This is a genomic window from Sporosarcina sp. HYO08, from assembly GCF_001563475.1.
Taxonomy (GTDB): Bacteria; Bacillota; Bacilli; order Bacillales_A; family Planococcaceae; genus Sporosarcina.
Genome location: NZ_LPUT01000023.1, coordinates 57,672 through 115,342 on the forward strand (window position 1 = coordinate 57,672; position 57,671 = coordinate 115,342).

The 57,671-nt window shown below is 41.4% G+C and carries 60 protein-coding genes and 1 pseudogene (2 of these 61 cut by a window edge); 21 read left to right on the forward strand and 40 right to left on the reverse strand.

Going from position 1 to position 57,671, the window contains the following annotated elements:
* A protein-coding gene (fabG, locus tag AU377_RS07315; protein ID WP_067406307.1) for a 3-oxoacyl-ACP reductase FabG crosses the window boundary here: on the forward strand, window positions 1–379 show its 3' portion. Its footprint begins 362 nt before the window's first position; 379 of the gene's 741 nt are visible here — the last part of the coding sequence; the start codon falls outside the window, past its left edge; the stop codon is at window positions 377–379.
* A 57-nt stretch (window positions 380–436) separates the two neighbouring features.
* Here the strand turns inward: fabG and AU377_RS07320 are convergent, their stop codons facing one another.
* Together AU377_RS07320 and plsY are read right to left on the reverse strand one after the other, a co-directional pair.
* Window positions 437–730 (reverse strand): HesB/YadR/YfhF family protein, encoded by a 294-nt coding sequence (locus AU377_RS07320; protein WP_067407214.1) that lies wholly within the window; start codon window positions 728–730, stop codon window positions 437–439.
* A gap of 35 nt (window positions 731–765) precedes the next feature.
* On the reverse strand, window positions 766–1,365 hold the full coding sequence (gene plsY, locus AU377_RS07325) for a glycerol-3-phosphate 1-O-acyltransferase PlsY (RefSeq protein ID WP_067406310.1): 600 nt from the start codon (window positions 1,363–1,365) through the stop codon (window positions 766–768).
* Window positions 1,366–1,610: 245 nt separating this feature from the next.
* Between plsY and parE the strand changes: the two genes are divergently transcribed.
* From parE to AU377_RS07340, 3 genes are all read left to right on the forward strand, one after another.
* Window positions 1,611–3,584, forward strand: coding sequence for a DNA topoisomerase IV subunit B (gene parE / locus AU377_RS07330; RefSeq protein ID WP_067406313.1), 1,974 nt, complete (start codon window positions 1,611–1,613; stop codon window positions 3,582–3,584).
* Window positions 3,581–6,010, forward strand: coding sequence for a DNA topoisomerase IV subunit A (gene parC / locus AU377_RS07335; protein ID WP_067406316.1), 2,430 nt, complete (start codon window positions 3,581–3,583; stop codon window positions 6,008–6,010). The genes parE and parC overlap by 4 nt, the downstream gene beginning before the upstream one ends.
* 112 nt (window positions 6,011–6,122) lie before the next feature.
* Window positions 6,123–7,343, forward strand: a complete 1,221-nt coding sequence (locus AU377_RS07340) for an MFS transporter (RefSeq protein ID WP_067406319.1) — start codon at window positions 6,123–6,125, stop codon at window positions 7,341–7,343.
* Window positions 7,344–7,463: 120 nt separating this feature from the next.
* Here AU377_RS07340 and AU377_RS07345 read toward each other — a convergent pair whose 3' ends face one another.
* The 9 genes and pseudogenes from AU377_RS07345 to AU377_RS07385 form a co-directional block, all read right to left on the reverse strand.
* On the reverse strand, window positions 7,464–8,042 hold the full coding sequence (locus tag AU377_RS07345) for a Fic family protein (protein WP_067406322.1): 579 nt from the start codon (window positions 8,040–8,042) through the stop codon (window positions 7,464–7,466).
* Complete coding sequence (locus AU377_RS15495; RefSeq protein WP_253724415.1) at window positions 8,029–8,202, reverse strand: Zn-dependent hydrolase; 174 nt, start codon at window positions 8,200–8,202, stop codon at window positions 8,029–8,031. Before AU377_RS15495 ends, AU377_RS07345 begins: the two co-directional genes overlap by 14 nt.
* Before the next feature lie 480 nt (window positions 8,203–8,682).
* Entirely contained in the window at window positions 8,683–9,837 is a 1,155-nt protein-coding gene (locus AU377_RS15500) for an LAGLIDADG family homing endonuclease (protein ID WP_156450405.1), read from the reverse strand.
* A 226-nt stretch (window positions 9,838–10,063) separates the two neighbouring features.
* Window positions 10,064–10,309, reverse strand: coding sequence for a hypothetical protein (locus AU377_RS07360; protein ID WP_067406328.1), 246 nt, complete (start codon window positions 10,307–10,309; stop codon window positions 10,064–10,066).
* Window positions 10,310–11,334: 1,025 nt separating this feature from the next.
* Window positions 11,335–11,685 (reverse strand): DUF2200 domain-containing protein, encoded by a 351-nt coding sequence (locus tag AU377_RS07370; RefSeq protein WP_067406334.1) that lies wholly within the window; start codon window positions 11,683–11,685, stop codon window positions 11,335–11,337.
* A 24-nt stretch (window positions 11,686–11,709) separates the two neighbouring features.
* The gene (locus AU377_RS07375) at window positions 11,710–12,120 is read right to left on the reverse strand and encodes a carboxymuconolactone decarboxylase family protein (RefSeq protein ID WP_067406337.1); all 411 of its coding nucleotides are present in this window, start codon (window positions 12,118–12,120) and stop codon (window positions 11,710–11,712) included.
* 155 nt (window positions 12,121–12,275) lie between these two features.
* A pseudogene (locus AU377_RS07380) lies at window positions 12,276–13,507 on the reverse strand (hypothetical protein).
* Between the two features lie 403 nt (window positions 13,508–13,910).
* Window positions 13,911–13,994 carry a putative holin-like toxin gene (locus tag AU377_RS15905; RefSeq protein WP_368664426.1) on the reverse strand — a complete coding sequence of 28 codons (84 nt, stop codon included), beginning with the start codon at window positions 13,992–13,994 and terminating at the stop codon, window positions 13,911–13,913.
* A gap of 144 nt (window positions 13,995–14,138) precedes the next feature.
* Window positions 14,139–14,357 carry a hypothetical protein gene (locus AU377_RS07385; protein ID WP_067406343.1) on the reverse strand — a complete coding sequence of 73 codons (219 nt, stop codon included), beginning with the start codon at window positions 14,355–14,357 and terminating at the stop codon, window positions 14,139–14,141.
* Window positions 14,358–14,461: 104 nt separating this feature from the next.
* Here AU377_RS07385 and AU377_RS07390 point away from each other — a divergent pair, with 104 nt between their 5' ends.
* Window positions 14,462–15,526 carry a polysaccharide deacetylase family protein gene (locus AU377_RS07390; protein ID WP_082731960.1) on the forward strand — a complete coding sequence of 355 codons (1,065 nt, stop codon included), beginning with the start codon at window positions 14,462–14,464 and terminating at the stop codon, window positions 15,524–15,526.
* A gap of 87 nt (window positions 15,527–15,613) precedes the next feature.
* On the opposite strand, the gene AU377_RS07395 is transcribed toward AU377_RS07390, so the two are convergent.
* The 10 genes from AU377_RS07395 to mvk all read right to left on the reverse strand — a co-directional run bounded on the left by AU377_RS07395 (window position 15,614) and on the right by mvk (window position 25,746).
* On the reverse strand, window positions 15,614–16,363 hold the full coding sequence (locus tag AU377_RS07395) for a hypothetical protein (protein ID WP_067406346.1): 750 nt from the start codon (window positions 16,361–16,363) through the stop codon (window positions 15,614–15,616).
* A gap of 359 nt (window positions 16,364–16,722) precedes the next feature.
* Window positions 16,723–17,850, reverse strand: coding sequence for an N-methyl-L-tryptophan oxidase (gene solA / locus AU377_RS07400; protein ID WP_067406349.1), 1,128 nt, complete (start codon window positions 17,848–17,850; stop codon window positions 16,723–16,725).
* Window positions 17,851–18,536: 686 nt separating this feature from the next.
* Complete coding sequence (locus AU377_RS07405) at window positions 18,537–18,884, reverse strand: zinc ribbon domain-containing protein YjdM (RefSeq protein ID WP_067406352.1); 348 nt, start codon at window positions 18,882–18,884, stop codon at window positions 18,537–18,539.
* A gap of 77 nt (window positions 18,885–18,961) precedes the next feature.
* Complete coding sequence (locus AU377_RS07410; protein WP_067406355.1) at window positions 18,962–20,314, reverse strand: trypsin-like peptidase domain-containing protein; 1,353 nt, start codon at window positions 20,312–20,314, stop codon at window positions 18,962–18,964.
* A 445-nt stretch (window positions 20,315–20,759) separates the two neighbouring features.
* On the reverse strand, window positions 20,760–20,912 hold the full coding sequence (locus tag AU377_RS15640) for a hypothetical protein (RefSeq protein WP_172794039.1): 153 nt from the start codon (window positions 20,910–20,912) through the stop codon (window positions 20,760–20,762).
* A gap of 371 nt (window positions 20,913–21,283) precedes the next feature.
* Window positions 21,284–21,406, reverse strand: a complete 123-nt coding sequence (locus AU377_RS15840; protein WP_256381696.1) for a hypothetical protein — start codon at window positions 21,404–21,406, stop codon at window positions 21,284–21,286.
* A gap of 205 nt (window positions 21,407–21,611) precedes the next feature.
* Complete coding sequence (gene fni, locus AU377_RS07415) at window positions 21,612–22,640, reverse strand: type 2 isopentenyl-diphosphate Delta-isomerase (RefSeq protein ID WP_067406358.1); 1,029 nt, start codon at window positions 22,638–22,640, stop codon at window positions 21,612–21,614.
* A complete protein-coding gene (locus tag AU377_RS07420; RefSeq protein WP_067406361.1) occupies window positions 22,633–23,736 on the reverse strand; it encodes a phosphomevalonate kinase in 1,104 nt (367 codons plus the stop codon). Before AU377_RS07420 ends, fni begins: the two co-directional genes overlap by 8 nt.
* A 50-nt stretch (window positions 23,737–23,786) precedes the next feature.
* Entirely contained in the window at window positions 23,787–24,767 is a 981-nt protein-coding gene (gene mvaD, locus AU377_RS07425; protein ID WP_067406364.1) for a diphosphomevalonate decarboxylase, read from the reverse strand.
* Between the two features lie 16 nt (window positions 24,768–24,783).
* Complete coding sequence (mvk, locus tag AU377_RS07430; RefSeq protein WP_067406367.1) at window positions 24,784–25,746, reverse strand: mevalonate kinase; 963 nt, start codon at window positions 25,744–25,746, stop codon at window positions 24,784–24,786.
* Between the two features lie 195 nt (window positions 25,747–25,941).
* Between mvk and AU377_RS07435 the strand changes: the two genes are divergently transcribed.
* The 3 genes from AU377_RS07435 (at window position 25,942) to AU377_RS07445 (ending at window position 27,898) form a co-directional block, all read left to right on the forward strand.
* A complete protein-coding gene (locus AU377_RS07435; protein ID WP_067406370.1) occupies window positions 25,942–27,087 on the forward strand; it encodes a glycosyl hydrolase family 18 protein in 1,146 nt (381 codons plus the stop codon).
* A 29-nt stretch (window positions 27,088–27,116) separates the two neighbouring features.
* Window positions 27,117–27,488, forward strand: a complete 372-nt coding sequence (locus tag AU377_RS07440) for a hypothetical protein (RefSeq protein ID WP_067406373.1) — start codon at window positions 27,117–27,119, stop codon at window positions 27,486–27,488.
* Between the two features lie 74 nt (window positions 27,489–27,562).
* Window positions 27,563–27,898: a hypothetical protein gene (locus AU377_RS07445; protein WP_253724417.1), complete on the forward strand. Its 336-nt coding sequence runs from the start codon at window positions 27,563–27,565 to the stop codon at window positions 27,896–27,898.
* 17 nt (window positions 27,899–27,915) lie between these two features.
* Here the strand turns inward: AU377_RS07445 and AU377_RS07450 are convergent, their stop codons facing one another.
* From AU377_RS07450 to AU377_RS07470, 5 genes are read right to left on the reverse strand one after another with little or no spacing between them, the layout of a single operon-like run.
* Window positions 27,916–28,410, reverse strand: a complete 495-nt coding sequence (locus AU377_RS07450; protein ID WP_067406379.1) for a (2Fe-2S)-binding protein — start codon at window positions 28,408–28,410, stop codon at window positions 27,916–27,918.
* Complete coding sequence (locus tag AU377_RS07455; RefSeq protein WP_067406382.1) at window positions 28,407–29,243, reverse strand: xanthine dehydrogenase family protein subunit M; 837 nt, start codon at window positions 29,241–29,243, stop codon at window positions 28,407–28,409. The genes AU377_RS07450 and AU377_RS07455 overlap by 4 nt, the downstream gene beginning before the upstream one ends.
* Window positions 29,240–31,582 carry a xanthine dehydrogenase family protein molybdopterin-binding subunit gene (locus AU377_RS07460; RefSeq protein WP_067406384.1) on the reverse strand — a complete coding sequence of 781 codons (2,343 nt, stop codon included), beginning with the start codon at window positions 31,580–31,582 and terminating at the stop codon, window positions 29,240–29,242. The genes AU377_RS07455 and AU377_RS07460 overlap by 4 nt, the downstream gene beginning before the upstream one ends.
* Before the next feature lie 12 nt (window positions 31,583–31,594).
* Window positions 31,595–31,789: a hypothetical protein gene (locus tag AU377_RS07465; protein ID WP_067406387.1), complete on the reverse strand. Its 195-nt coding sequence runs from the start codon at window positions 31,787–31,789 to the stop codon at window positions 31,595–31,597.
* A 27-nt stretch (window positions 31,790–31,816) separates the two neighbouring features.
* Window positions 31,817–32,719 carry a YIEGIA family protein gene (locus AU377_RS07470; protein ID WP_067406390.1) on the reverse strand — a complete coding sequence of 301 codons (903 nt, stop codon included), beginning with the start codon at window positions 32,717–32,719 and terminating at the stop codon, window positions 31,817–31,819.
* 170 nt (window positions 32,720–32,889) lie between these two features.
* Between AU377_RS07470 and AU377_RS07475 the strand changes: the two genes are divergently transcribed.
* Both AU377_RS07475 and AU377_RS07480 read left to right on the forward strand, forming a co-directional pair.
* Window positions 32,890–33,948: an XdhC family protein gene (locus AU377_RS07475; protein ID WP_067406393.1), complete on the forward strand. Its 1,059-nt coding sequence runs from the start codon at window positions 32,890–32,892 to the stop codon at window positions 33,946–33,948.
* Window positions 33,885–34,511, forward strand: a complete 627-nt coding sequence (locus AU377_RS07480; RefSeq protein ID WP_067406396.1) for an NTP transferase domain-containing protein — start codon at window positions 33,885–33,887, stop codon at window positions 34,509–34,511. The genes AU377_RS07475 and AU377_RS07480 overlap by 64 nt, the downstream gene beginning before the upstream one ends.
* Window positions 34,512–34,754: 243 nt before the next feature.
* On the opposite strand, the gene AU377_RS07485 is transcribed toward AU377_RS07480, so the two are convergent.
* The 9 genes from AU377_RS07485 to AU377_RS07525 form a co-directional block, all read right to left on the reverse strand.
* Window positions 34,755–35,621: a MurR/RpiR family transcriptional regulator gene (locus AU377_RS07485; RefSeq protein WP_067406399.1), complete on the reverse strand. Its 867-nt coding sequence runs from the start codon at window positions 35,619–35,621 to the stop codon at window positions 34,755–34,757.
* Between the two features lie 103 nt (window positions 35,622–35,724).
* Window positions 35,725–36,648 carry a DMT family transporter gene (locus AU377_RS07490; protein ID WP_067406402.1) on the reverse strand — a complete coding sequence of 308 codons (924 nt, stop codon included), beginning with the start codon at window positions 36,646–36,648 and terminating at the stop codon, window positions 35,725–35,727.
* An 86-nt stretch (window positions 36,649–36,734) separates the two neighbouring features.
* Window positions 36,735–37,343 (reverse strand): MFS transporter, encoded by a 609-nt coding sequence (locus tag AU377_RS15280; protein ID WP_156450406.1) that lies wholly within the window; start codon window positions 37,341–37,343, stop codon window positions 36,735–36,737.
* Between the two features lie 104 nt (window positions 37,344–37,447).
* Complete coding sequence (locus AU377_RS07500) at window positions 37,448–38,239, reverse strand: DUF4097 family beta strand repeat-containing protein (RefSeq protein WP_067406408.1); 792 nt, start codon at window positions 38,237–38,239, stop codon at window positions 37,448–37,450.
* Window positions 38,240–38,586: 347 nt separating this feature from the next.
* Window positions 38,587–39,225, reverse strand: a complete 639-nt coding sequence (locus AU377_RS07505; protein WP_067406411.1) for a bifunctional 2-polyprenyl-6-hydroxyphenol methylase/3-demethylubiquinol 3-O-methyltransferase UbiG — start codon at window positions 39,223–39,225, stop codon at window positions 38,587–38,589.
* Window positions 39,226–39,525: 300 nt separating this feature from the next.
* A complete protein-coding gene (locus AU377_RS07510; RefSeq protein WP_067406414.1) occupies window positions 39,526–39,933 on the reverse strand; it encodes a MarR family winged helix-turn-helix transcriptional regulator in 408 nt (135 codons plus the stop codon).
* A gap of 61 nt (window positions 39,934–39,994) precedes the next feature.
* Window positions 39,995–40,378, reverse strand: coding sequence for a sporulation protein (locus AU377_RS07515; protein ID WP_067406417.1), 384 nt, complete (start codon window positions 40,376–40,378; stop codon window positions 39,995–39,997).
* 101 nt (window positions 40,379–40,479) lie between these two features.
* The gene (locus tag AU377_RS07520; RefSeq protein WP_067406420.1) at window positions 40,480–41,673 is read right to left on the reverse strand and encodes an AI-2E family transporter; all 1,194 of its coding nucleotides are present in this window, start codon (window positions 41,671–41,673) and stop codon (window positions 40,480–40,482) included.
* Between the two features lie 70 nt (window positions 41,674–41,743).
* Window positions 41,744–42,697, reverse strand: a complete 954-nt coding sequence (locus tag AU377_RS07525; protein ID WP_067406423.1) for an LCP family protein — start codon at window positions 42,695–42,697, stop codon at window positions 41,744–41,746.
* 213 nt (window positions 42,698–42,910) lie between these two features.
* On the opposite strand from AU377_RS07525, the gene AU377_RS15285 reads away from it, so the two are divergent.
* Both AU377_RS15285 and msrA read left to right on the forward strand, forming a co-directional pair.
* Complete coding sequence (locus tag AU377_RS15285; protein ID WP_156450407.1) at window positions 42,911–43,015, forward strand: YjcZ family sporulation protein; 105 nt, start codon at window positions 42,911–42,913, stop codon at window positions 43,013–43,015.
* 149 nt (window positions 43,016–43,164) lie between these two features.
* Window positions 43,165–43,692 carry a peptide-methionine (S)-S-oxide reductase MsrA gene (gene msrA, locus AU377_RS07530; RefSeq protein WP_067406426.1) on the forward strand — a complete coding sequence of 176 codons (528 nt, stop codon included), beginning with the start codon at window positions 43,165–43,167 and terminating at the stop codon, window positions 43,690–43,692.
* 39 nt (window positions 43,693–43,731) lie between these two features.
* Here msrA and AU377_RS07535 read toward each other — a convergent pair whose 3' ends face one another.
* Window positions 43,732–44,919, reverse strand: a complete 1,188-nt coding sequence (locus tag AU377_RS07535) for a CynX/NimT family MFS transporter (RefSeq protein ID WP_082731963.1) — start codon at window positions 44,917–44,919, stop codon at window positions 43,732–43,734.
* 273 nt (window positions 44,920–45,192) lie between these two features.
* Here AU377_RS07535 and bioD point away from each other — a divergent pair, with 273 nt between their 5' ends.
* From bioD to AU377_RS07570, 7 genes are all read left to right on the forward strand, one after another.
* Window positions 45,193–45,885 (forward strand): dethiobiotin synthase, encoded by a 693-nt coding sequence (gene bioD, locus AU377_RS07540; protein WP_067406431.1) that lies wholly within the window; start codon window positions 45,193–45,195, stop codon window positions 45,883–45,885.
* Window positions 45,882–47,261, forward strand: coding sequence for an adenosylmethionine--8-amino-7-oxononanoate transaminase (gene bioA, locus AU377_RS07545; protein ID WP_067406433.1), 1,380 nt, complete (start codon window positions 45,882–45,884; stop codon window positions 47,259–47,261). The genes bioD and bioA overlap by 4 nt, the downstream gene beginning before the upstream one ends.
* Window positions 47,254–47,841 carry a biotin transporter BioY gene (locus AU377_RS07550; protein ID WP_067406436.1) on the forward strand — a complete coding sequence of 196 codons (588 nt, stop codon included), beginning with the start codon at window positions 47,254–47,256 and terminating at the stop codon, window positions 47,839–47,841. Before bioA ends, AU377_RS07550 begins: the two co-directional genes overlap by 8 nt.
* Window positions 47,838–48,836, forward strand: coding sequence for a biotin synthase BioB (gene bioB / locus AU377_RS07555; RefSeq protein WP_067406439.1), 999 nt, complete (start codon window positions 47,838–47,840; stop codon window positions 48,834–48,836). The genes AU377_RS07550 and bioB overlap by 4 nt, the downstream gene beginning before the upstream one ends.
* Window positions 48,837–48,978: 142 nt before the next feature.
* Window positions 48,979–49,353, forward strand: coding sequence for a PH domain-containing protein (locus AU377_RS07560; RefSeq protein ID WP_067406442.1), 375 nt, complete (start codon window positions 48,979–48,981; stop codon window positions 49,351–49,353).
* A gap of 753 nt (window positions 49,354–50,106) precedes the next feature.
* Window positions 50,107–51,714: an ABC-F family ATP-binding cassette domain-containing protein gene (locus tag AU377_RS07565; protein WP_067406445.1), complete on the forward strand. Its 1,608-nt coding sequence runs from the start codon at window positions 50,107–50,109 to the stop codon at window positions 51,712–51,714.
* 116 nt (window positions 51,715–51,830) lie between these two features.
* Window positions 51,831–52,541: a hypothetical protein gene (locus AU377_RS07570; RefSeq protein ID WP_067406448.1), complete on the forward strand. Its 711-nt coding sequence runs from the start codon at window positions 51,831–51,833 to the stop codon at window positions 52,539–52,541.
* A 47-nt stretch (window positions 52,542–52,588) separates the two neighbouring features.
* Here AU377_RS07570 and AU377_RS07575 read toward each other — a convergent pair whose 3' ends face one another.
* Together AU377_RS07575 and AU377_RS07580 are read right to left on the reverse strand one after the other, a co-directional pair.
* Window positions 52,589–52,789 (reverse strand): cold-shock protein, encoded by a 201-nt coding sequence (locus tag AU377_RS07575; protein ID WP_067406451.1) that lies wholly within the window; start codon window positions 52,787–52,789, stop codon window positions 52,589–52,591.
* Window positions 52,790–53,065: 276 nt separating this feature from the next.
* A complete protein-coding gene (locus tag AU377_RS07580; RefSeq protein WP_067406454.1) occupies window positions 53,066–53,368 on the reverse strand; it encodes a DUF1033 family protein in 303 nt (100 codons plus the stop codon).
* 196 nt (window positions 53,369–53,564) lie between these two features.
* Between AU377_RS07580 and AU377_RS07585 the strand changes: the two genes are divergently transcribed.
* Both AU377_RS07585 and AU377_RS07590 read left to right on the forward strand, forming a co-directional pair.
* The gene (locus tag AU377_RS07585; RefSeq protein ID WP_067406457.1) at window positions 53,565–54,227 is read left to right on the forward strand and encodes a 5-bromo-4-chloroindolyl phosphate hydrolysis family protein; all 663 of its coding nucleotides are present in this window, start codon (window positions 53,565–53,567) and stop codon (window positions 54,225–54,227) included.
* Window positions 54,217–55,410 (forward strand): toxic anion resistance protein, encoded by a 1,194-nt coding sequence (locus AU377_RS07590; protein WP_067406460.1) that lies wholly within the window; start codon window positions 54,217–54,219, stop codon window positions 55,408–55,410. Before AU377_RS07585 ends, AU377_RS07590 begins: the two co-directional genes overlap by 11 nt.
* A 15-nt stretch (window positions 55,411–55,425) precedes the next feature.
* Here AU377_RS07590 and AU377_RS07595 read toward each other — a convergent pair whose 3' ends face one another.
* Both AU377_RS07595 and AU377_RS07600 read right to left on the reverse strand, forming a co-directional pair.
* Entirely contained in the window at window positions 55,426–57,327 is a 1,902-nt protein-coding gene (locus AU377_RS07595) for a nitric oxide reductase activation protein NorD (RefSeq protein WP_067406463.1), read from the reverse strand.
* A 10-nt stretch (window positions 57,328–57,337) separates the two neighbouring features.
* A protein-coding gene (locus AU377_RS07600; RefSeq protein WP_067406466.1) for an AAA family ATPase crosses the window boundary here: on the reverse strand, window positions 57,338–57,671 show its 3' end. Its footprint extends 530 nt past the window's final position; the window shows 334 of its 864 coding nt (coding positions 531–864); its start codon lies off the right edge, out of view — the gene reads right to left on this strand; it ends in the stop codon at window positions 57,338–57,340.

A 57,671-nucleotide genomic window follows, 5' to 3' on the forward strand; every position in this document is an offset into this window, starting at 1 on the left:
ACAAGAAGTTGTCCCCCATATGATTCAAAATGGTTTTGGCAAAATTATTAATACATCTTCTGTAAGCGGTGTCTATGGCAATTACGGACAAACAAATTATGCTGCAACGAAGGCAGCTGTCATTGGCATGACAAAAACATGGGCAAAGGAACTTGGGAAAAACGGCATTAATGTCAATGCCGTTGCACCAGGCTTTACGTCTACCGCGATGGTGCAACAGATGCCAGAAAAAGTACTCGATCAAATGAAATCTAAAGTAGCCTTACGAAGACTTGGGATGCCAGAAGATATCGCAAACGCTTATTTATTTTTAGCAAGCAGTGAATCCGATTATGTGCACGGTCATGTCCTGCATGTCGATGGCGGCATCATGATGTAAGTCAGCTTTAGAAAATCCTCGCTGCAAAATGTAAAAAAAGCGGGGTGCATAAGGCACTCACGCTTTTTCGTATGTGTAGATTAATTCATTTAAACCGAGATCTACATCGACATGGAGATCATGCTCCGAAAAAAACCACTTGTCCCGTTCTTCAATATAGAAGCGAACCTCAGCTTGCTCCGTCTCCACCGCTATATCATCAGGCTCCGCTTTCCGCATTCCGATCGAAAACCCTTCATGCAAAGGACTACAGCCCCCGTAACGAGCAAAAAATTGGATACTGTCACCGCTTTCTACATCCATTTCTTCTTGAAACCAACGAATTGCTTCATTCGATAACACAATTTTCACTTCCGACACCAGCCTTTCTACTTCTTAGTATAACGTTACCACTTCACTTTTGGCTCAGTTCCCGCTTTAATGCGCGCAATGTTTGCACGGTGACGATAGAAAATGAAAAGACCAAACAGCGCAATCATAATCATTAAATAAAAATCCCCGGTTCGGACATAATGGTAGATACTATAGATAAAGGCAACGACCGCAACTGTCATCGATGAAAATGAGACCATTTTGGATCGTTTAAGGATAAAGGCGAAAGTAAGAATGGCAAGGATAAACAAAGGCCAATGATAGCCAAGTACAACGCCGCCAGAAGTCGCGACAGCTTTTCCACCTTTAAAGTTTGCAAAAACGGGAAACATATGACCGATTACTGCCATGATGCCTGGTAAAAGCGGATGAAGATCCGTCATTGCAAAGTAGGGAAGCATTAAAAGAAGTACCGCGGCCGTTCCTTTTAAAATATCCATGAGCGTAACGACAATCCCAGCTGTTTTTCCTAGCACACGAAATGTATTTGTTCCTCCAAGGTTGCCGCTTCCATGTTCGCGAATATCAGTCCGATAAAATAATTTTCCAACCCACAGGGCAGAAGGGATGGAGCCTAGCAGATAGGCAGCAAGCAATAATAAAAAAATGTTCATTATGTACCTCACTTTAATTTGTCTAAGTGATTTTAAGTGTAGCAGATCGAAGAACATGCGACAATCGGATAAATCTTGTCATTCCAATTGATAAGGGATGACCAACTTTTTCCCATCTCATTGCAATCACCTGATTTCTTCTATACAATTAATTGAGCAGAGTCTTAGAACGTTGATTTGACAGGCTTTCCAGCAATCATATATAATGATATAAAAGAGAACGTTCGTTTGATGGGGGTTGTAATTTGACGAAACAACAAGAAAAATATACGTATGACGATGATTCGATCCATGTACTGGAAGGGCTTGAAGCCGTACGGAAACGCCCAGGTATGTATATTGGATCGACCGATGCGCGCGGACTCCACCACCTCGTCTATGAAATCGTTGACAATGCGGTGGATGAAGCTTTAGCCGGATTCGGCACTGAAATAGACGTGACGATCCACGAAGATGGCAGTGTCAGCGTACGCGACTACGGTCGGGGGATGCCTACGGGTATGCACCAAATGGGTAAACCAACTGTCGAAGTCATTTTAACCGTTTTGCACGCTGGCGGTAAATTTGGACAAGGCGGATACAAAACAAGCGGCGGACTCCATGGTGTAGGAGCTTCCGTTGTGAACGCATTGTCTGAATGGCTGGAAGTAACGATTTACCGGGATGGCCATATGTACAAGCAGCGATTTGAAAATGGCGGTAAACCTGTCACAACACTTGAAAAAATGGGCAAAACGAAAGAAAAAGGAACGAAAATTCATTTCAAACCGGATGCCACGATTTTTTCAACGTTGAAATACCAATATGACACGTTAAGTGAAAGGCTTCGTGAATCAGCCTTCTTGTTAAAAGGGTTAAAAATTGAGCTAAAAGAAGCAGCATCCGACAAGCATGATGTTTTCCATTATGAAACAGGCATCGAAGCATTTATTGCCTATTTGAATGAAGAAAAGGACGTTCTGCATGATGTTGCCTACTTAGACGGAGAGGCAGATGACATCGAAGTCGAATTCGCTTTCCAATTTAGCGACGGTTATTCTGAAACGATTTTATCATTTGTGAACAACGTCCGAACAAAAGATGGCGGAACGCATGAAACTGGCGCCAAGGCGGCGATGACACGTGTATTCAACGAATATGCGAGAAAGACAGGATTATTAAAAGAAAAAGACAAAAATTTAGACGGGGCGGACATTCGTGAAGGATTAGCTGCGATCGTCTCTGTCCGCATTCCGGAAGAAATTTTGCAGTTTGAAGGGCAAACGAAAGGTAAGCTTGGTACGAGTGAGGCAAGAAGCGTCACGGATGCGATCATCTCCCAGAAGTTGCAGTATTACTTAGAGGAAAACGCAGAGCTAAGCGCTTCGCTCGTACGTAAAGCCATTCGAGCGCATCAAGCAAGAGAGGCTGCGCGAAAAGCGAGAGAAGATGCACGCTCCGGCAAAAAGAGAAGAAGATCCGATACGCTCCTTTCCGGTAAGCTAACGCCGGCACAATCGAGAAATGCGGCAAAGAACGAATTGTACCTTGTCGAAGGGGATTCCGCGGGCGGTTCCGCCAAACAGGGCCGTGACCGAACATTCCAAGCCATTTTGCCGCTCAGAGGTAAAGTCATTAATACCGAAAAAGCCAAGCTTGAAGACATTATGAAAAACGAAGAAATCAATACGATTATTCATGCGATCGGCGGCGGAGTCGGATCGGATTTTAACATTGAGGACATCGCGTACGACAAAGTCATTATTATGACCGATGCCGATACAGACGGCGCGCATATTCAAGTGCTATTGTTAACGTTTTTCTACCGTTATATGAAACCGCTCATTGAAGCGGGTAAAGTGTATATCGCCTTGCCGCCGCTTTACAAAGTATTTAAAGGCGTCGGGAAAAAGGAAAAAGTTGAATACGCCTGGACGGAAACAGACTTGGATGCAGCCATTCAAAAAATTGGGAAAGGCTACATGCTCCAGCGCTACAAAGGGCTCGGGGAGATGAACGCCGACCAACTATGGGAAACAACGATGAATCCCGAAACTCGAACGCTCATCCGCGTGACAATCGAAGACAGTGCGACGTCAGAACGACGCGTCACCACTTTAATGGGCGACAAAGTCGAGCCGAGAAGACGCTGGATTGAAGATAACGTCGACTTCGGCATGACAGACGAGCAGAATATATTAGACAATGAATTTTTGCATGTCGAGGGGGATTTTGAATGACATTTTCGGAACGTTACCAGGATCTTCCCTTGGAAGAAGTTATCGGAGATCGATTTGGACGCTATAGTAAATACATCATCCAGGACCGCGCTCTGCCAGATGCTAGAGACGGTCTTAAACCTGTACAGCGGCGAATTTTATACGCCATGTACCATGAAGGAAATACACATGAGAAGGCATTCCGTAAATCGGCGAAAACGGTCGGGAATGTCATCGGGAATTACCATCCGCACGGTGATACGTCTGTTTACGATGCAATGGTGCGGATGAGTCAAGATTGGAAACTGCGTCATATGCTCATTGAAATGCATGGGAACAATGGTTCAGTGGACGGGGATCCAGCAGCTGCTATGCGTTATACAGAAGCAAGACTTTCTGCGATCGCCGGTGAAATGCTGCGGGATATCGGCAAAGAAACCGTTGATTTCATCCCAAACTTTGACGACACCGAACCAGAACCGACTGTTCTTCCTGCGCGCTATCCAAACTTACTTGTGAACGGCTCAACAGGCATTTCAGCGGGGTATGCAACCGATATACCGCCGCATGCACTGCATGAAACGCTTGATGCGGTATTAATGCGTATCGACAATCCGCAAGCGACTGTCGACGAGCTCATGACGGTTTTAAAAGGACCCGATTTTCCGACTGGCGGGATCATTCAAGGGACCGACGGCATTAAACAGGCCTACAAAACAGGTAAAGGACGTTTCGTCATTCGTGCCAAAACGGAGATCGAATCGTTAAAAGGCGGGAAATCACAAATTGTCGTAACGGAAATTCCGTACGATGTGAACAAAGCAAATCTTGTGAAGAAAATCGATGAGCTGCGTCTGGATCGCAAATTAGACGGCATTGCAGATGTGCGGGACGAATCCGACCGGACAGGCTTGCGCATTGTCATCGAATTAAAAAAAGACATTGACGCCAATGGCCTTCTGCAATTTTTATTGAAAAATACGGATCTGCAAGTAACCTATAACTTTAATATGATTGCAATTTCTGGAAGACGTCCGACACTTATGTCGCTGCCGATGCTCTTAGATGCCTATATTGACCACCAAAAAGAAGTCGTAACGCGCAGATCCGAGTATGATATTCGAAGAGCAAAAGATCGTCTGCATATTGTAGAAGGACTCATGAAGGCGCTATCCGTTTTAGATGAAGTCATTCACACAATCCGCGCGTCTACAGATAAGCGCGATGCGAAAAACAATTTGATCGCAAAGTTTTCATTTACAGAAGTACAGGCGGAAGCGATCGTTTCTTTGCAGCTATATCGTTTAACGAATACGGACATCACTGAATTGAAAAAAGAAGAGGAAGAGCTGCGCAAGCTCATTGAACAGCTCGATGCCATCTTAAAAAGTGATAAAAAGCTCGCTTCAGTCATTAAAAAAGAATTATCCGCCATTCGAAAACAATTCGCAGAGCCAAGAAGATCCATTATCGAGGAAGAAATCGAAGAAATTAAAGTTGATCTTGATATTCTTGTCCCAAGCGAAGAAGTTATCGTTTCGGTGACGAAAGATGGGTATGTGAAGAGAACGAGCGTGCGTTCTTATAGCGCATCCAATGGTGTTGGGGAAGAGATGAAGGAATCGGATTACAGCATATTAGAAGCGACGATGAATACCCAGCATCATTTGTTATTGTTTACGTCATTTGGAAACTATCTATACCAGCCGGTTCATGAATTGCCCGATATTAGGTGGCGGGATCTTGGCCAACATATTTCAAGTATTATCCCGCTTGAGCAAAATGAAGAAATTATCGCCGCAATTGGGATTGAAAAATTCAACGAAGATTTAAGTATCGTAACCGCATCTTCAAACGGCAATATTAAGCGTTCAAAGCTAGAAAGTTTCCAAGCGCAGCGGTATTCCCGCACGTTAAAAGCGATGAACATTAAAAAAGAAGATCGGATGGTTGACGCGAAGCTTGTGAAAGGGGAAGAAGATGTCATCTTAATTTCCCATCAAGCATATGCCGTACGATTCCCATTGACTGAAATCGGAGATACAGGCGTGCGTACGGCCGGGGTCCGGGGCATTCAGTTAAAAGATGGCGATACGCTTGCATCAATGGAAATCGTTGAAGATGAAAGTCTATCGCTGCTCATTGCAACCCAACGCGGAAATGTGAAACGAATGAATTTGAAAGAGCTAGAAAGCGGTACACGTGCGAAGCGTGGTCTCACCGTATTAAAGGAATTAAAAACGAATCCTTACCGTATTATTGGGACTGAAATGGTCACGCCGAACGATATCGTCGTTTTATTAACAGATGAAGAAGTGAAAGTGCCGATCGCCGCAGGTTCACTGCGACTCGTCGATCGCACGTCAAACGGCAGTGCCATGACGAATGAGAAAAAAGACGGTAAAGTGACAAGTTTGTATAAAGATCCGAAAGCTGAAGTTGAATAATTTGTTAGGAGATCACGGGACAGAGTAACGTCCCGTGACTTTTTTTATGCAATCGATTATAATAATTCGAGATGCGAAATAATAAGACAATTGAATAGAATGGGGAATGCGTATGTGGAGAAATCACAACGTTTGGATTATTTTAATGGGTGAAATGATCGCAGGTCTAGGGTTATGGACGGGAATCATTGGAAATCTAGAGTTTATGCAAGAAAAAATACCGTCTGATTTCGTAAAGGCGTTAATTATGTCGGCTGGCTTGCTGGCTGGTTTACTTGTAGGGCCCTTGGCAGGAAAAACGATTGATCGATCGAAGAAAAAAACAGTACTGCTAGTGGCTGGACTGGGTCGAATGGTGAGTGTCGTATTTATGTTAGTTGCACTTGCGACAGGATCGGTTTGGTGGATGGTTGCCTTTATGATTAGCATCCAATTATCGGCAACTTTTTATTTCCCCGCATTGCAGGCAACGATTCCACTTGTTGTGAAAGAAGAGCATTTGCTGACGATGAACGGCTGGCATATGAACGTTGCCACCATCTCACGCGTTGTTGGAACCGCATTGGCAGGCATTATGCTCGTTTATTGGTCTTTATCATCACTTTATATCATTTCAATGGCAGCTTATGGCGCACTTTTACTGTTCACCCTTATGCTTCGAATCGATGAAGGGGAGAAGCGGGAAGCAAAAGTGAAAAATGTGGAAAACAAAGGCGGTTTTATGGAAGTTTTCCCGGTGTTAAAAGCGTATCCAGCGGTCGGCATGACGTTAATGATGACGTTAATTCCACTGCTTTTTATTGGCTCTTTTAATCTAGTGGTTATTAATATCAGTGAAATTCAAAACTCCGCATCTATTAAAGGGCTCATTTATGCATTTGAAGGGATCGCATTTATGATCGGTACGGTTGCTGTGAAATCGCTTGCGAAGAAGTGGGGCACAGCGTCGATTTTATTTTCCTTCGCCAGCCTAGTAGCAGTATCTGAGTTTATGCTTTATTTTGTGCAATCACAGGCCATTACGTTAGCTGCATTTGCGATATTAGGCTTTGCATTAGGCTGTTTTTTTCCAACCGCAATGGTCGTTTTTCAAAAACAAATGCCAAAAGCCTATCATGGTCGATTTTTCTCGTTCAGAAATATGTTGGAACGCATGATGTTCCAAGTCGTTTTATTAACGACAGGAGCGTTTCTAGACATCGTCGGACTGCAAACGATGGTCATCTTATTCGGCTTGATCAGCATGACAATGACAGCAGTGTTTTTTGTGCAAACGAAGAGAAGAAACATTCAATTGGGGCAACCGAACGAGAAGGATCTGGAGTACAGTTGATGTTTTTACAATTTAGTAACGAGAATTGAGCAAAAGGATATCTTTTTAAGGTATCCTTTTTAATTTGATTGAAAATAAGACAAAAAAACCGAACTTTTTCTATTTGAAAGTTCGGTGTACCTAGTCTATAGGAATTAAAGTAGTAAGAAATAAATTTTCAAGTAAATCTTCACTTGTCACAGACCGAATCATCGCTTGCATGTAAACGTTACGATCCATGTGATCATACGTCCATAAGAATCCTTTCGACCTGGCAAAGGCTTGTATAAAAATACGAATGGTACGGCCATTGCCTTCACGAAAAGGGTGAAGCATATTTAACTCCGATTTGAAATATGCTAACCTCTTAGCTGCATACCCTAGGGAATCCCAAGTCGATTCGATTGTTAATTGAGCAAATAAATCAGCGGCATAGGCATCCAAAAACTGCACTTGGCAAAAACGCGTACCGCCTTTCATTAATTGTACATCTCGAAATTGTCCCGCAAATGTGTAGAGATCCTGGAAAAGGTGATAGTGGAGATTGACAAAATCATCTAATGTAAAAGCACTGATTTGATAGGCACCTTGTTCAATTTGTGCCGCACGTATAGAAAAAGTAAAAGCTTCAGCACGTTCCAATTCAGTAGAATCAGTTATTCCTAAAAGGTTGTGCTTTAAAAGATACTCATCGTTTTCAAATTCATTATACTTTGTCATTTGCTAAGGCTTCCTTAATCAATGCCGGAGTGATCCTTATACCGGAATTGACGATTTCAAGAACCTTTTTCTGAAGTGAATGACTTAAATGTAAGTTTTCTAGCTGCATATTTTTCATTACACGGTTAAACTCAGGAGAATTTAATTGAATTTGCTTCATATCATAAACTCCTTTCTGCAGTTTAATTATAAACCGAATCATAAACTTTTTCCACTTTATCTAGGAGTTGGTTATGGTTGAAATGAAAAGGTATTGAAGGGGTTGAACTTTCAGACTATTACAGATCGGATTCATCAAGCATTTTCTAGACAGGGTTATAAAGGAACAACAAAATTTTTGAAACGAATAGAGGCAAAACAAAATTTTCTACTGTCGGATATGATTTATTTGGTGGTGATCGAAGAAGCAAAACGAGCAACATAATAAAGCTATACATATTCAATATGTTTGAAATTAAGATAAAAACAGGTTAAGTAAAATTTCTAATACAATGTGAATTTTACACATTTTTCTTCTTTTATCTCACTGTCTCAAGTATACTTTGAAATGAAACGCAACTTCTTATAATTTATATTATGTAAACTAAAATATTTTTAAACGAAAAAGGGGTAGTTTTTGCCATCCCCTTTAGTAATGGATCTACTTAATCATATTCGCACTGTATTCAATCACATCATTCACAAATACTTTGTTTCTTTTGGCGAAATCGCGAACTTCTTCCAACAACTCTACATCATAAGTTGTTTTATATTGTACACGATCTCCAGGCCTTGCACTTGTTTTAATCATTTTAGGATCTGGTTGCTGCTTTAAAACTTTTCCCAATCCAATTTCAATTAAATAATTGGTATGCGTATTTTGATCGTCGGCTATCGTTTTTAATCTCTCTAATATCGATTTACTCATATTCGTGCGAAATGAAATTCTAGAGCTGATTTGCGTATGGACTAGCTTTCCATCGTTATCCAATGTCCACCTAGGAATTTCGCGATCGTCGTCGGTATAATAAGGTTGCTCCGAATGCTGCGTCATATAAACTCTTTTGTAAATGATAAAATCACTGTCGGAAGCGTTTTCATAAATAATATTCGCAAGCCTGCTTACTTCGAATTTCCCCTTGACCCATACCCGGTAAATAGTATTTCCTGTTGCGGTTGTAAAGAATGTTGTTTTGGCCTTTAGATTCCATGAAAGAAACACATTAAGCAACCCTTGTGCAAATTCATTACTTCCTGTCGTCACATGCATTGCATATCCTTCTTTACCTACATAACCATCACCATCAATCACACCTCTTACAAATGAAGGCAAAAATTCATCTGGCACCTTAGGAAATGCCATCGTTAAAGACTTGACAGGATGAATCCCCATAGCAGCGAGATCTTCCTTTATTATTTTTGAATTGATAAGTAGTACCGGTGTTGTTCTTGTCGATCCCGGAGGCGCGATCACATAGTCAGCATCCATATACTTTGCAATTAATCGAAGTAGTCTTTCGTCTTTCTGTGCGAAGCTAATGCTATGCGTACGTTTGTTTACATGGCCATCTGTCACAAACATTCCTAATACCCAAGCCATTTCATGTGACCACCGTTTAAAGAAATGTTCATTCACTTTATTTTTGCGCGGCTGACCCGCATATCGTTCGCGGTTCATCGGAATGCCATGCTTATGGATCACATTGCGTATCGCTCGATCAGAAATTCCAACGATCGGAACCATTTCTTTAAAAGGCATCCCGCTTTTATAAAGTTTAATAATGATTTCATCTGTTATTCCAGGATTTCTAGGCATAACTCCCCCACCGTTCGAAAATAAGTAGACTTCACAATAATCTGGCCCGTTTGTAAGGCGCGAACGTAATCGCTTACTAATCAATTGCACGCGGCGAAGCGGGAATTGACTCAGGCCCAACTAAAAACAGCAGACCCCAGTATTTTTAAGTTCTGATTTTTGCCAATGTTAATCCCTTTCTTTTTCAGTCCATAAAACTTTATATAAAAATGCAAGCTCTGTTTCTTCAATGCCGGCAGGTAGTTCCCCATATTTGCAGATCATCATCTTCGGCTAAAGTGCCATTTAGCTGGAAAAATTCAATATGCCCCACTCCTGTTTTACTAACAAGCAAACTTTCTTTTTCACTCATAGTATATGGCTCAATGGTTATTTTCCTATTTGAGGATGCTTTACCTTTTCCTGCCTCCGCGCACCCTCCCAACAGCAGGATAAGAATTACATATAAGCAGTAGCGATTAAATCCCCGCATTTTTCCCCCTCCAATCAATTTACCGGGAATTTTTCCTATTCATTGTATGTTCAATTGAAAACTAAACATACAATCCATTCCATAGGTGGTAAATCTTTTAAAAAATAAGGCGCAGTGCTTCTTTAACAGCTGCGCCTTATCATGGAATCACTAAAATATGATCCTAATCCAAAAATCAATTCGTTCTTCTTTAACGAACGCTCCCCGATAGTTTAAGTACATTACTTCACATTGTATCATTTTGGACAGTCCAGTTAAAAAATCCTTTTACTTCTTTTCAACATATAATGTTTGGGATCTAACTTAAAGGAGTGAAAACACATGGGATTTTTCCAGCCCGAGGGAACAATGGCACCACAATTTCCTCCCCCACCTTTCGTACCACCAAAACCTTCTGTATCGTATCTCATTGACTGTGTCTATCAAAACACTTATGTATGGCTTATAAATGGGGACCAATTCTGGTTTTACCCAACCCGCGTTGAATCTGGTGAAGTATCTGGATATAGATGGAATGGTGCCTTCTGGCAATTCTATGGAATTGACTCGAGATTCATAGATGCTGTCTCCTGTCCACCTAGCCCTACATTATACTAAACCATTTAATATGAATAAGCCGAAACGAACAATTGTTCTGATAGGTGAAAAAGGGCATTTTCGATAATATACATTTATTTTCCTTACTTCTGGAACGTATAAGCGATTTTTGGATGGCTTAGACAGAAAAACAAAGGAAATCGGGAGCCCCCTGTCCTATTCATGTATTATATGAATAAACTTAACCAGAACAATTGTTCTTCACGCCGAAAAAGGGCATTTTTGACAACAAACAAGGAGATAAATTCGGTTAGGTAATCGAATATTCGTTAAATTAGGCTACTGAATCGGACTTAATGATCCAATCATCGCCAGGAAGGTGCTGCTTAGTGAATATTTTCGACAATTTAAACAAAATTAAAAGACTTCAAGATAAAAAAACACTGATTCCGCCCTCGATGGAATCAGTGTCTTTTCATTTTCAATTATCATTTCCGTAAAATCTTCTCCATCGCTTTTCCCTTTGCCAACTCATCGATCAGCTTATCCAAATAGCGAATCTCCCGCATTGTTGGTTCTTCGATATCTTCCACTCGTACACCGCAAACCACCCCTTTGATCAAAGCCCGCGAAGGATTCAGTTGAGGGGCTTCTGCAAAGAAAGTCTCAAAGTCTGTCTGCTTCTCCAGTTGCGCTTCGAACTCTTCTTGGCTATAACCAGTCAACCAACGGATGATTTCATCGACTTCTGTTTTCGTACGTTCTTTTCTCTCGGCCTTTTTCACGTAATGGGGATAGACACTCGCGAAACTCATTGTATAGATCTTATGATTAGTCATGAAAACACCTCGTTTTATATCTGTTTAATCCTCGGGTGTTGTAACGGTTACACCACGTTCCGCAAATACTTTTTTAGCAACTGTTAACGCGTTTAGCACACTTGGGAATCCTGTGTACGGAATGAGATGCATGATACATCCTACGATCTCTTCCGGTTTTAACCCAACGTTAAGCCCAGTATTGATATGCATCTCAATTTGCGGCTTCCCTTGCGCAACGAGAGCTGTAATGGTCGTCAATACTTTTTGCTTGTTATCCAATCCCGGACGTGAATAAATGTCACCAAAAGCAAATTCAACAACATATTTGCTTAAATCAGGCGCAATATCTTTAAATCCTTCACCGATATCCATGCTACCGGTTGGATTGTTATCGTCTGATAACGTAAGCTCTTTTAATTTCTCTAAACCTTGTTGATAACGATCTTTTGCCAATTCAAAATCCCCCTCGATTAATTCATTACTACTTTATTCCATAATTAACGCTTGAATTTTTTCATAAAACGTTAGTAAATGGAAATATTTATAATTATTTTAACAATTCTAGTATATAGCCTTTAGAAAAATAAGTAAAATGAATCATAGTTTCATCATGTTGTGCTCCTAAAATCTTCTGCAGCGCCGGTCTTTAGCCATTTCGCTGTTACTGTTTCCGCTTGTACCATTTCTTCCGGCGTCCCTTCAAATACAATTTGTCCGCCCCGTTTTCCCCCGCCTGGCCCTAATTCGATAACCCAGTCGCTCGCTGCGATAAAATCTAGATTGTGTTCGACGATGATCACAGAATTCCCTCTGTTAACAAGGGTTTGAAATACATCTAAGAGCTTTCCGTTATCTTTTGCGTGTAGACCTACGGATGGCTCGTCCAACACATAGATTTGCCCTTCTTTTTGTAAGTAGCTTGCAAGTTTGAGGCGCTGGACTTCCCCGCCGCTTAGCGAGCTTGTCGTCTGTACTAAAGTTAAATACCCTAATCCTACGTCTTTTAGCGTATTCACTCTTTTGATGATTTTTGGTAGTTTAAAATAGTTTACCGCCTCATCGATCGTTAACGCTAAAATTTCCACTATATTTTTATCCTCATATCGATAGGACAGTGCTTCGTCTGAATATCTTGTTCCGCCGCATGCCTCACATGTAGTTGTCACTGGATCTGCAAATGCTACGTCTGGAGTTGTGACGCCTTTTCCTTCACAGATCGGGCATGCCCCTAAGGAGTTGAAGCTAAACAAACCTGCAGGACGCCCTGTTTGCTTTGATAATAGCGAGCGAATATCATCCATGATGCCCATATAGGTAGCGAGTTTCGAACGGCTGGAGATGCCGATACTGCCTTGCCCGACCATGATCGCTTCCGGATAGCTTTCTGGGAATGCTTCCAACAGTAAAGAACTTTTCCCTGAACCAGCTGCCAAAAGAACTTTGACTCAAAAAATCGGTAGCAGAATCTATTGGCGGATTTCCGATGCGTGAAAATAACAGCCTCATTAAATGGCTGAATATCCATATACGTGCCGACTGTTGAGCGAGCATTACCGCTTGCAGGTCTTTGCTCTACGACGACAACTGGGCTTAAGTTTTGCATAAGCGCAGCATGAGGTCTTTCGTATCTTGGCATTTGATTTCTCACATAGAGTGGATAGTTCAACGTCATTTGTCTTCTGCTTTCCGCTGCGATTGTATCAAAAACAACTGAACTTTTCCCCGAGCCAGAAAGCCCGGTGAACACATTAATTTTTCCTTTCGGTATGGTTAGATCTACATTTTTCAAGTTATTTTCTTTCAACCCTCTTAAAATGATTTGATCTTTTAATTCTGCCACTGTATCACCCTTTCTGATTTCAGCCGCGAATTGGAAACATTTTCATAAGTGTGCCTGTAAGTTTACTCATTTATGGTTAATCTATTACCTCAACTCGGTACATCGTATTACCAGACACATTAGGAAACTTAACGCACGTACATTCTCCTGTATTATACTGTGTTTTCGAATCCAAAGCCCTTTTAAACACATTTGCTAAAGAGATATCGGGTAGTCAAAAAGTGAAATAGTTGTCAGTATAACGATTTAACCGTATAATAAAGTTAAAGATTGAATAGCGTAAAAAAGGCCATTCGATGTTCGCGCATCGAATGACCAATTGTAACAGCAGGTTCCCTCAAGGGGATCGGCGTTTGGAGAAAAAAATAATCCATCCTAATTGAGCCGTTAACTCAAGGATGGGTTATTTTTTATGGTTAAATGAAAGTATCGATACGATTAACACGCCAAAAGTAAGCATAAGCATTAATGATTCGAAGACTGACATTAGCACCACCCCCTTTCATACGGGAGTGTGCCAACCATCCTTGAGTTACCTATTCTATTACTCTCTCATTATACCATACGTACGTTCCACGACCACCAAAGTGAAAGTACTTTTATGAAAGCTCTAACAAACTATCATTCGAATCTACTTTTTCCTCTTCCCATCATCAGTCCATTTCTCCCATAGATAATGAAATACCGGATTCATTTTAACCATGACCGCATACCCTAAAGCCATAATGATAATGGAAATCGGACGAATCGACTGGCCTGTGAAGACTTCGAAGAAGAATATATAAGTTAAAGTGACGGGAAGGCAAATGCCTAAAATATGGATGTAGAAAATGAATTTATAAATATTCATAACGCTCTCCTTCTCTTCCTGTATTTCCAAAATTAAACTGTATCTTTCTCATTCGATTCCTAATAATATGCTTATGGAATAGATAAGGACTTAAGGAGGATATAATGAATAAACAAATAAGCAAAATAGTCATGTTAACACTATTGTTACTGACAACACTTTTTACTAATACACCTGCTCATGCTGCAAATGTATCTTCCGCTTACATTTCTGTAGATAATCAATTAATCAAAACAAATTATACAATGCAAAATGGCCATCTGATGGTACCAGATCTATTTTTCAAACATACCGGTGCAACTGTTAATCGGAATGAAAAATACAATTCCATTGCGATCGAAAGAAATAATATTGTTGCGATGCCTTTAGGTAAAAATTATACCGATTACTATGTGAAGGCGAAAAATAAATGGATCCGTGAGTATATGGGCTCAACGACGACAATGATTAACGGACGTCCTTACATCAATTTAGTCGTGACCGCGCAAAAATTAGGGATGACGGTTACATACGATCCAAAAATCAATCGAACATTTATCAAAACAAACAATGATGCAAACCAACCAATCGCCTATCATAAAGTAAATACAACAGCGAAAAAGATTGCTTTAACTTTTGACGATGGTCCTGACAGCCTAATTACACCGCAAATTTTGGATGTTTTAAAAGCAAAAGGTGTACCTGCTACATTTTTCGTTGTCGGCAACCAAGTGTCTACATTCCCGCAATTAGCAAAACGGATGGTGAATGAAGGACATACCATCGCAAACCATACTTGGGATCATCCGGAACTTTCCAAGCTGTATACATCCCAGGTAATTGAACAGATTACATCGACAAATAAAATCATCAAAAATGTCACTGGTGTAAACGCCGCCTTATTCAGACCTCCATATGGCGATTACACAGCGGCCGACGCGCTTATTTTTGAACGTCTTGGGTTCAAAAATATCCTTTGGTCCGTAGATACCATTGATTGGAATGGAACATCAGCCGATGAAATACTAAAAATTGTTCACCGAGATAAATCCCCCGGCGGTATTGTCCTGCAGCACAATTTCCAGAATCAGAAATTAGCAGGTACTATAAAAGCACTTCCACAAATGATTGATCAATTAAGAGCAGAAGGTTATACATTTGTGACGATCGACAGCTTGTTAGCCAAATAAAATATGAAAAAGCCAAGTTCCTGTTCGCGGGAACTTGGCTTTTTAGCTGAATAATCTAGAACAGTCCCCTGCTCCTCTTCTCCAATTTTACATCGCTTCCTCATCGCTTACCACTCTTAAAACATAATGCAAATATTTACGTACTTGCGTCACCCGCTCAGTCAATGATGCGGCTACGATCCCATAGAAATGTTCGCTTTCTTCCGTTTTGTAAAGAATCCGAACCGTCCTTCTTTCATCTGGCCAATAGCCAACTAATACATTCGTTTCTTCCATTTCACGTGCAACGTTGTACATATAGCCGTTGGAAGGCGCCCATCCAAACAAACTATTCAATTGATCTTGCACTTCAGCCATATAAAAAGAAGGACGTGTCAGGCTCAGTCTAAGCGCCATAAATCGCACAACGTCTTTTACAGATAGCAACTTTGAGATAAAGGAACGAAAGTCTTCATGCAGCGGTTCCACTTCACCTTGTGCAGGCAGTCCATTTCTAGTCAAAAAATAATAGAACCGATCGATCACGGTAGAAACTTCACTAAATCGATGTGCATAAACCTTTTCATATTCCTGCAGACGTTTGATCCCTTCTCCAGTAACTCGAAAGATCTTTTTTCTCCCTTCAATTTGAGAAGATAGAAAACCATCTTTTTCTAAATAATTAGCAGTGCGTGCGACATACTCATAAGAAACGGAACGCCCCGGGAATTCTAAGTTAAATTGTTCATAGAGTGCTCTTGAATAATTTTCTCGTTCAAGAATCGATCGTAATAAGAACATAGCTAATGCATCACCAACACTAAAACCGACAGCTTGTTGAAATGACGGTATATTCATACTGAACACTCCCAATCTTTTTAATAATCATATACCTCGTTCGTCCATAATTCAAATGTAATGTCCTTTGCGACGTTCCCCTTCTCTTATAAAGTTTTCATTTTCACATCAATCCCTTCGACTGTCAGTTAAGCGATTGCGCGGGGATAAATAATCGTTGTATAATAGACTAGTTGCGGTCAATATGTTTATATATGTACTAGAAAGGTTTCTTATAATTCTAAAATATGCATATCCTAGGCGATCTAGATTGGATTGTTATTTTCTCGGAACGCCTGTATAAATAAAAAGCCTAATTTCTCAACGTTAGATTGAGAAATTAGGCTTTTTCACGAACGCACTCTGTTAAATAATGAAGTTTATTTAAATCGATTGATTGAAAAAGGAGTAATGTTTTGTTCAGTCTTCCCTGAAATAATCAATTCACTTAAAATCTGTCCAATCACACTGCTAAATTTAAAGCCATGTCCTGAGAAACCCGATGCAATGGCAACGTTTGAATAGTTAGGATGCAAATCGATGATGAAATCTTCATCAGGAGTAAGTGTATACATACAGGTCTTACCGTACTTCAATTGTTGTGTAGAGGGCATATAGTGATGTAAAAATCGCCTTACATCTGTCGCGTCTCCCTCGAGTTCACCAAATCCGGGAATGTCCTCATCTGGATTGATTGTTTCTCCTCCATCATGTCGGCCTACTTTTAATCCGGAACCATTGATGCTTGGAAAACCATAATATTGTCCTTGAGATGTCTCAAACGAAAAGGCCGGAAAATCCTTGTGGTTATATAAATCTTCATTGGCATGAAACCAGGCAAATGTTTTTCTTACTGGGTTTAGAGGAAGATTTAAATCCAATATAGAGAGGAGACTTTCTGACCATGCTCCCGCTGAAATTACTAACGCATTAGCGTTAAAGATTTGATCCTCGGTTTTGACGGTAACTCTTTTATCATGAACCGATAATTCCTTTACTTTGCTATTGGTTACGATGGTAGCTCCGTGTCGCTCTGCAAGTTCTCGATAAGCTTCAATGCATTCCTCACATTTTAGCACTCCTGATGTCGGTTCAAAGCACCCAATGTAGTTGTCCGGTAAAGTGATGCCTGGCCAACGCTTATTTACTTCACTCGAATCTAAAACCTCAAGTGGCAATGAATAGGCTTTTGAACTTGAAATGATGTTCTGAATAAAATCCGTTTTTTCATAGCCTACGTTTAAAACCCCGGTTTCGAGAAACAATTGTCTTCCCGTCACTTTCTCTAAGTCGTTCCATAACTCTTGGGCCTTGAGCGTCAATGGAACGTATTCTTCACCTTCGCCATACGCATGCCGAATGATTCTCGTGTCTCCGTGATGACTCCCTTTGTTATGAGGCGGGTTAAAAGAATCTACTAATAAAGTTCTTTTCCCACTCTTTGATAGAAAATAACCTGCCGCCATCCCCATCGAACCCGCGCCAATTACAATTACGTCATAATGCACAGTGCATTACCTCCCTCGCAAATAAAAACCGCTACAACTAACATCTTAAGTATTGGCTGCTATTCTCTTATTTTAACTACTATTCTAACACTTAACAATCACCCTAACCTGCTTCGTTTAGCTGAAGCATATTCCTTTACAATCTCATTGATAGATAACTAATGTTCTTTTAACATAATTCCAGTTGCTGCCAAACGCGCTTGGGATGTTGCGCTAACAGCTTCAGCCGGCGTGTGCAAGATTTAGGAGCGCCCCTTTATACTGATCATGATGATCGGCACGCCGCTCGCCATTTACTACCCCAATAATAATCCCCGGAATGCAATTATTTTCCAACGATTTCCCCAGACTAATTTAACGGCTTCCAGTAAAGTTCTTTTCCGTCATTCTCAGTTGGCTTTTTTACAAATTCAATACACCCCTCTTGGCATTCTCCAAACTTAATAAAGTTTTTTTATGTATGTCTCCCTCGCATAATACTTGAGTGATTGTGCGGGGATGGTTGATAATTGTATAATAGTATTAATTGCGGGCAATCTGTTTATATATGTACTGACAAGGTATGCTGAATTTACACTATATACATGGTTGTTTTTTACGTTAACAAATTGACAACAAAAAAACACCAAGCAAGAAACAGTTGAACTGTTTCCCGTTTGGTATTTTTAATCAGACATCTTACTTTCTTACAACTTCTTCACAAACTCCGATTTCAACTTCATCGCACCGATTCCATCAATTTTACAATCGATATCATGTCCATCTGCGCTGCCATCCACTAATCGAATGCCTTTTACTCTCGTTCCTTGTTTGACAACCGATGAACTTCCTTTTATTTTTAAATCCTTAATAACGGTAACCGTATCTCCATCGTTTAGTACATTTCCGTGCGCGTCTTTAATCACTTCGGCTTCATTCGCTTCCTCTTGTGATTCCAATGTAAACTCATGCGCACATTCCGGACAAACGATTAAGTTTCCATCTTCATAGGTGTATTCAGAATTACACTTTGGGCAATTTGGTAAATTTGACATATTTCTTCCTCCATTTCATACATCCACCAGTATACCACATTCTGAATAACGTTATAAATAGAGGGGGAATTTGATCTTTATTCGTGAATTAATACGTTTCGGATCCAATAACGCCCATTTTCATCCATTACCACATGATATTCCTTATTGCGTGCGTAAAGTGAATGCTCTCCGGCCGTATTCGTAAATTCAAATTCTTCAAACGTATGAACCGAAGCATACCCATCCAAAATATCAATGGACGTCACCGTATTATTTGTGAAATCAAACACCATGCCTTGCCCCGTGATGTCATCGATATACTGCGAAAACTCCTTATAGGCCAAACTCTCTGGAACAAGCATATCTTCGATCCATTCAAACGCTTCATAAGCCAATGCCATTTCATAAAAATCCCGGAAAGCTAACACAAAATAAGTAAGCGATTCATCGTCAAACACATATGAACTTTGATTTTCAACCACCAGATCATCGTCCTCATCATGCCGCTCATTCGTATCACTATCATGATTCACATACACATGCGAATCATAAACCCCGAAAACAGCAGCTACTTCCTCGGAGCTCATCGGGGCATTTGCCCACTGACCGATTAAACCTTCCACACTATACATCGGAATTGCAAACCCAAAAAGATTATTCTCTTTATAAATTAAAGAATTAATGCCAATTACTTGACCTGTTTTGGCGTCTAGCAAAGGGCCGCCACTGCTTCCCTTATCAATTTGCGCATCAATTTGGTACACCTTCTCATAAAGAAAACCAAGTTCTAAATCTCGATTGAGTCCTGTCAAATAACCAATAGAGGCAGAATTCTCAAACCCTTGTGGACTGCCTAGTGCAATCACTTCTGTACCAATTGGAGATTCCTTTTGCATTGTCTGTAACGGTTGCGTGTTTTGATAGGCAGCGGCGTAGATCAGTGCAACATCAGAGCGATCGGAAATCCCAATCACTTTGCCTGGCGATTCTTTTCCATCCGCATTGCGGACTGTCACATCAGTAAAACCAGCGACAACATGTGCGTTCGTGATAATATAACCGCCTTCTTTATACAAAAAACCTGACCCGAAGCTTTCGGTAGTTAAAATTGTAAATACTTTAGGCATCGCTTCTCGTATGATGCTCGTTTTTTCTTTTTCTTCCACGGAAGTCACAATCGCTTTTGACTGTTCTTCGGAAGCATTTATTTCAATTGGGGTCTCACTTGGCCCTTCAAGGTGTAATTCCCGGGTGGATGTTTCTTGCGATTCGGAGACCGTTAAAAATCCGTAGCCGATTCCGCCAAGCAGAAGGAAAAAGCAGACAATCGCAATGATGACCATCCAGCCTTTTGAAAAAAGACGTCGTACATCCGGCATTGGCTTTCCACAGTTGCTGCAAAATTTTGCCGTTGCTTCATTTTTTTCGCCGCACTTTGAACAAAACATAGCCCCACCCCCGTTATGATCGACAATGTTCTAGATACCGTTATTATAACATTTGTGTGAAAATTAAAAACACACCACCCCTATGAAGAAGTGATGTTTTTTCCGGCATTCTACTATTTTTTTCTACATTTTTTACAGACCTGAATAATGATATTTCGTTCATTTTTATATGGATAAAGTAGTTTTATGCCTGTTCTTGCACAAATTGGGCATTCTCCTCTTCCCCTTGCCGGCAATTTGTTTAATAATTTACCCCTGTTTCGTTTCGCCACCTTGTCACCTCTTTAGAAAAATCTTCCGTATTCTTAGTAGATGACAATATCTCTTCATGTGTGAAAACGATATTTCTCAGAAATAACACACATACGTTCTTACACCATTTGAAAAACACCGCTCCGAAATCTTTCGGAGCGGTGTTTTTCTTGTTGGGCAGTAGATCCCTTCATCACGCTGCAAATTCTAAATCATCATTATAATAGATGATTTGCGAAAGGTATTTGGTACCAGTAGCTTTCTCGAAAACCTGTTTTGCCTCGATCTCTGAATCAAACTCATACATTTTTACTGTTTCTTTTGAAATTAGCGTGATGACCCACATTTTATACTGCCTCCTCATTTTTTCTTCTAGTATACAGTCCGTTCGCTGCAATGCTTATTCCTCCGATTAAAATCGCATCCATTAAAGGTCCAATAGAAATGTCGGTCTTTTAATAAGGGATCGATTCTATTGGAGACCTTACATTCGCTGCATTCGGAATATAAAAGCCATTGAACGATTGACTGTATAGTAGAATATATCAATATGGTACAACGAAATAAAATAATGTCAACACAAATATTCAGACTAGCAAAAGTTGTCTAAATTCGACAAAATGGTATATGATTAGTATATCTTAAATGACATTTTCCGCTCTTTTACATCTTACAATACATGTAATGTTCGTAAAGTAGTAAGTCATAATTTGATCATTAGTTTACAAGGGATAAAATTTTATTTCCTTTTACTTTCTGAAAAGCAATCTTCGCTTCTTGCTCCGTTTCATACTCAAACATTTTAATCGCTTTCTCGGCATAAAGTGTAATGATCCACATTTGGGATCCCCCTCCTTAGTTTGTGAAATGTTGAACATTTTCCCTGTCTTTATTATACATAATTAATATGCTCCAATTCGGTTGCATTTTGTCCAAACATTGACAACTTTTTAAACTTCTTTGTCACAAGTACACAAAAAAATCCACGCAACATCGTTTCTTTCATGTTGCGTGGACGCCATCACGCCTTGGCGTAATTGATTTACTATTTATATATCACTCGATTTGTTTGCTGTAATTGCTTCACTGATGCGGCTCCAATTCCAAACATTGCCATCCGTAATTCCAATTCACGTGTCTCCATAACTTCCAGTACTTCTTCAACAGATTGTGTCGCTTCTTTTAAAATAGAACGGCCATATCCTACGAGATCCGCTCCTAGAGCAATAGCTTTCGCACCGTCCAGCCCTGTGTACATGCCGCCGCTTGCAATAATCGGTTGCTTATCAATATGCTCCCGCACGGAAGTCACACATTTGGCAGTTGGGATGCCCCAATCACTAAAAACGTCGGCCGCTTTTCGTTTAATGGAATCCGTAGAACGATATTTCTCCACTTGGCTCCAAGAAGTACCGCCAGCACCAGCGACGTCAATAAAAGAAATCCCAACATCGCATAGTTTTTTCGCAGTCGCTCCGTCAATGCCCCATCCCACTTCTTTCACACCTACTGGAACATCTAGCTCACGGCAAAGCTGTTCGATTTTTTGCAGTAAGTTTTTGAAATTCAGGTCGCCTTCAGGTTGAATCACTTCTTGTAAACTATTTAAATGAAGCACTAAAGCATCCGCTTCTGTTATATCAATAATTTGTTTGCATTTTTCCGCATCGAAGCCGTAATTCAACTGCACGGCGCCAAGATTGGCGATGATCGGTACACTCGGCGCAAGTTTCCGCAATTGGAAAGAAGAGCGATATTCTTCACTCTCGATCAACGCTCTTGTTGAACCGAGGGCGAGTGCCCAACCTCTTTCTTCAGCAGCCAATGCCAAATTTCGGTTAATCGTTTCCGCAAACTCCGCGCCACCCGTCATCGAACTAATTAAAAAAGGAGTTTGACAAGTATAGCCTAAAAAGGAAGTTGACAATTCAATTTCGTTAAAATGGATTTCTGGCAATGCATTATGCATAAAGCCGACATTTTCAAATCCTGTCGTAATCGAATTTCCTGTTACATGCTCATTCAATGTAATTTCAATATGCTCTGACTTTCTTTTATTAATCGCTTCAGTCATCTGTCTGCATCCGCCTCTCCGCTCCTATTTGAGAAACCTTTAAATTTAAAGGATCAATACGTTCTTTTCTCCATTCCTTTTCAAGGGCTTCTGCCTGTGCTTCTCCTTTTACGAAAGCGATACCACAGTCTCCGCCCCCTGCTCCTGACGTTTTTCCGCTTCCAAACCGATCCGCAATTTGGATTAATGTTTTTAATGTCGGTGTTTCGATCGAAACAACCGCGGCATCACTCAATTGCATAAGTGCGACGCGGTTCCCCGCAAGTCCTTTAATCGCCAGGTCAGGGTCGTCTTCTTTGAAACCACGGACGACTTGTTGCACAGCAAGTTTGCTGTTTTCTAGAAATTGCTGAAACAATTCCGGTTGATCATGGCGTAGTTGTTGAATTTTAGCAACCATTGGCGCTGTTCGTGCCACGCTCTGTGTCCATCCAACACAAAGTTTTAACTGTGATGGAGGTGTTATCGATTCAATGAATAAATTCGGCCATTCGCTTCGTAAAATCTGCACAATCGAGGTCTCGTTATTTAACTCCTGAAGCAACCATTCCGCTTGAAACGGCGCATATTGAAGCCAGCCCCCGTAAGCAGACGCAGCAACATCTGCACAAGAACCATTTCCTTGCGTTTTGAAATGAGCAATGGCCGCTAATTTATAAATATCCAGTATGGGAAGTGCAACGCTATAAAATTCGGACAATGATTTGATGATCGTCACAACAACTGCTGCACTCGAGCCTAAGCCGTACTTTTTACCAGATGCATCGTCCAGCTCACTTGTAATCGTTAAGGAAAAGGGACGCGGCTGCACGTCTATTTCTTTTAAATAGTGGTGAAATAGTTGGATTGCACTTTTGAGAAAGGCGAGTTTCGGGCTAGCGCTATTGAATGTGATCTTCCCATCGGTCATTGTCCATGTTACATTTTCTAAGCCTAGCTGCGGCAATGAAAGCATGTAACTCTCGTCACTTTTAATGACTGCTTGCATATAGCGGTCAACGGCAGCGACGATGGCTTGTCCGCCTGGTTCAAGGACTGCGTATTCCCCTGCGATCATTAATTTCCCAGGAACACGCACATGAATGGATGATGTCATAATACTTCGCACCTCCCTTTCTTGATGTTCATAGATTCTAGTTGCGATTGTTATTCGGTGATATAGGTTATCCCTGGTCCCGGATGACAAATGAACACATCTTGGACGGTTGGGATTTTCAACATCGCTTCTTTCACTGCTTGTTCATCTTCCGGCCTGCAAATGACTTTTACATTCGGCCCTGCATCGATCGTAAAATACGCATGAATGCCAGCCTCGCGCAGTGCCTGCACTTCGTACATCACGTCAAATGTGGCACTTTGCCAATACATAAACGGAGGATCGGCGCCTAAAGTTGTCGCATGCATTTTCAGTGCGTTTTTTTCAAGCACTTCGCCGAGTCGTATAAAGTCACGGTCAGCAATAGCTGCCTTCGCAACTTGCAAATCTTGTTCGACAGTTTTTAACCATCCATCGTAAAAAACGGACGTATCGACAGTTCGTTTCATGCCTTCTCGGCTTAAGACTTTTTTCTGTTTGGATTCTAATAAGACAGAAAGAATGCTTAAATCCCACGCATCTTCTTCTAAAATTTGTTTCGCATAGCAATCGGATCCATCTTCTTTCTCGCCTTTTTGCCATTCTACATAGCCGCCGTAAATGGAACGGCAAGCAGATCCGGATCCTTGTCTTGCGATAATTGACAAAGTCTTTTCATCAACATCTAGTCCAATTGCTTTCGTCGCAGCCGCCGCAAGCGCCGCAAAGCCAGACGCAGATGACGCAAAGCCCGCTGCAGTCGGTACTTGGTTGTCGGAATCTACTTTTGCATAAATATCTTTTCCGCCCATTTTCCGAATAATGTCCAACAGACGTGCAATTTTTGCCGTCTCTTCTCCACTTGCAAGCTTTCCATTTAAGAAAAATTGATCGGATGTAAGCGTACGATCAAATACGACTGACGTTGTTGTAAAAAACCGATCGAGCGTAATGGATAAATTGCTATTCGTCGGTAAAAATAATTCTTCGTCCCGTTTGCCCCAATATTTAATGAGGGCAATATTTGTATGGGCACGTGCAGTTGCTTGCATCTTGAAAACACCTTCCTTATGATCTATCCTGTTCTCCAATTCGAACATGCCAAGTTTGAGAAGCGCCGGCTTGTTCTAACGCTTGTTCAAGTTGACTAGCATGTTGCGCACCCTTTGCAAGCGCGATGATGCATCCGCCTCTGCCGCCACCTGTAAGTTTTGCCCCGAGCGCACCAGCTTTTCTTGCAGCTTCTACCAATTGATCGATCATTGTATCGCTGACCCCCAATTGACTTAGCTCATGTTGTGCGAAATCCATGACTTGGCCGAGCTGATTGATATCCCCCGTCGACAAGGCGTCCTTCGCCTCAATCGTCAGCTGACCCAGTTTTTCGATCGATCGACTGACAGACTGCGGATCCAATTTCCGCCTCTCTCCGATTCCTTCAACAGCTGCACGGGTATCCCCAATACGCCCTGTATCCGCGACAATCAAAGAGATTGGCTTTGTCACATGAAAGATATGTGTAGGACGACCTTTTTGAAACCAAATGGGGTGGTCGCTTGAAGCTGCCTCCATGTCGATCCCGCTTGGATTGCCATGTGCATACGTTTCCGCAATATGAACGAGCCTCATTAATTCCTCTTGTGAACAAGGTTGTTCAAAATATGTAAAAAGACCTCTAACGATCGCAATTGCGAGGGCGGCACTTGACCCCAACCCCCGACCGAGCGGAATGGTCGATTGTATGTCTATATAAAGACCAACTGGCTGTGCTGAGAGTGTGTTGAGTGTTTCTTTTATACAATCGGCAATGCCTAACATTGCTGTTGGCATTTCTTCAATTGCACCGCTATAATATGGACTTTCGATCACAACCGTCTTTAATTGCTCATGACGCTCTACTGTTGCCGTTACGCCGACAAGCGAAAATGGCAAAGCAATAGCAGGTTGTCCATAAACAACGGCATGCTCTCCGATTAAGATCAATTTACTATGGGCAGAACCGACTGCCGTTTTAGGGATCTTTTGAGACATTCCCTAATCTCCTTTCAAATCCAGCTCCTTTTTTTCGAAGCATTTCAAGCCTCCAACCTTTCATCATTATAAAGAACTTGCCTACCCTTATCAATTTAGACAACCTCACTTAGGCAGTCTTTCCATATAAAAATGAGGATATCCTTTCACGCTTGCGAATACGATAGAGAAGATGACCTATAAGGAGAGAAGTCGATGCAAATTCATGTTGTACAATCAGGCGAAACATTAACGGCCATCGCCCGGCAGTATGGCGTGACAGTTGGGCAAATTGTGCGGGCCAATCAGCTGGAAAACCCGGATCAGCTTGTCCCGGGTCTGGCGCTCGTCATACCAACGACGATTCCAGCCCCGGATGCGGGTAAGCCGGTGATCGATGTCAATGCTTATACGATTAATACCGGAGAAACAGGTGCGCGAGAGATCCAAGAAGTTGGAAAATACTTAACCTATTGGATGCCTTTTGCCTATAGTATGAAAGATGATGGCAGCCTGACCACGCTTGACGATGCTGTAATGCTGGAAGCGGCGGCGGCGGAACGCATCGTGCCCGTACTCGTTTTGACGAATTTCAGTTCAACGGAAACTGGCACCCAGCTTGCACATAATGTATTATCCAATCCCGAAGTTCAAGAAACGTTAATTACCAATCTATTAAATGTGATGAAAGAAAAAGGTTACCAAGGTGTCAATATTGACTTTGAAAACGTCCTGCCGGCTGACCGTGAAAACTACAATAAGTTTTTGCAGCGGGCAGTCGACCGCATGCATCCGCAAGGCTATTTTGTCTCTTCTGCCCTAGCGCCAAAAACGAGCAGTGAGCAAAAAGGATTATTATATGAGGCCCATGATTACGAAGCACAAGGTAAAATTGTTGATTTTATCGTCTTGATGACTTATGAATGGGGATACCGATTCGGTCCGCCGCAAGCCATTTCACCACTCAACCAAATTAAGCGCGTACTTGACTATGCCGTTACAGTGATCCCAAGAGAGAAACTATTCTTCGGTTTTCAAATTTATGCCCGCGATTGGCGATTGCCGCATGTGCGCGGCCAGGAAGCCGAAACGTTTAGCCAACAAGAAGCGATTCGCCGCGCGCTTGCGCATCAAGCTGCCATCCAATATGATACCACCGCACAATCACCTTTTTTCCGTTATGCAGACGCAGAAGGACGAACGCATGAAGTCTGGTTCGAAGATGCACGCAGTGCGCAAGCAAAATTCGATCTCGTCAAAGCGTATAAACTGCGCGGAATTAGCTATTGGGTACTCGGTTACCCATTTCCACAAAATTGGTTATTACTCGAAGATAATTTCACCATTCAAAAAAGAAAATAATGGGGGCGAATGGGAAAGGGGTGCCTTCTTTGCATTTTTTACATCTTACAACCATTCCAGACAATGGACATCGTCAGGATCCGCCAAATCCTACTCCGCAAGACGATGTATTTCCACCCGTGAATACGAAAAAACTTCATTCATCCGCGGAAAAAATGTTGAGATTAACAAAGGAAGCCAACTTATTAGTGAACAAAATTATTGAGGCACCGAAATTCGCAAATGAATTGATGAATGCCGCCCAATTATCGAATAAAACCAAAGTCCATGACCTAATTCTTTCCGTGGGCATTACAAGTAAAATCAATACGTATTACACACCGACAGGGATTCGAATAGAATTCGATAACTCGGACCAAACGAATAGCTGCTGTCGTTTAAATATGTCGCTGCATTGGTAACGTGCATTTCTGATTAAAACGATTCTTTTTCGTAAACACTAGGAAGGTGAAATCAGTTGAAAGGAGCCTTTCATGTGAAACAACAACAAGAACAAACGCAAAGCCAAACGCAAATAGAACAGCAGTTTCAAACGACGCAAAAGCAAGCGCTGCAAATGATCCAAACAGCTTCTCAGACATTGCAACAATGTAAAACATCTGCGGACTTGCAAACCGTCCAACAAGCACAGCAACAATTACAACAGGCCTCGCAGTTAATTAACCAAATGCAAGGGACTGCCGCGACAAATGCCATACCGCAAATTCAGCAGCAACTAGAACAAGTACGTCAACAAATTGAGCAAGCTGCCCAAACACTTCAACTCGTTCAAACGTTAAATAGCGGCAATCATAGCTTTAAGAAATCGTAAAAAAGATCAACGCCCGATTATTGTGCCGGGCGTTGATCTTTTTTAATCTGCAATATTGTTTTCACTGCTTCTTTAATCTCTTGATACCCTGTACAGCGGCATAAATTTGACTGCATCCACTCTTCAATTGTCTCATCATCCGCATCTGGATAGGTTTCGGATAATGCATAACAATTCATGATAAAACCCGGCGTGCAGTAACCACATTGAATCGCCCAATTTTCAATAAATGCTTTTTGAATCGGAGAGTCTTGCAACCCCTCGATGGTCGTAATGGACTTCCCAACTGCTTCAATTGTTAATGACAAACAAGAATGCATGGGTTTGCCATCTACGACGACTGCACAAGCTCCGCAGTCGCCATTTCCGCAACCTGGCTTCGCACCGGTTAGACCAAGCTGGGACCTTAATGTATCCAATAGGAGGTCTGCGGATCGAATGACGACATCGTGAGACTGTCCATTAATGAGAAGCTTTTTCACTGTTTTATCAGTAGCGTTTGAAACAATCATTGGTTCCCCTCCATCATCTGTAATGTATCAGCTAATGTATTTTTGAACACAAACTCACGATAACCCGCCGATGCATATGAATCATGGAGTATCGGTCCGGGCAGTTTAGATAGCGCTTGTTCGATTCGATCTTGTTCGGGCATCGTTCCATCGCTTAAAATCTTTTCCATTTCAAAGGAGCGGAACGGATATTGGCAGACCCCGCTAAACGCAAATCGAATGTCCTGATCTTTCTTTAATGCCGATACAGTCACGATAGGGTAACCTACTTGAGACATTCGTGTTTTCTTAAGGGTGCTAAAAGGCAGTGTTGTATAGGCGTGATCGACGATAAACTGCACGACAAAGCTTCCTGGCTCTAATGTAATTTCCTGCTTGTAAAGATCCGCCAGTGGAACAATTTCTTCCTTTTCTTTTCTAGCAATTTTTACTTTCGCATCGGCTAGCAAGAAAGGCAGCAGCCCTTCCCGGTAAATTAATCGGCTGTTTACGTTGCCGCCGATTGTAATTTTATTACGCGAAGTATGATCGGCGATTCGCTTAACCGTTTCACCTAAGAGCGGAAAAAGGTTAAAGGTGACCAGTTCATTTAACGAAACGGCCGAACCGATCACGCATTCACTGCCATTTTGTTCAAGTACTGTACATTCTGGAATGCTTTTTAAGTCAATCACGACATCTGCTTTCAGCTGATTCGTACGTGCAAAAGTGATAAATTCCGTGCCGCCTGAATAGTACAGCACTTCTTTTCCCGCATCCGCTGCCATTTGATACGTTGCTACCGCTTCGTAGGCCGTAGAAGGTTTATAATAATCGAAATTGAAAGGAATCATCGCCCACTCTCCTTCTTCGTTTGCCAAATAAGTTCCGGAATGAGCGGCAAGTGATCCAATTCGACATCGGCAGCTCTTGACAGGCTATTGCCGAGTGCGGCTGCGGCCCCAATGACGCCATATTCTCCAATCCCCCGGGCACCGTATGGACCATCTGCAGCAGGTGTCTCCACAAAATCTACAAGATACTCGGTTGGCTGTTCACCGAATCGGATCATTTGGTAGTTCCGGAAATTCGGGTTTTGCGTAATCGCTGATTCATCAAAAACAAATGACTCTGTACTTGCCCAGCTCAAGCCCAAAAACATCCCGCCGCGCATTTGCTGCTCCGCCGCCCGTGGATTTAAAATCGTACCGCCGTCCAGTACCGTTACCGCACGGAGCATTTTATACGTACAATCCCGTTTATTCCATTCAACTTCAATCGCTTGCGCACCGACCGACCACCAAGGACCGACGTCTCCAAAACCCGTCTCTTTATCCATGGGTGTTAAATGTTTTTGAATATACGTGCCAACCCCGACGACTTGTCCGCCGACTGCGTGGCCATTTGGAAATTTATAACCGTAGCTGACATCTTTAAAAGGAATCGCATGCTGCGGATTCGATTTAATATAAACACGGCTGCCACCCACTTCTAAATCTTCTTCCGAACATTGCAAAGCAATTGCCGCCGTTTTTTTCAATTGTCGGATCGCATCTTCCGCCGCAAGCAGCGCCGCCCTGCCCGCTAAAAATGTCGTACTGCTCGCAACCGTCCGCCATTGATGCGGATCGTATTGGGTATTTACTTCCATATTGACGTGGATATCATTGATGTTCATTTGCAATTTTTCAGCGACAATTTGGGCCAGTACCGTTTTTGTTCCTTGACCAAGTTCGATTGCCGCACAGTTTAGATTAAGTGTGCCGTCCGCTTCAAACGTTAACACAACACCCGCTTGTGCATTCGTTGCGGTCGTTGACGTTTTCCAAAACAAACTGATCCCTTTTGAACGAACAATATTTTCATCAACAAGCGTTTCCTTATTTTGATCCCATTCAATTAACTCTTTCGCGCGCTCTATACATTTTGCTGCATCCCCGATATTATGAGCCGTCAAAATGGATTGTGTCGGAGAGGTATGACCTGGTTTAATGGCGTTTTTAAGCCGCAAAACAACTGGATCGATCTTCAACTGCTTCGCGAACTTATCCATCGTCCGCTCAATCCCGAATGTTAGTTCCGGATGGCCGTAGCCTCTAAACGATGTCGCAAACGGATGATTCGTATACATGCAGTATGAATCGCACCAAACGTGCGGAATATGATACGGTCCCGTACAATCAAGCGCCATTGCCCGGGTAATCCCCGCGGCTTGGTCGGTATATGCACCTGCATCGATTAAAAATGTATACTGGCCGGCAAGAATTTCTCCTTCTTTTGTGGCACCGAGCTTAATCGTCATGTCCACCCCGATGTGACACGGAGCCGTAATCATATCTTCTTCGCGTTCATATTGCAGTTTCACCATTTTGCCACCGACTGCTTTTGACGCCAAATAAGCGAGCGGCTCTAACTGAACCGTTCCTTTTCCGCCAAACGCCCCGCCGACAACTGGCACGTGAACGACAACATCACCGACTTCAATATTGAAAAACTGATTCAATACTTTTTTAATCGTGTACGGTGACTGCGTACACGAATGAACGACCACTTTTCCATCCGGATTGATCTCAACAGATGTGCTTCTTGTTTCCATCGCCGCATGATCGGATAAGTTAAATGAATACGTAGCCGAAATCGTTTCCTCACAGGCGGCCCAGGCAGTCGCAAAGTCGCCTTTTCGAATTTTAATATGACTGCCGATATTCGTTCCTGGCACTGGATAGACATTGCTAATAATTTTCGTATAGTTGCCGAGGTCCTCATGAATAATCGGGGCATCGGGTCCAAAGGCTTGCTTGACAGAATTAACGACCGGGAGCGGTTCATATTCTACCTCCACTAAGCTTGCCGCAAGTTTTCCTTGGTGCTCTGAGTCCGCAACGATGATCGCGATCGGTTCGCCGTAATACCGTACTTTTTTAAATGCAAGCGGCGGACGATCCGCTAAGATCGGACCAATATGATAGGGAAACGCATCTCCTAATACGATCGCGCGAACACCAGGCACTTCCCATGCTTTTGTCGTATCGATTGATTTAATCCATGCATGTGCTTCTGTACTCGTGACGAGTTTTGCATGCAGCAAACCCGGGACATGATAATCACCGACATACTTCACTTTTCCAGTCGCTTTTCCAACAACATCGACCCTTTGCTCAGACTTCCCGACTGTTGTTCCGTAATATTTCAATGTGCTCCCCCCTTACCGCGCAACGATAACTAACGTCTCTTTCGTAATTTCATGCGCAGATGCATCCATAATTTTTTCCAATGTCATGCTCACCATTTGTAACTCTTTGTGATTTTCGACGACAAAGATCGGTGCGCCGCCGCCCATAACTTGATCGGGACTCATCGTGATAACCGCTGCAATCGTTGCTTGCTGGTTCAGTTTCACCAACCCCTTTACACAGTGTCATTAACTTTAACCTTGATTTTGGTTTTGTTTTTGGCCTTTTCCTTTATCCGCCTCTTCCGGCAATCGAATGGCGCTATCCAAAACGGGGACTTTTTCCAATACCGCTTTAATTTGCTCGAAATCTTTTTCACGCGGCAGCATATAGACGGCGAGCCGCCCGTCTGCCATATCTCTTTTGGACAAAGGAATGAGTGCAGGTTCCCCGGAATCTAAATAGGCACCTAAAATATTTGTGACATGATGCATAATCGCTTGCCGTTGTCCGATATGAGAAATCGTCACGATGCTATTTTCATTTTTCGGTGTAATAATCGCTCCGACCGCACGCTCTTGAATCGCTTTTCTTGTATCTTCAAGACCGACGTTTTTGATCAAAATATCACCGACAAAAAGAGTAGCTCCTTCAAATCGGATATCGGCTTCCGAGACGTCACAAATGTCGCATAACAGCTTGCCGCGCTTTTTGAACTTGATGAATAGCAATAAAATGATCCCGCCAATAATGCCGAACCATGCAGACTTTACGGCGCATAATGTCGTCAACATCGCGGTAAACATGACCAAATAATTTCGGCTTTCAAATGCTTGCGCGATGCCTTCGATGAACGGTGTTCCTCTTTTTACGAGCTCACTTTGATCGACTTTTTCAAGTGAATCCCTTTCCATTTTTCGAACTTCACGAAATTGCGTCGCTGCAAGCCCTAAAAACGTCACAGCTGTCCAGTCAGAATCTAACACCGCGGGGATTGCGACCGCTCCAATAAAAGCAGCAATAAACCCGAACGATAAATGAATGATGCGGCCTGTCGGATATGTTGGGTATTGTCTAAAATCTGTTTGGAGCAGTAAGAGACGGGCGATAAACCCAAATAGGATGCCCAATATAACGGCAATCAAGGTTTCATCCAACCGTTTTCCCTCCTTTCCATTCCTCGCGAATAGTCCTATTCAATCACTTTATAGAACAGTACATATTTTAACCAAAGAGAGGAAGCTTTATAATGTCAGGTCTAAATTCAATGGGACTTTCACAAACTGGGGATAGTTTCTGAAAGATTGATGAAAATGAGGGAATGTCTATGCAAACGAACCAAAAAATGATCGCATCAATGATTGCTACTGAACAAAAAGTTGTTTTGGCGCAAATTATCCATGTGGAAGGCTCTGCGTATCGCAAAGAAGGCGCATGGATGCTGTTCTTTGCGGATGGGACACGGAAAGGGGTTATTAGCGGCGGATGTCTTGAAAATGATTTAGCAGCGCGGGCAGAGCAGTTATTCGGAACAGGACAGACCGACGTTTTCGATTATGATTTACGATCCGAAGATGATTTGGGCTGGGGTCGCGGGGCTGGCTGTAACGGTGTCATAACGGTTATGCTGCGGGATATCGATGCCGATTTTCGGGATTTTTTATCAGCTACCCAAAAGCAGTTGTACCGAAAAGAACCTGTTTTATGGATTCAAGCTACAAATGAGTCAAAAGATTATGCATGTTTAACAAAAGAAGGTAAATATTACGGAGCATTTGCACATGAGTTGCCTACCGAAATTGACTTCACTGCGCTTTACCAACAATTCGCTGGGCAAAAAATGATTGATGAAAAGCTTTACTATTTTCAAATGATTTGGCCGGATCCTGTCCTTTATATCATTGGCGCCGGAGAAGATGCACGACCTCTTGCCCAATTCGCGACACATGTCGGCTACCAAGTGCAACTGCTCGATTGGCGTCCTACTTTTTGTACAGAAGAACACTTTCCGACTGTCCATGCCCTTCATTTGGGAGACCCCGTAAAAACGATAGACACAATTGCGTTTAGTCAGTTGGATTCAGTTGTCCTAATGACGCATGATTTCGAACGGGATGTCCAACTGCTTAAAGAGTTGCGACAAACGCAACTGTTATATCTCGGTGTATTGGGCTCGCAAAAGCGAACAAAACGCCTACTTGGCGGAAAAATCCCGGATCATATTCATTCGCCAATCGGGCTATCGATCGGCGCGGATGGACCAGAAGAAATTGCGCTCAGTGTCATTGCAGAACTCATCGCAGTAAGAAGGAGGAAAGTCGGATGGAAATCGCAGGTGTCTACTTGGCTGCCGGGAAAAGCAGCCGGATGGGGCGAAATAAGTTAACATTGCCAATCGGTACAAAGTTTTTAGGGAGTATGGCGTTAGAAACAGCCATACATGCCTCATTCACAAAAATCTATTGTATAGTCACTGAATCCGATGATTTAAATTGGATGACTCCTTCCCAACTGGAACACCCAAAATGCGTTATTCTCAGATGCCCCGATGCACATAAAGGGCAATCGGAATCTTTGCGATGCGGTATTTTACAGGCAAAACGGGACGAAATGAGCGCCGCCTTAATCTTATTAGCGGATATGCCTTTCGTCACCGTACAAATGCTTGAGGAAATGATTGCTTGTATGAAAGAACAAAACGATTGTTCCTTCGTCGCGACGTCCATCAAAGAAATGATTACACCGCCCGTTCTGGTTTCCAATACGTTGTTCGATGAGCTGTTAACCATTCATGGTGATATCGGCGCAAGAAGGCTATTGGAAAAGAGGATTCAAAGCGGCAAGTTGATCCCCTGCAAGGATGAGCGGTTTGTTTTTGATATCGATACACCGGAGGATTACGATCATTTCAAAGTAAATAGTTGTCAAGGAAGTGATTCAAACGTATAATAAAATTAAGAATGAATAGAATGAAAAAGGGTCGCCCGATGTTGGAGCATCGAACGACCTATTATAATAGCAGATTCCCTTTAAGGGGGTCAGCATTTCCTAGCAAAATAATCCACCAGGGTCGCTAAACTCAAGGGTGGATTATTTCTTTTTTGACATAATAAACGCTAATGTTTTGTCTTTTCAACATTAACTAACTCTTGCGTGCATCAAGCACACTTCCACGGAGTTTTTTCCCTATTTTTAATAAGAAAATGTTACATTCTTTTCTAGAAGTGTTTTCTCAAGTCTTTTCAATTTTTTGATTGATTCTTCCGATGACCGCTTACCAATTTCAATGACTAATGCGTCTATCAATGCCATTGTCGGGATAACCGAAAATTGTTCTTCACTGACTTCAACTTTCAACACCACAGTCGCACAGGAAATAATGGGACAGGAGATATGGTCTGTTATTAATATAACGTTATTGCCTTGTTCATGAGCAAGCTTAACTGCCTCGATCACTACATTCGTGTACGGTTCAAATGCAAAAACAACTAAAACTTCACTCTTCTCAAATTGCAAAATCTTGTCATAAATGATTTCTGTGTCATTGCTTAGCTGCCTAATATTGGAGTAGAATTCACCGAGTAACTGTTCTAAATATAAGGCAGTTGCTCTGTACGGCCGCGTGCCTAAAATATTGACAAAACTTGATTTCACAATCAAATCAATTGCAGATCCAAAATTCTCTAACAGGTCAGAACCCAATGATTTGTTTAATAAATTTACAGATTCCTTCCAAACCTTTACCAAAGTCTGAACTTCTCCACTTTCCTTTTGAACGTCTGTCAAAGACTTTTTTAATGTCCATTTTGAGGCGACCGGCACTGATTCATCATAAATATCTTTTCGAAGATCATTGAAATTTTCATAACCTAATGCATTAATTGTGCGGATCACAGTTGAAATTCCGACTTTCGCGTTGCTTGCAAGTTCTTTAATGGTCAGCAATCCGATCGACTGGTAATTTTTCAGAATATAATCACATAACTGTCTTTGTTTTTTCGGTAAAGAATCTTTCATTTCAACGATCTTGTTCATTGTTGTTTGATCATCCAAACTCATTTCCCCCCTCACCTTACAGCTATTATATCTCAAATTCGCCCTATTCAAAAAGGACACCTTTTGAATGGCGTCCGTTTGTGGCAGAAATCAATTTGTTCATATTCTACGTTTGGTTCTCCCTAAAATCATTTACATTCATTTTTATTGACCTTTTCCCTGTCACAAGGATTGCTGAATACAAAACCAATACGATCCCTACCATTTGCCATCCTTGCAGCTGCTCCCCAAGAAAAAGAAGTCCTGTGATGACTGCAACGAGGGGTTCGATCGTTGCCAAAATGGAGGCTTTACTCGCTTCTAAATGCTTAAGTCCCGTTGTGTAAAAAATAAAAGCGATAACTGTTGCAACTAACGCTAGCAACACTGCCGATATCCAAACATCTACATATTGAAATTGGCCAATCTTTGTTGTGATATCACTCGTTAGGAGCATGAAAACACTTGTATAAAGAAATGTATATGTTGTAATGGTCAATGCAGAATAGCGTTTCGTTACAGGTTTACTAAAAATACTATATAACGCATAACAAAATCCAGATAGAACGCCCATTAATAAGGTAGTCAATGGAATGCTTTCTTGGCCGGACGGCAGTAGACCTACCACAAATGCACAACCAGTAATCGCAAGAACAAGCGCAATGCCTTTACGAATCGTTAGCGACTCCTTGAAAAAGAGCCAAGATAAAATCGTTACAAACAATGGACCTGTATATAAAAGGGTCACCGCAAGCGATAAGCTCGATCTCGAAAAAACTTCAAAATAAAAAAAATTAAATAAAGCGATACTAAAAATACCCGAACCAGCGAAAAACAGATGATCTTTTAATCTAGTTTGTAACTGATCACGGTAAAATAATACCATTAGTAGAATAAGGATCAGAAAAGTAAAGATCGCCCGGATGGCCACGACGTCCCAAGCTGTGAAGCCGCGGGCATACAACGGCGCGATAAGTAAGCCAATCAGTCCCCAGCATACAGCGCCTGCAATTGTAAAAATATAAAATTTCAGACCCGACAGTCTCCCCATCACACACACCCCCCTATTTAAGAACTAAGAACCGGCCAATCACTTTACGATTAGCCGGATCAAAGGTTACCTCGAAACTTAATAAGTCACTCGTTTAGCATAACATTTTCACTTGATGGAATGTTGCTTTCTTTCAGATTTCCAGCTTTGTTCATAGCACTCGTTTCTGCTAAACTCATATTTTTTGTTTCCGGCGCCATGAAAAGAGAGATTAAAAATCCAAGGAAAAGTAAAGCGCCACAAATATACAGTGAAACAGCCAAACCAAAAGTCCCCAAAATGAACGGAAAGACAAATGTTCCAATGGCGGAAGCGAAACGGGTCACTCCTGTAATGAAGCCCATTGCCGTACCACGAATATGGGTCGGAAAAAGTTCATTTGGATAGATCCATTGATGGGCACCCATCGCAGTATTAAATGTCCCATAGATGATAAAGAGCAATAGGATAAGACTAAATGGTGTATCCAATCCAGAGGTTGCCCCAAGTGCGATTAAAGCGATTCCAGATATTAAGAATGGCCATATGAGTGTAGGTCTTCTGCCATATTTTTCAATTAAATAAAGCGCAGGCAGTAAACCGACAAGATAGACAATGTTAATGATTGCTGATCCAAGATATTCTTTTGAACCATCAGCAAAACCAAATTGTGCAAGAATTTCAGGGATATAAGTTCCTATCCCAAAAGTAGGGATGACTGAAAGCGACCAGAAAACCGAACAGAAAAAACCTACCCTCGAGTTAAAAAATCATTTGGGCAGGTTTTTCCATAAACAATTAAAACTAATTCTTATGTTTTTCATTTTTCCACTATTATAGAGCCATTGTCTGTTTGCAGTTGAACAACAGACTTGCCGTTACCAAATACGATTTCTCTTGTATCTTCCCCATAAATTTTTACGCGTCCATTGTCCGTTCGTGCAGTAATCTTCACGTTCTTCGGCTCTTTTTTCGTCCGGATCTCGATGCGGCCATTATCCGTCTTCAATTGAATTGGTTGATTGAGTAGATCAGCGGTCAGTTGAATTTTTCCGTTATCTGTTTTAGCTTTGATTTCCCCACTGACATTTGTTAACGCAATCTGGCCATTATCTGTTCGTGCATCGGTACGCTGGACATCCATTTCCGTTAATTGAATACGGCCATTGTCAGTTCGCAGCATCAACTGATCACTTTTCATATTTCCTATTTCAATTTGACCATTATCAGTGAGAACTTTAATAGATGCATATTGCTTTTCAGGCACTTGAACCGTTAAACGCAACGATTTTCTAGAAAAGTCCAAGTTAAAAAATGACCAGCCTTTTTCTTTGAAAACGACAACAAGCGTATCGCCTTTTTCCTTTACTTGAAAACGATACTTTCTTCCAAGCTTTTTCTTTCCCGTGTGCGAAACAATTGCCTTGTCTTTTTTCGTTGGAACGATTTCAACCGAAGCATTCGATGTCTTAAGATCGATGTTTGAAAATGAAGGCTTAGTAATTTCTTTTTTACTCGGCCCGCCACTGCTGCCCGTCATCACGTAGACGAGTGCCCACCCCAATAGCAGTCCGATGATTAATAAAGGCAGCCACCTCTTTTGAAATGTCATTTGAACTCCCACCCTTTGAATGATTTCTTACTCTCTATTATAAATAATGGAAATTTAATTTAAATAGACCTGGGATGTGAGTACTGCTCGGACTTTAGACGGAGTAGAACATGAACCATGCTAAATGAGACGAAGATGCTATTCATACCATATTGCGAAAACCCCATTCTCCCGTAAAAATTTCGTTTTCATCATGGGCTTAGGCACCACTTGAGAGAGTGTGCGGGGGTGGATAGTTGTTGAAGAGTAGATGGGTGGCGGGCAATATGTTTATATATGCACTAGAGAGGTTCTCTGTAATTAAATAATTCCATGAATGACTTTTTTATCGCATTTTTAGTTGACGTCTATTGTTTGCTGGCATCCATCAACCAAACATAGTCATTCATTTTTTCAAACGTCACTTGAAAGCCTGCTTCGGTAAATAAATCTCGTATGACTGGTATCGTCGTGTAATATTCGCGCTCTAAATCGTCTGCTACAACATGAAACCCTCTTGCACGTTCTTTAGCAATTTGATCTTGCAGTGCTTGATCACTACTAAAGACTGTATCCGCAAAGATGATCTTGCCGCCTGTCGGTAACAGCTCCGCATACTTTTTTAGTGCGATTCCTTTTTCTTCGTTTGTCAAATGATGAAAGACATACGAACTTGTTACCGTATGGATTTGGAGACCATCCGTTTCAAAGTCTAAAAGATCCCCATCTTTAATTGGTATCGATGGAAAACGTTTTTGCGTTAACTGACGCGCAACACGATTCGGTTCGATCCCGATGACTTGATGGCCGGCATCAATTAATTTTGTTGTTAAGTTTCCTGTTCCCGTACCGAATTCGAGAACCGTTCCGATAACTTTCTGCGCAACCGCATTCAAAATCTCATCATACTTGTTAAACACATCACGGTATTCCGGATCTTCTCCAGCCACTGTTGCATCATAAACATGGATCCATTCATCAAAAATATCGATAAACTCCCTACCCATTATGCATCTCCCCCTCTTCCAAACATACTATTCCGACTAATTTAATATGTTTTGGGCACGGGGATGCTAATTGTAAAAATGAGTAGCTTGTCCTTTGCCATTTCATTTCACGGCCGACATCACTTGCAATTTACAACCTTCATCACCACTTGCAATTTGCAACTTTCACATTGGCGTTACTTGCGGTTTACAACTAATTACAATCATCGGATTAACCACATTGTCAATCATTTGTAAGTTGCAAGTTTAATTATTCTAACAATTGTAATATGCAAGTATTATAGAAAAGTGTACAGTCGTCTAATCCCTGCGTATTTTTTCTTCGAATGCCAGCAAGGATCGTGAAATGATTTCCCGCTCAAATTCATTCATTGACCCCATCATTTGTTCAAGCTGCCTTAGTATATTTTGATTGATTTGATCCGATTTTTTCTGTCCTTCTTCCGTTAATGATACGATGGAAATACGTCTGTCATTTTCATAAGGCACTTTTTTCACGAGCCCTTTCTTTTCCAATGTCCCCATCTGTCGCGAAAATGTCGTAATATCCATATCTACCGCAAACGCCACTTCTTGCATGGACGGATGATGCAGACGAGAAATTTCAAAAAGAATGGCACTTTGCACAACAGATAGTTCCCCGCTGCTTACACGGTGAATGCGCTGCATACTTTTTAATACATCATGGAAAATGTTCAGTTCCAGCATGATTCCCCCAGCCCCCTAATCTTGCTATAAAAAATGCGCCTGTATGAAAGGCGCGTTTTTATTATTCATATGAGATTTGATCATGATCTTGTAGTTGCACACTGTTTTTAAAATAGACCGTCGTACGGAGCCATAACTCATCGTCCACTTCCGTTTCCCACCGTTCGTCAGGAATGAGTTCAAATGGAATCATATACGTTTCCTTTGATTTGATTAAACTAACCATTTCAAACGATTGTTTTGAAATGACCTCTTGACGATCCATAGATTGCCCTGGCAACTTGATGAGCTCCAGCTCAATTTGTTGGATACGCAATTCGCTATCCGGTCCCTCAATATAAATTTTACCCGACAAGTAATCTCCAAATGCGATGTTTGGCGCATCGACAATCGTATCTACTTTAATCGGACCTTCTTCTATGCTAGATGAAAAACTATTCACCATATTTATTCCTCCCAAATTCCACTACGTCAATAATATAAAGTATACCGTAAATGCGAGAATAGAACAAAAAGCGCACGCACACACTGGCGTACGCTTTTTCACTATTCGCGTAAATCATAATGCATCTCTTCATCCTTTTCGAACTTATTATATCTTATGCGGAAAAGTTTGAACAAATGCGATACAACCACTTTCACTAATGCATAACCCGGAATTCCTAAAATAACCCCCGCCACGCCGAACAATGAGCCAGCTGTTAATAACACAAAAATAATGGTAATCGGATGCGTGTGCAATGATTTTCCCATAATTTGCGGCGATATGATTTTCCCGTCTATTAATTGAACAATCGTCCATACGACGGCCAATTTAATGAGCATAAATGGCGAAGTCACAATGGCGATGATAACAGCCGGTGTAATCGCAATCAATGGGCCAAGATAAGGTACGACACTCGTAAACATCGCAAGTACACCAAGCAATAATGCATAATCCATGCCAATGATTAAAAATCCGATTGATACCATGATGCCGATCGACATCGCGACAAAAATGAGTCCTTGAATATACGAACTAATTTGATGATCCGCATCTTTGAAAATGATTTCCGCATCATCCCGCAAGCGCGGCGGCAGCATACGGATGATCAGCTTCGGAAGTTTTTCGCCATCTTTCAACATATAAAAAAGTAAGAATGGAACCGTTACAATCGACAGAACGAAGCCCGTTAAAGCCGAAACGAAAGTCGTTACACCGCTCGCGATTCCGCCAATCGTATCTGTTAAAAACTTCCCAATATTTTCTAGTCCCGAATCAAAAAAGCTATGCACATTAATATCTAATTCCTTGTAATAAGATGAAAAAATGGAATTCCGTAAAAAATGATCTAAATTCAAAATCAATTGTTTAAAATACGTCGGAAACTCCTTGATCAAATTATTAAATTGTTCTTTTAAAAATGGCAGTACGAGTAGGACAAGCAGCGTGATGACCCCAATCGTACCAACGAAGATAATGAAAATCCCCCACACTCTTGGAATCTTCACCCGTTCTAATAGCCGCAAAATCGGCCGAAGCAAATAATAGGAAATCGTCGCAAGTATCACTGGCAAAACGACGGTCGAAAAAAAGATGCGAATCGGATAAAAAATAAAAGATACCTGATTGTAAATAAGAATGATGAATCCGATTAAAAGAATCGATACGAGCACAAATAATGTATTTCGACCGCCCAAAAATGAAATCATATTCGATGTTTTGCCGTCTCCCCTTTTTCTTTCTTTGTTGGAATCCATTTCAACTTCCCTTCTCCCTAAAAAACTGAACTAGGATCAAATTTTTGTCTAGCGATTGTCTACCTACCGGTTAATCCAGCTTCATATTTAAAAATTTTTCTAATTGCCCCCGATTTTTCTCACGATCAATTTCGATAACAGATCCCGCATGTGGATAATATTTAAATGCATAAGATCCCTCCACAGGAATCGTCATGGTCGAAATATTCGCCCCTTTTTTCAATAACAAGGAGAATGCGTACGAAATTTCGTCCTTCGACGTAATGTCGGTTTGGATATACCCAGAAAGCGCTCCGACGAGTTTCGGAATTTGCAGCACCGTCCCTGGTTTCATCGCCTCATCTTTAATCGCCTTTATGACTTCTTGCTGACGCGCGACACGCCCGAAATCTCCTTCTGCATCTGCTCGAAAACGTGCATACCCAAGTAACTCTTTTCCATTTAACCGCTTTTTACCTGGCAGTAGCGTAACCCCTATTTTCTCGGACATTTCTTTTTTCACATCAATCTCTACACCTTTTGGAAAAGTAATGTCGACAATCGATTCAAAATTGTCAAAGTCAACAATTGCATAATGGTGGATCGGTACCCCAAACATGCCTGTAATCGTATCCTTTATCGTTTGTACGCGTCCTAAATAATAAGCAGTATTAAGTTTATATGGCTTGTACCCGGGAATATCTGCATAAATATCACGCATAAAAGAAACGACACGCATGTCCCCTGCATGCTTATCCCATGACAACACCATCATTGTATCGGTCCGATATCGGCCGCTGCCATCATTATCAATCCCAAGCAATAGATAATTTTCAATAGACGTATAATTTGGATCTATCGCATCTCCTTTAAAAGATCCTGGATCGATCACATTTCCTTTTGCCATCGATTTCCCTTCTTGATATTGGAAATAACAAAAGAATCCAATGCCTACAAAGCAAAGTGTTGTAAATAACATGATGACTCTACCGATGCGAAGCTTTTTTCTTCTTCTTCTAGTAGGCCGTTCGTAATGATCTTCCATTTGTATTCCTCCAAAAATGAATCTCTTCACTTAAGACGTACATGAAGAGTCTTGGTTGCATGTGTTCATTATAACCATTTTATATCCCTGTTGAAACTGAGATACATCGAAGCTCCATTTTGAACTTCTAATGACCCAGGACTTTTCCCCAGTTCATTTAAAAACCGCCTGCATATGATACAAATAGATTTAGAAGGAAAGGCGGTGCTACGCATGGGCTATGAATGTGGAGAAGGTAGAGGCTATAACGCTTCTTTCGCTTTGATTGTTGTTCTGTTTATCCTACTTATTATCATCGGGGCTAGCTTCGTATACTAATCAAAGAAGTTCTATTTCATCATAACCGCTCATTGCCTCACCTTTTAAAGTAGAAAATCGTGGACCGTCTGGAAAGCAATCACCTTTCCATGACGGTCTTTTAAATATGTTATAATGAATCTATTTAATAATGAAAGGCGTTGGTGATCATGGCAAGTCAACTTGAAAAAGCAGCATTTGCGGGCGGATGTTTTTGGTGTATGGTGAAACCGTTTAAAGAATGGGATGGCATTCATGATGTCGTCTCTGGTTATATGGGCGGTCATTTAGAAAATCCTACCTATGAAGATGTAAAAAAAGGCGATTCAGGACATTTGGAAGTCGTGGAAATTACGTTTGATCCTTCCATTTTTACATATGATCAATTACTCGAAATTTATTGGCAGCAAATTGATCCGACCGATTCAGAAGGACAATTCCACGATCGCGGCCATTCGTATACGACGGCTATTTTTTACTATACAGAGGAGCAAGGTCAATTGGCAGAAGCTTCAAAAGAAAAACTTGCGGCAAGCGGCATTTTCAACAAGCCAATCGTCACACCTATTCGACCGGCAGAAACGTTTTACCGAGCAGAAGAATATCACCAAGATTATTATTTGAAAGACAAGGAATATTACGAAGCCGACCGTGCAAAATCCGGACGAGATGAATTTATTAACAAACATTGGGCGTGAAAAAAGAGAGATTGGAAGTGACATTCCAACCTCTCTTTTTCATGTCTTCTTATCGCCAATTAAAAATGTCAGGATAAACATGCCCATATAGAGCATCAACATAATGCCAAATGTATAGTGATGATTCGCCGTCCAGTCATAGACGAGTGCAATAATGAGTGGTAACAGTCCCCCAATGATGAAACCGCCTGTCTGCATCATCGCTGTCCAAGCATTCGTTTCATCCGCCGTATCAGTTTCATCTAACGGTAATAGTAACGCGATCGGAAACAGACCACCAAGCGGAATGCCCATGAAAACGGCGCCGACCCACATGAGTGCATGAATTCCGGTCCAGAAAAGCACAATCGACACGATACCCGACAGCACCATAAAGAGTAACCAGGTTTTACGCGCCGGAAAACGTTCCATCAGTAACGGCAAACCAATATTCAAGAAAATTTGAACCGTTGTCATCACACTTAACAGCGTTCCCGCCTCGAGCAACGTCATACCCGACGAAATCGCAATCGGTGCTAACCACGTAATAATCGAAAAGAAAGCGGATGACTGAAGCCCGAAAAACAAAAGAAACAGCCAAGCTTTGTTAGATTTCCACGGAGAGCTTGCTTTTTTTCGTTCTGCTTTTACAATAGCTTGTGACTGCTCTTGGACGACAACTTGGTCTTTCATGGCCAAAAACCACGAAAGTAATCCAATGACCGCAAGCACCGCCCAAATGCTTAACGCAAATCGGTACGAATTCGACCACTCAAAAAAGACCGCCGTTAGCCCCGCACTCACGGCTGACCCAACCCCCATACCAAATGAATACACCCCAATGAGCGAAGCCGCCCGATCTGGAAAGTTTTGCTTAATCATCGCCGAAATTAACGGACCCATGATGGCAATAATAATCCCGACAAGAAAAGCCGTCCCGATGAGGATCGCAAAGCCCGAAATGCTTCTGAAAGCTGTCGTTACACCTAACAGAATAATCATCAGATACATCGTTTTCTTGAGGCCAATCCGACGATGAAACACAGGCGCCAATGTCGCAAAAATCCCCATGCAAATGACAGGAACAGCTGTCAATAAACTGACTTGTGCATTCGATAATGTTAGCTGTTCACGGATCGTTTCCAACATAGGCCCAATCGATGTAATCGCTGGCCGCATATTCATCGACAATGCAAAAATAGCGAAAATAATCAACAGCCGATTTTGTGTTTGGGTTTGTTCAGACATGATTTAATTCCTACTTTCCAAATTGCAAATAACCTTACCTATTGTAAATGTACAAGCACTTACTTGTATATAGTTTCGCTCAATTTATTTGTTGCCTCTTCCCTTCTCTACTTACAATCCGCTCCAAGATTCTTAGTCCATCAAATGCGGATCGACTCAATAGCATTGATTCTCTAATTCTACTTCCTATTTTATATATTTACAAAGTTACCATTAAGTGTTAACCTTTAAAGCATATTGGTTAACACAAGTTAAGCAAGGAGGAAAAAGCTGATGACACAACATTTTTGGGTTGTGGGGACAGATACAGATGTCGGGAAAACAATTATCACTACATACTTCATGCGGTATCTTCAGGCGCAAGGTAAAAATGTTCTTCCCTATAAACCTGTACAAACAGGCATCATCAGAGACACTTCGCGTTCTTATTACGGCGATACGAATTTTTATCAATCGTTCACTGAAAAAGAATTCGTTACAGAACATTTGAATAGTTATTCTTTTCCGGAGCCAGCATCCCCTCATTATGCGGCACGCTTAGTCGGTACAACTATTCAACAGAATGTCATTTTGGAAAAAATTCAACAGTTAACCTCACTGTATGACCATGTCATTTGCGAAGGCGCGGGCGGATTATTCGTTCCGTTGGATTCAGAGCGCAATGTGCAATTGATCGATCTGATTCAGGAATCACAGCTGCCTGTCGTACTCGTTGCCCGCACGACAGTCGGCACGATCAACCATACGCTATTGTCGATTGAAGCATTGACAAGCAGAAAGATCCCGATTGCGGGTCTTGTATTGAATGCTTTTGAAGGGTCCGAAACAGAAAAAGACAATATCCAAACGATTCAAGAGCTGACAAAATTGCCGATTCTCGTCTTCCCTCGCTTAACAACTGTAGCGGAGTTAAAAGAGGTACGAGTAGAAAACAAAGAATTTTTTGAAAGGTTGTTACCGACATGAACACAATGCTTTCAGATTTACAAAGAAGAGATTTAAACCACGTGTGGCATCCTTGTTCTCAGATGAAAGATTACGAGGATTTTCCACCGATCGTCATTAAAAATGGAAAAGGCATTTATCTAACGGATGAAAATGGCAAGCAGTATATGGATGCCGTGTCTTCTTGGTGGGTGAATTTATTTGGACATGCAAATGAACGCATTAGCACCGCCCTAGCCGAGCAAGCGCTTCAATTAGAACATGTCATCTTTGCGAACTTCACACATGAGCCGGCTGTTTTATTAGCCGAAAAATTGGTGGAACATACGCCGGACGGTTTGGAGAAAGTGTTTTTTGCAGATAGCGGATCAGCCGCCATCGAAATTGCATTGAAAATGAGTTTTCAATACCATCAGCAAAAAAACAAGCCCAATAAAAAACGTTTTCTTGCTTTAACAGATGCCTATCACGGTGAAACGCTTGGTGCACTTTCGGTCGGCGGCGTCGGTCTATATAATGAAGTCTTTCAACCGCTTTTGTTAGACACTGTACGTGCACAAGGTCCTGATTGCTTCAGATGTCCATTTAACGAGAACCCGGAAAGTTGCAGTGCTCCTTGTCTTTCATTCGTTGAAGAAAAATTAAAAGTGCATCACGAAGAAATTGCCGCGATTATTATCGAACCGTTAATCCAAGCAGCTGCGGGAATGAAAATGTATCCGCCGACGTATGTGAAGCAGTTAAAAGCGCTATGCGAACAGTACGATGTTCACTTGATCGCAGACGAAGTCGCGGTAGGGTTTGGTCGGACAGGTACGATGTTTGCGTGTGAACAAGCGAAGATTACTCCGGATTTTATGTGCTTATCGAAAGGATTAACAGGCGGTTACTTGCCGCTATCGGTCGTCTTAACGACAGATGATGTGTATGAGGCGTTTTACGATGACTATGAAACGATGAAAGCATTTTTACATTCGCACAGCTACACAGGAAACCCTTTAGCATGCCGGGTCGCACTAGAAGTTCTGAAGATTTTTGAAGACGACAATTATATAGAAGCAATTGGATTGAAAAGTGCCTATATGCGGGAAATTGCTACAGAAGTATTCGAAGATCATCCGTATGTCGGCGAATACCGACAAGTGGGGATGGTTGGAGCGATCGAACTTGTGAAAGACAAAGTGACAAAAGAGCCTTTCCCGAGCAGTGACCGTGTCGGGTATCACATTTACAAAATCGCTTTAGAAAATGGCTTATTGTTACGACCATTAGGAAACGTCCTCTATTTCATGCCGCCTTATGTCATTACAAAAGAAGAAATGGAGAAAATGATTTCCATTACAAATGAAGCGATTCAACAATATTTCGAAACTGCAGAGGTGATGGTCGTTGAGTAGACACGCAACTTTTTCTTTGGTCACTGTCTCTTTATTCGCAGCGTTAACTGCAGTCGGTGCCTTCATTAAAATTCCATTGCCCTATGTTCCCTTTACATTACAAATTTTATTTACTTTTATGGCGGGCAGTTTACTGGGCAGTAAAAAAGGGATGCAAAGTCAATTGGTCTATGTCGCGATTGGGTTGGCGGGCCTCCCTGTCTTTACACAGGGTGGTGGCATTGGCTATGTGTTGCAGCCGACATTCGGGTATTTAATTGGCTTTATCGCGGCGGCGTTTGTCGTCGGTCGGATCATTGAGCGCATTCAAAGTCCGAAGACGCATCATTTTGTGATCGCCAATCTTACGGGTTTGTTCGTCGTTTACTTAATCGGCGTTCCGTATCTTTATCTGGCGCTCAATCTATGGCTAGGTGTTCCAAGCAGCTGGGCACATATCATCATGATTGGTTTTGTGTACAGCGTTGGCGGCGACATAGTCATTTCCGTACTGACGGGGATCCTCGCGACTCGCTTATATAAAGCAGTTTTTTCCATTCGAAATAACCAAATTGAACTGACAAGGGAGAGTATACGATGAATTGGATTCAATTAGCACAAGAAGTCCTTGATGGGAAAATCATAAGTAATGAGGAAGCACACAGCATTTTAAATTGCGATGACGATGACCTGTTGCTTCTATTAAATGGTGCGTTTCACATTCGCAAGCATTACTATGGAAAGAAAGTAAAATTAAATATGATTATCAACGCAAAAAGCGGCTATTGTCCGGAAAACTGCGGGTACTGTTCCCAATCCTCCATTTCAACAGCCGAAATTGAAAAGTATCCTTTCATTACAAAAGAAGAAATTTTAGAAGGTGCCAAACGCGCGTTTGACAATAAAGTCGGAACGTTTTGCATTGTCGCGAGCGGCAGAGGACCAACGCGAAAAGACGTTAGAGTCGTCAGTGAAGCGGTGGAGGAAATTAAAGAGAAATACGGTCTTAAAGTTTGTGCTTGTCTAGGAATTTTAAAGGATGAGCAAGCCGCACAATTAAAAGAAGCTGGCGTAGACCGTTATAATCATAACTTAAATACATCGGAGCGCCATCACTCTTATATCACAACATCGCATACGTATGAGGACCGGGTCAATACCGTTGAAATTGCAAAAAAACATGGCATTTCACCTTGTTCCGGTGCGATTATCGGCATGAAGGAAACAAAAGAAGACGTCATCGACATTGCCCGCGCGCTTCGCGCGTTAGATGCCGACTCGATTCCTGTTAACTTCTTGCATGCGATTCCTGGGACAAAATTAGAAGGTGTGCAAGAACTAAACCCGCGGTACTGTTTGAAAGTGTTAGCCCTATTCCGTTATATCAATCCGACGAAAGAAATCCGCATATCGGGCGGCCGCGAAGTAAACTTAGGTACGTTGCAACCGTTGGGATTATATGCAGCGAACAGCATTTTCATCGGCAACTATTTAACAACAGACGGACAACTGGCGAATACAGACTATCAAATTTTAGAAGACTTAGGGTTTGAGATTGAATTAATGCCGAAGCAGGAAGAAGTGTTTTCTTCTTAACCAATTGTCGACAAAGGGCTGCAAAAAGACCTTTTGTCGACCTTTTTACTCAGTCGTCAAATAATTTTACTTTTCAGTTAAACGTGGTGTACATTGTTCTAAAGATAGAAAACTACATTCATTTTTTAGATGGAGGTATTTCATGGGGTTTTTAAATGCATTGTTAGGAAATGCTTCGACAGCTAACAAGGAAGATGTGATAAAAGAAGTAGAACCAATCCTTTCAGACCAGGAAGAGGTAGATGTTGCGTTTAAATTGATTCGGGATTTAATCATGTTTACAGATAAGAGAATGATTCTCGTCGACAAACAAGGATTGACTGGAAAAAAGGTTGACTATCATTCAATCCCTTACAGAAGCATTGCTCATTTCAGCGTAGAGACAGCCGGCCGTTTTGACCTGGACGCTGAGTTAAAAATATGGGTGTCAGGATTAGCTAACCCTATTCAAAAACAATTTAAAAAAGACAACAGCATTTACGACATCCAAAAAGTATTAGCGAATGTCTGTGTCTAATACTGACTAATCCGCCCTCCGCCGGGCTTTTCTTTTGCCAAAAAACAAATCATCCTCTCCCCTAGATCAACACCAAATTCTCCGCAAAATAAAAAAAGCCACCATAAATGGTGACTTTTTTTCACGAATATGTTAAATGACTTGATGTTCCGAATATCTTAAGACGAATTATCGCCGCGGTAGTATTCCTGAAACCTAAACGACGTATGCCCTACCTCTCATACATCCTTACGACTCCGAAGTCGATCCAGTGTGATTAGTTCTTAATGATTCATCAAGAACGCCAAAATTAGTACTTTCATCTATGATATTTCAAGTTTATTCGATTAGCATTAAACCATCATAACACTACTAACTGATAAAGTAAAGCAAAATTATTGGAATCCGATCGACACTGCTCCCAAGTAAATTTAATGGATAATTAACCATTTAACCGATTGTGCGGGGAGGATTAGAATTATAGGTTAGACTATATGCGGACGATACTTTTTTATATGCACTAGCGAGTTTTATTATGTTCTCGTTATATACACCGTCGTTTTTTCTTGGATAAGTTAGATTCATCGGCAAAATGACTGGAATAAGAAAGCAAAAATTTAATTGGCTTTTTATCACATATTTTGTATTGAGTCCATTGTTTTTTTGGGGGCAGGTTTCCGCTATTCCCTTATCCCCCTACTCCATCAATCATCGTTGTTCCTATGGATTAATTCGTGCTATAATAGGAGCATTGTGAATTTAGGAGGATTTCGAATGATTGCAGTGAGTAATGTAAGCCTTCAATTCGGCGATCGCAAGCTGTTTGAAGATGTGAATATACAGTTCAACCCTGGACATTGTTACGGTTTAATCGGTGCGAATGGTGCAGGTAAATCGACGTTTTTAAAAGTTTTATCGGGTGAAATTGAGCCGCAAACTGGAAACGTCATTATGAACAAAGATGAGCGTATGGCCGTTTTAAAACAAAACCACTTCGAGTACGAGGAAAACGAAGTACTTGATACGGTCATTATGGGTCACAAACGTCTGTACGAAGTAATGACTGAAAAAAATGCGATTTATATGAAAGAAGATTTCTCCGATGAAGACGGCATGCGCGCAGCGGAGCTTGAAGGTGAATTCGCGGAGATGAATGGTTGGGAAGCAGAATCTGAAGCGGCGATTTTACTTCAAGGTCTTGGCATTTCTGAAAATCTTCACCATGTCAAAATGGCCGAGCTTACGGGTTCCGATAAAGTAAAAGTGCTTCTTGCACAAGCATTATTCGGTAAGCCTGACGTTCTTCTTTTGGATGAGCCGACAAACCACTTGGACTTAAAAGCAATTCAGTGGCTGGAAGAATTCTTAATTGAATTCGAAAACACAGTCATCGTCGTATCCCACGACCGTCATTTCTTGAACAAAGTATGTACGCAAATTGCGGACTTGGATTTCTCGAAAATTCAAATTTACCCTGGTAACTATGATTTCTGGTATGAGTCCAGCCAATTGGCACTGAAAATGGCGCAAGATCAAAATAAGAAAAAAGAAGAGAAAATTAAAGAGCTTCAAGCGTTCGTTGCACGTTTTAGCGCAAACGCTTCGAAATCCAAACAAGCGACATCCCGTAAAAAGGCACTTGAAAAAATTGAGTTGGATGACATTAAACCGTCTTCCCGCCGCTATCCTTTCGTTAACTTCCAAATCGGACGTGAAATTGGTAACGACGTGTTAACGCTTCAAGATGTTACAAAAACAGTCGACGGCAAAGTAATGATTAAAGATGCAAACTTTACGCTTAATAAAGAAGACAAAGTCATTTTACTCGGTAACCCGCTTCAAAAAACAGCACTTCTCGAATTGCTGGCGGAAGAATCACAACCAGATTCCGGGACGATTAAATGGGGCGTTACGACATCCCGCGCTTACTTCCCGCTCGATAATAGCGAGTACTTCAATGGAAATGAAGAAACACTCGTCGAATGGTTGCGTCAATATTCCCCGGAAGATCAGACAGAAACATTCTTACGCGGATTCCTTGGTCGTATGCTCTTCTCCGGTGAAGAAGTAAAGAAAAAGCCATCTGTCCTTTCAGGTGGAGAAAAAGTTCGCTGCATGCTTTCAAAAATGATGCTTTCAAGCGCGAACGTTCTGTTGCTTGATGAGCCGATGAACCACTTGGATCTTGAATCGATTCAAGCACTCAACAACGGTCTCATCGCATTCAAAGGCGCAATGGTCTTTACATCGCATGACCAACAATTCATCCAAACGGTCGCAAACCGTATTATCGAAATCCGTGAAGACGGGACGATTTTCGATAAAATGATGAATTATGAAGAATACCTTGAGTGGAAAGAGAAACAAGAAAAACTAGCTTAATTGTAAAGTCGTTTCCTTCGGGAGACGGCTTTTTTATTTCCCAAAAAAGCATCTGTAACACAACCGCATGAAAAACATCTAATTGGGTAAACCAATTGAAAGGAGTGTGTTTTTAAATGAAACGACTACATCTTTTCATTTACCTATTACTAGCAGTAGTCATTTTTGCTGGGTGCTCTAAAACGAGCACGAATCTTAATAATTCCGGGGAAAGTACAGGGACGGCAACGAAAGAAGATGAAACAGTTTACAATGGCGTAGACGGGAAAAACGCTGATCAGGATAACGGGGAAACAAAAGATAAAACAGATGCAGAAATCTCGATGTTAGATTTTTTCTTACCTGACGGCACAAAAGCGCATTTTAAAGGCGAGGGCAATGAATTTGCATCGCTTGATATCGATGTCGCTCATCCTTATGAAAACTATATCATCGTCCATGAAAATAACGGCGGCGCACTCGTTCAACGAGTTTATAAAATCCAAGACCACCAAATTTATTTACTCGATACGCAAGCCGTCGATATGGAACAGGATTTTCCTTCGCTTGCAGATCTTGATGCAATGACGCCCGCAGAACTTTATATCGATGCCCCACTTACAAAAGGGAAAAATTTTGGTAATTGGACAGTCGTCGATACAAATGTATCTGTAGAAACACCATACAAAACGTTTGATGATGCAACAGTCATTGAAATGAAAGAAAAAGATTCCGTCAATCGCAAATACTTCGTCCCTGGTTTCGGTGAAGTAAAACGCGAAACGATCATGGATTTAGAAGAGGGTGAAGTGGCTGTCACCTCAATGCTCGAAACAATTTATGAATGAAAAAAGAGGTGCCATTTTAGGGCACCTCTTTATACGTTCGGTACGAATTATAGTTTGGAAACGTTTGCAGCTTGTAGACCACGATTGCCTTCTACAACTTCAAACTCAACTTGTTGACCTTCGTCCAATGATTTGAAACCTTCCCCTTCGATTGCAGAGAAGTGAACGAATACGTCATCTTCACCTTCAACTTCGATGAAGCCGAAGCCTTTTTCTGAGTTAAACCATTTTACTGTACCTTGTTTCATGTGAACAAACCTCCAAATAACTTTAATAATAATATACAAATTTTCCCAAAAAGAAAAATTCACATATTACAAAAAGTACCGACAACGCCGATCACTTTTTGTAATATGTGAATACGTTTACTTCGGTAAATCCGTGTCCCGACAAGCGTCCAATCATACAACTGATCGCACGAAAAATTTTCAATTGTTACTGCCAATATATCATAACTACCATTTTTGTCAACTCAAAACAATAAATATTCAAATTATTCCACCATACTTAATAGCCTAACCATTTTACTGTTCAAATATACGGTGTGGCTTTCCATCTTTCATAAGAATCACACCATGGTAAATTTGCTGGTCATCATCGCATCCATCACAATAAACTGTCTCTGTTTTTGTCCAAAATGCATAGAAGCAATTCTTTCGCATCTCTTCATGTTCATACTGATTGCGAAAATCTCCCAGCATTTGTTCCAAATAGCTTCGTGCTTCTTCTATCGTATGAAAACTTTGTCTGGACCGAATCATTTCTTCCCAATCTTCAAACATCCACCACGGCTCATAATCTGCTTTCATATAAATAACTTCATACATATTCGTCTCCCCCACTACAATGGCTGAATGATTTTCATTTTAGCAAAGTTCATGGGTTTGTCTATTATTATGCTTGAAAAAGGAATTGATTCAAAACAAATGTGTGCATCCTGTTTTTCGGGTATAATTAAAGAAGCAATTGAAACTTTTTATATTTAAAAACGTATGTAAGATAGCGAAAGGAGGTCTGCGATCGATGAAGCAACTTAAACAATTTTTCGTCAGACACTTCATCACAGCACCAATTAGTTTTGGATCATGGATCTATTTTATTCTAGGTGCGGGCATGAATTTCTATGTGGCAACAGGCCTATTATTAGCCATATATGCCGGTAGTTCATTTTCGATTAAACAAATTCAGATTGCATCCGACTTGAAGCAGCTCAGAATGACCCGATCCGAATTCAATCATATAAAAAAACAAATTTCAGAAGCCAAGCTCAAACTGAAACGATTGAATGGCCTCTATGGACAAGTTCGGTCGATCCAAGCTTTTCGTCAGCTTCATGAAATGAATACACTTTCTCGTAAAATTTTAAATATCGTTCGAACGAATCCTTCAAAATTTTATCATGTCGAAAAATTTTTCTATGCACATTTAGATTCGGCAGTTGAGTTGACATCTAAATATGCGATGCTTGTGAATCAACCGCTAAAAGACACAGAACTTCGCATCGCATTAAACAATACGCGAGAAACGTTGAACGATGTGAACAAACAATTAGAGCAAGATTTGCGCAGTGCACTCTCAACAGATATCGAACAGCTACAACTGGAAATCGACTTTGTCGATGCGACGATGAAACGAAACAAGCCGCTGCTTGAAATGAAAGGGGACCCCCACAACGATGGAAAATAACACAGCCCAAAATGAAGTGAAAACATTTGATGACTTACTAGACAATCCATTTGATATACAGGAATCTGTTTTAACGAAAGAAATGCCTGTAGAAGTTGCCGAAAGCGGAACTCCTATTAAATTGATCGACCGACTTTCAGATGAAGAAAAAGCAAAAGCGAAACAGCTTTCGGACCAAATTCCGGTTGGCAATTACGAAGCAATTTTGACATATGGCACGAATGCGCAAAATGAATTGTCTAAGTTCTCCCATCAAATGCTGGATCATGTGCAAAGTAAAGACATTGGTCCAGTCGGAGATATTTTGAAAGATTTGATGGATAAACTATCAGATATCGACCCAGAAGAATTATCGGAAAAGAAGAAATCAGGGTTAAGAAGACTCTTCAATCGTGCGACTCGCTCGATCCAAGAAATGATGACGAAATATCAAAAACTGAGCACCCAAATTGATCGAATCGGTGTTCAATTAGAACATTCCAAGCGCGGTTTAATGGAAGATGTTCAAATGCTTGACCGGCTCTATGAACAAAACAAAACCTATTTTCAAGCTTTGAATGTTTACATTGCGGCAGCTGAACTAAAACGCGATGAAATCGCCAATGTTCTCATCCCAGAAATGCGCAGACAAGCAGAAGCTTCGAATGATCAAATGGCGTACCAGGAAGTGAATGACATGGGCCAATTTTTAGATCGGTTGGAAAAACGATTATATGATTTACAGTTATCTCGTCAAATCACCATTCAAAGTGCCCCGCAAATACGGATGATCCAACAGACAAATCAAACGCTTGCCGAAAAAATTCAGTCATCCATTATGACGTCCATTCCATTATGGAAAAATCAAATTGCCATTGCGCTCACATTAAATAGGCAGCGTAAAGCGGTGGAATCTCAAAAACTTGTAACGAAAACGACGAATGACCTGTTACTCAAAAACTCAGAAATGCTTAAATTAAATTCCATCGAAACCGCTAAAGAAAACGAACGCGGTATCATTGAAATCGACACCTTAAAGAAAACACAGGAAAACTTAATCCAAACAATCGAAGAAACACTTCTCATTCAAGCAGATGGCCGCGCGAAACGCAAAGCGGCAGAAGTAGAAATTTCACGAATGGAAGAAGAACTAAAACAGCGCCTGTTAGCTGTCCATGAAAAAACACAAAACCGCCCTTCTTAAGGCGGTTTTTGTTGTTCATGTATTCCGAATGACAATTGCAAGCAACTTTCGTAAAATTCGTAATGTTTGATCCGCAAAATCCTCTACAGAACTAGACGAGGCGGTTTTATGTCCAAACATCGTCGAAAAGACTGCTCGCTGATCCTCTGTTGGCTCATCCGTCGATAAAAATAAATGAATAACCGATATGCCTTTCTTCTCAGTTTCTATGACTGCTTCGGCCGTATCCAAAATACCGTTTCGATCATAACCGAATGCAGATGGCTCGCCATCTGAGAAAACGAGTAAAAACTTATGCTTTTCTGGGCGGCTTCGCAGACGATCTGCCATCCAGCGTATCGCAAAACCGTCGCGATTATCTTCATGCGCATCGAAGGATAAAATGGACAATCCGTTATCCCGATTGCGATCGGAAAACGAATGCATCAGTTCAAACACATTCGGCTGCTCGTCTTTTGACGCATGATACGCATCTTCATAATACGAAGAAATTTCATGACTCACTTGCAATTGACGTAACACATCATGGAAAAGTAAAACCGCTTTTTTCGTTTCATCCAATTTATCGATCATCGAAGCCGACCCATCGACCAAGAGGCCAAACACCGCGTCCAACGCAATGGAAGGCGCATTTTTCCGGTAAAACGGCTTCGGTCGTTCATCGACAACCATCGTTGTGAGCTTTGTCGATAACCTTCCTTTCATAAGCCTTTCCCGCTTCGAATCTTCTTTCAAATCGATTCGCTTTTTCATTTCTTCTACAAACGAACGAACGAAAGGCTTTTGCTCTTCTCGCCAAATCACAAGCTTTTGTTTACTATCATGATCCTGTATCGGTTCGAGTTGCTTTTCTTCATACACGACATTCAGATGCTCTTTCCCAAATATTTTTCCGGCCTTTACTTTTCGTTCACGTTGGTCTTTTTTATCGCTTTCAACGTCCGACCAACGATCGCTGTCATCTCCTTCTGATTGACCATAGCCCGTTTCTTCAATTTCGGCTTCTTCATTTCCAGGCGTAGCATCATTTGCATCACTTTTTCCTGAACGGCCATGCTCCAATTCATATTCTAAGTGAATGCCAGACTCGTCTTCACTTTCCCGATGCCAGGAGCGGAACACTTCTTCGATCGTTTCCTTTCGTTCCTCTTCCCCTCTTTCAGCATCCGCCATTCCTTTATGGTAATGAAACACCGTGTTTTCTTCGGTAATCGAATCCCCGATGGCATAAAATTGGAACGTTAAATCGTTTTCGAAGGATTGCTCCACAATGCCGACGATTCTTTCGGCTAAGTAAATATTATCTTGTGTTGTTTTCGAATCATAGGCATGCTGTAAAACAGATTGAATCAGTGTAATATCGATCGGATCCCAATCGACTGCTGTTTCCGCAAACATCCCTTCATGTAAACTGATGAACAATTGATTCATCATCGCTTCTGCCAAAAATCCTTTTTGCATATTCGCTGACAATCCATCTCGATGAAAGCGAAGATACGCATTACGCCGTACGTCAAAAGCATTTTCAGTTCCGGGGCGCTGCTTTAAGATGACATCCATTAATCGAAATTCTTCCAGCATCAGTACAACTTCAGCCATAAATTTTCGCAACGGATGCGCTCGGTACTCTTCCATCATTTCGAGCCATGGTTTCACACTGAACCATTTCCAAAAGCCTGCCGTTAACAGATAAATATCGGAAAGACGACCCGCATGTATAACATCTTCCGCCCGATGACGCCAAAAAACACTCATGGAGACTGCGCCTTCTTTAGGTCTGAATTCTAACAGTTTTCTTTCGGTCAATTCAAGATAAGGTGCATCTGCGAGCGCTCGGCCCAATCGCTCATACAATAAAAGCGTACGTGCATCTACCGTTTCATCGTTAAATTGGATGAATCGATTCATTTTCACCATAGCAATCGCCTCATTTCACCCATGTTTCGAGTAATTCCATGACCAATTCCCGTTCAATTCGATCCTCCAGTTTTTCAGCAATCGCGTATTGAACTGCACGCTTAACTGGAATATGTTCTGCCAGACCCAATGCATCTAGTAAACTCCGAACCGACGCCGCTTCATCGGAAAGCATCCCATTCACAACTTGTTTCCGCAAATCTTCACCAATTGCTAAAAATGTTTCAACGAGCTGTGTGGAACTATGAGGTAGTGTTTCTTCCATTACTGTTTTCAATTGGTCTCCTGTTAAATACGGAACAGAAAACGAAACGAAACGGTTTTTCAATGCTTCGTTCATCGGA

Bases quoted from the DNA above. Each gene is read 5' to 3' on its own strand.
- plsY (WP_067406310.1), bottom strand. From the start codon at position 1,365: ATGAACATTTTTTTATTATTGCTTGCTGCCTATCTGCTAGGCTCCATC.
- parC (WP_067406316.1), top strand. From the start codon at position 3,581: ATGACATTTTCGGAACGTTACCAGGATCTTCCCTTGGAAGAAGTTATC.
- AU377_RS07340 (WP_067406319.1), top strand. From the start codon at position 6,123: ATGTGGAGAAATCACAACGTTTGGATTATTTTAATGGGTGAAATGATC.
- AU377_RS07345 (WP_067406322.1), bottom strand. From the start codon at position 8,042: ATGACAAAGTATAATGAATTTGAAAACGATGAGTATCTTTTAAAGCAC.
- AU377_RS15495 (WP_253724415.1), bottom strand. From the start codon at position 8,202: ATGAAGCAAATTCAATTAAATTCTCCTGAGTTTAACCGTGTAATGAAA.
- AU377_RS15500 (WP_156450405.1), bottom strand. From the start codon at position 9,837: ATGCCTAGAAATCCTGGAATAACAGATGAAATCATTATTAAACTTTAT.
- AU377_RS07360 (WP_067406328.1), bottom strand. From the start codon at position 10,309: ATGCGGGGATTTAATCGCTACTGCTTATATGTAATTCTTATCCTGCTG.
- AU377_RS07370 (WP_067406334.1), bottom strand. From the start codon at position 11,685: ATGACTAATCATAAGATCTATACAATGAGTTTCGCGAGTGTCTATCCC.
- AU377_RS15905 (WP_368664426.1), bottom strand. From the start codon at position 13,994: ATGTCAGTCTTCGAATCATTAATGCTTATGCTTACTTTTGGCGTGTTA.
- AU377_RS07385 (WP_067406343.1), bottom strand. From the start codon at position 14,357: ATGAATATTTATAAATTCATTTTCTACATCCATATTTTAGGCATTTGC.
- AU377_RS07390 (WP_082731960.1), top strand. From the start codon at position 14,462: ATGAATAAACAAATAAGCAAAATAGTCATGTTAACACTATTGTTACTG.
- AU377_RS07395 (WP_067406346.1), bottom strand. From the start codon at position 16,363: ATGAATATACCGTCATTTCAACAAGCTGTCGGTTTTAGTGTTGGTGAT.
- AU377_RS07405 (WP_067406352.1), bottom strand. From the start codon at position 18,884: ATGTCAAATTTACCAAATTGCCCAAAGTGTAATTCTGAATACACCTAT.
- AU377_RS07410 (WP_067406355.1), bottom strand. From the start codon at position 20,314: ATGTTTTGTTCAAAGTGCGGCGAAAAAAATGAAGCAACGGCAAAATTT.
- AU377_RS15640 (WP_172794039.1), bottom strand. From the start codon at position 20,912: ATGTGGGTCATCACGCTAATTTCAAAAGAAACAGTAAAAATGTATGAG.
- AU377_RS15840 (WP_256381696.1), bottom strand. From the start codon at position 21,406: ATGTGGATCATTACACTTTATGCCGAGAAAGCGATTAAAATGTTTGAG.
- fni (WP_067406358.1), bottom strand. From the start codon at position 22,640: ATGACTGAAGCGATTAATAAAAGAAAGTCAGAGCATATTGAAATTACA.
- AU377_RS07420 (WP_067406361.1), bottom strand. From the start codon at position 23,736: ATGACATCATCCATTCATGTGCGTGTTCCTGGGAAATTAATGATCGCA.
- mvaD (WP_067406364.1), bottom strand. From the start codon at position 24,767: ATGCAAGCAACTGCACGTGCCCATACAAATATTGCCCTCATTAAATAT.
- mvk (WP_067406367.1), bottom strand. From the start codon at position 25,746: ATGTCTCAAAAGATCCCTAAAACGGCAGTCGGTTCTGCCCATAGTAAA.
- AU377_RS07435 (WP_067406370.1), top strand. From the start codon at position 25,942: ATGCAAATTCATGTTGTACAATCAGGCGAAACATTAACGGCCATCGCC.
- AU377_RS07450 (WP_067406379.1), bottom strand. From the start codon at position 28,410: ATGATTGTTTCAAACGCTACTGATAAAACAGTGAAAAAGCTTCTCATT.
- AU377_RS07455 (WP_067406382.1), bottom strand. From the start codon at position 29,243: ATGATTCCTTTCAATTTCGATTATTATAAACCTTCTACGGCCTACGAA.
- AU377_RS07475 (WP_067406393.1), top strand. From the start codon at position 32,890: ATGCAAACGAACCAAAAAATGATCGCATCAATGATTGCTACTGAACAA.
- AU377_RS07480 (WP_067406396.1), top strand. From the start codon at position 33,885: ATGGAAATCGCAGGTGTCTACTTGGCTGCCGGGAAAAGCAGCCGGATG.
- AU377_RS07485 (WP_067406399.1), bottom strand. From the start codon at position 35,621: ATGAGTTTGGATGATCAAACAACAATGAACAAGATCGTTGAAATGAAA.
- AU377_RS07490 (WP_067406402.1), bottom strand. From the start codon at position 36,648: ATGGGGAGACTGTCGGGTCTGAAATTTTATATTTTTACAATTGCAGGC.
- AU377_RS07500 (WP_067406408.1), bottom strand. From the start codon at position 38,239: ATGACATTTCAAAAGAGGTGGCTGCCTTTATTAATCATCGGACTGCTA.
- AU377_RS07505 (WP_067406411.1), bottom strand. From the start codon at position 39,225: ATGGGTAGGGAGTTTATCGATATTTTTGATGAATGGATCCATGTTTAT.
- AU377_RS07510 (WP_067406414.1), bottom strand. From the start codon at position 39,933: ATGCTGGAACTGAACATTTTCCATGATGTATTAAAAAGTATGCAGCGC.
- AU377_RS07515 (WP_067406417.1), bottom strand. From the start codon at position 40,378: ATGGTGAATAGTTTTTCATCTAGCATAGAAGAAGGTCCGATTAAAGTA.
- AU377_RS07520 (WP_067406420.1), bottom strand. From the start codon at position 41,673: ATGGATTCCAACAAAGAAAGAAAAAGGGGAGACGGCAAAACATCGAAT.
- AU377_RS07525 (WP_067406423.1), bottom strand. From the start codon at position 42,697: ATGGAAGATCATTACGAACGGCCTACTAGAAGAAGAAGAAAAAAGCTT.
- AU377_RS15285 (WP_156450407.1), top strand. From the start codon at position 42,911: ATGGGCTATGAATGTGGAGAAGGTAGAGGCTATAACGCTTCTTTCGCT.
- msrA (WP_067406426.1), top strand. From the start codon at position 43,165: ATGGCAAGTCAACTTGAAAAAGCAGCATTTGCGGGCGGATGTTTTTGG.
- AU377_RS07535 (WP_082731963.1), bottom strand. From the start codon at position 44,919: ATGTCTGAACAAACCCAAACACAAAATCGGCTGTTGATTATTTTCGCT.
- bioD (WP_067406431.1), top strand. From the start codon at position 45,193: ATGACACAACATTTTTGGGTTGTGGGGACAGATACAGATGTCGGGAAA.
- bioA (WP_067406433.1), top strand. From the start codon at position 45,882: ATGAACACAATGCTTTCAGATTTACAAAGAAGAGATTTAAACCACGTG.
- bioB (WP_067406439.1), top strand. From the start codon at position 47,838: ATGAATTGGATTCAATTAGCACAAGAAGTCCTTGATGGGAAAATCATA.
- AU377_RS07560 (WP_067406442.1), top strand. From the start codon at position 48,979: ATGGGGTTTTTAAATGCATTGTTAGGAAATGCTTCGACAGCTAACAAG.
- AU377_RS07565 (WP_067406445.1), top strand. From the start codon at position 50,107: ATGATTGCAGTGAGTAATGTAAGCCTTCAATTCGGCGATCGCAAGCTG.
- AU377_RS07570 (WP_067406448.1), top strand. From the start codon at position 51,831: ATGAAACGACTACATCTTTTCATTTACCTATTACTAGCAGTAGTCATT.
- AU377_RS07575 (WP_067406451.1), bottom strand. From the start codon at position 52,789: ATGAAACAAGGTACAGTAAAATGGTTTAACTCAGAAAAAGGCTTCGGC.
- AU377_RS07580 (WP_067406454.1), bottom strand. From the start codon at position 53,368: ATGTATGAAGTTATTTATATGAAAGCAGATTATGAGCCGTGGTGGATG.
- AU377_RS07585 (WP_067406457.1), top strand. From the start codon at position 53,565: ATGAAGCAACTTAAACAATTTTTCGTCAGACACTTCATCACAGCACCA.
- AU377_RS07590 (WP_067406460.1), top strand. From the start codon at position 54,217: ATGGAAAATAACACAGCCCAAAATGAAGTGAAAACATTTGATGACTTA.
- AU377_RS07595 (WP_067406463.1), bottom strand. From the start codon at position 57,327: ATGGTGAAAATGAATCGATTCATCCAATTTAACGATGAAACGGTAGAT.